The organism is Parabacteroides sp. PFB2-10 (assembly GCF_029893085.1).
GTDB lineage: Bacteria > Bacteroidota > Bacteroidia > Bacteroidales > Tannerellaceae > QVMG01.
This window is the reverse complement of record NZ_JARXWI010000010.1, coordinates 1-57,671: the sequence shown is the minus strand read 5'-3', so window position 1 is coordinate 57,671 and position 57,671 is coordinate 1. Positions and strand designations below refer to the sequence as shown.

Annotated in this window: 31 protein-coding genes and 1 pseudogene (1 of these 32 running past the window's edge); 6 read left to right on the top strand and 26 right to left on the bottom strand. The window is 47.0% G+C overall.

Annotation, left to right across the window (positions count from 1 at the left end; genetic code table 11):
* Positions 1 to 172: the start of an amidophosphoribosyltransferase gene (locus M2137_RS10480; protein ID WP_280766388.1), read on the bottom strand. It extends 1,232 nt beyond the left edge of the window; 172 of the gene's 1,404 nt are visible here — the first part of the coding sequence; its start codon is at positions 170 to 172; the stop codon falls past the left edge of the window.
* Between the two features lie 354 nt (positions 173 to 526).
* On the opposite strand from M2137_RS10480, the gene M2137_RS10475 reads away from it, so the two are divergent.
* Positions 527 to 2,884 (top strand): glycoside hydrolase family 2 TIM barrel-domain containing protein, encoded by a 2,358-nt coding sequence (locus tag M2137_RS10475; RefSeq protein ID WP_280766387.1) that lies wholly within the window; start codon positions 527 to 529, stop codon positions 2,882 to 2,884.
* Positions 2,885 to 2,969: 85 nt separating this feature from the next.
* On the opposite strand, the gene M2137_RS10470 is transcribed toward M2137_RS10475, so the two are convergent.
* From M2137_RS10470 to M2137_RS10425, 10 genes are all read right to left on the bottom strand, one after another.
* On the bottom strand, positions 2,970 to 5,078 hold the full coding sequence (locus M2137_RS10470) for a hypothetical protein (protein WP_280766386.1): 2,109 nt from the start codon (positions 5,076 to 5,078) through the stop codon (positions 2,970 to 2,972).
* Positions 5,079 to 5,125: 47 nt separating this feature from the next.
* Positions 5,126 to 6,508, bottom strand: coding sequence for a putative oxidoreductase C-terminal domain-containing protein (locus M2137_RS10465; protein WP_280766385.1), 1,383 nt, complete (start codon positions 6,506 to 6,508; stop codon positions 5,126 to 5,128).
* Between the two features lie 27 nt (positions 6,509 to 6,535).
* The gene (locus tag M2137_RS10460; protein ID WP_280766384.1) at positions 6,536 to 7,840 is read right to left on the bottom strand and encodes a PmoA family protein; all 1,305 of its coding nucleotides are present in this window, start codon (positions 7,838 to 7,840) and stop codon (positions 6,536 to 6,538) included.
* A 17-nt stretch (positions 7,841 to 7,857) separates the two neighbouring features.
* Positions 7,858 to 9,249, bottom strand: a complete 1,392-nt coding sequence (locus M2137_RS10455) for a Gfo/Idh/MocA family oxidoreductase (protein ID WP_280766383.1) — start codon at positions 9,247 to 9,249, stop codon at positions 7,858 to 7,860.
* A 335-nt stretch (positions 9,250 to 9,584) separates the two neighbouring features.
* Positions 9,585 to 12,575 (bottom strand): sialate O-acetylesterase, encoded by a 2,991-nt coding sequence (locus M2137_RS10450; protein ID WP_280766382.1) that lies wholly within the window; start codon positions 12,573 to 12,575, stop codon positions 9,585 to 9,587.
* Between the two features lie 146 nt (positions 12,576 to 12,721).
* Positions 12,722 to 14,275, bottom strand: coding sequence for a glycoside hydrolase 43 family protein (locus tag M2137_RS10445; protein ID WP_280766381.1), 1,554 nt, complete (start codon positions 14,273 to 14,275; stop codon positions 12,722 to 12,724).
* Between the two features lie 284 nt (positions 14,276 to 14,559).
* Positions 14,560 to 15,276 (bottom strand): DUF1080 domain-containing protein, encoded by a 717-nt coding sequence (locus M2137_RS10440; protein WP_280766380.1) that lies wholly within the window; start codon positions 15,274 to 15,276, stop codon positions 14,560 to 14,562.
* A 12-nt stretch (positions 15,277 to 15,288) separates the two neighbouring features.
* Complete coding sequence (locus tag M2137_RS10435; protein ID WP_280766379.1) at positions 15,289 to 17,364, bottom strand: RagB/SusD family nutrient uptake outer membrane protein; 2,076 nt, start codon at positions 17,362 to 17,364, stop codon at positions 15,289 to 15,291.
* Positions 17,365 to 17,385: 21 nt separating this feature from the next.
* Complete coding sequence (locus M2137_RS10430) at positions 17,386 to 20,574, bottom strand: TonB-dependent receptor (protein WP_280766378.1); 3,189 nt, start codon at positions 20,572 to 20,574, stop codon at positions 17,386 to 17,388.
* A gap of 140 nt (positions 20,575 to 20,714) precedes the next feature.
* Positions 20,715 to 23,699 (bottom strand): glycosyl hydrolase 115 family protein, encoded by a 2,985-nt coding sequence (locus M2137_RS10425; protein WP_280766377.1) that lies wholly within the window; start codon positions 23,697 to 23,699, stop codon positions 20,715 to 20,717.
* Between the two features lie 599 nt (positions 23,700 to 24,298).
* Between M2137_RS10425 and M2137_RS10420 the strand changes: the two genes are divergently transcribed.
* On the top strand, positions 24,299 to 28,282 hold the full coding sequence (locus M2137_RS10420; RefSeq protein WP_280766376.1) for a two-component regulator propeller domain-containing protein: 3,984 nt from the start codon (positions 24,299 to 24,301) through the stop codon (positions 28,280 to 28,282).
* A 57-nt stretch (positions 28,283 to 28,339) separates the two neighbouring features.
* Here M2137_RS10420 and M2137_RS10415 read toward each other — a convergent pair whose 3' ends face one another.
* The 15 genes and pseudogenes from M2137_RS10415 to M2137_RS10350 all read right to left on the bottom strand — a co-directional run bounded on the left by M2137_RS10415 (position 28,340) and on the right by M2137_RS10350 (position 53,194).
* On the bottom strand, positions 28,340 to 30,982 hold the full coding sequence (locus tag M2137_RS10415) for a glycoside hydrolase family 3 C-terminal domain-containing protein (RefSeq protein ID WP_280766375.1): 2,643 nt from the start codon (positions 30,980 to 30,982) through the stop codon (positions 28,340 to 28,342).
* 56 nt (positions 30,983 to 31,038) lie between these two features.
* On the bottom strand, positions 31,039 to 33,465 hold the full coding sequence (locus tag M2137_RS10410; protein WP_280766374.1) for a glycoside hydrolase family 95 protein: 2,427 nt from the start codon (positions 33,463 to 33,465) through the stop codon (positions 31,039 to 31,041).
* Between the two features lie 297 nt (positions 33,466 to 33,762).
* Complete coding sequence (locus tag M2137_RS10405; protein WP_280766373.1) at positions 33,763 to 35,103, bottom strand: family 43 glycosylhydrolase; 1,341 nt, start codon at positions 35,101 to 35,103, stop codon at positions 33,763 to 33,765.
* A gap of 18 nt (positions 35,104 to 35,121) precedes the next feature.
* On the bottom strand, positions 35,122 to 37,131 hold the full coding sequence (locus M2137_RS14820; RefSeq protein ID WP_348538034.1) for an alpha-glucuronidase: 2,010 nt from the start codon (positions 37,129 to 37,131) through the stop codon (positions 35,122 to 35,124).
* A 204-nt stretch (positions 37,132 to 37,335) separates the two neighbouring features.
* Positions 37,336 to 38,121 (bottom strand): annotated as a pseudogene (locus M2137_RS14815) (glycosyl hydrolase family 8); the annotation flags it as partial.
* A 332-nt stretch (positions 38,122 to 38,453) separates the two neighbouring features.
* Positions 38,454 to 39,422 (bottom strand): glycoside hydrolase family 43 protein, encoded by a 969-nt coding sequence (locus tag M2137_RS10395; RefSeq protein ID WP_280766371.1) that lies wholly within the window; start codon positions 39,420 to 39,422, stop codon positions 38,454 to 38,456.
* A gap of 146 nt (positions 39,423 to 39,568) precedes the next feature.
* Positions 39,569 to 40,648 (bottom strand): endo-1,4-beta-xylanase, encoded by a 1,080-nt coding sequence (locus tag M2137_RS10390; protein WP_280766405.1) that lies wholly within the window; start codon positions 40,646 to 40,648, stop codon positions 39,569 to 39,571.
* A gap of 61 nt (positions 40,649 to 40,709) precedes the next feature.
* Positions 40,710 to 42,188: an MFS transporter gene (locus M2137_RS10385; RefSeq protein ID WP_280766370.1), complete on the bottom strand. Its 1,479-nt coding sequence runs from the start codon at positions 42,186 to 42,188 to the stop codon at positions 40,710 to 40,712.
* A 31-nt stretch (positions 42,189 to 42,219) separates the two neighbouring features.
* A complete protein-coding gene (locus tag M2137_RS10380) occupies positions 42,220 to 44,718 on the bottom strand; it encodes a glycosyl hydrolase 115 family protein (RefSeq protein WP_280766369.1) in 2,499 nt (832 codons plus the stop codon).
* Between the two features lie 21 nt (positions 44,719 to 44,739).
* On the bottom strand, positions 44,740 to 46,431 hold the full coding sequence (locus M2137_RS10375; RefSeq protein WP_280766368.1) for a glycoside hydrolase family 43 protein: 1,692 nt from the start codon (positions 46,429 to 46,431) through the stop codon (positions 44,740 to 44,742).
* Between the two features lie 628 nt (positions 46,432 to 47,059).
* Entirely contained in the window at positions 47,060 to 49,042 is a 1,983-nt protein-coding gene (locus M2137_RS10370) for an NAD(P)(+) transhydrogenase (Re/Si-specific) subunit beta (RefSeq protein WP_280766404.1), read from the bottom strand.
* Positions 49,042 to 49,353, bottom strand: a complete 312-nt coding sequence (locus M2137_RS10365) for an NAD(P) transhydrogenase subunit alpha (RefSeq protein WP_280766367.1) — start codon at positions 49,351 to 49,353, stop codon at positions 49,042 to 49,044. Before M2137_RS10365 ends, M2137_RS10370 begins: the two co-directional genes overlap by 1 nt.
* Positions 49,354 to 49,357: 4 nt before the next feature.
* On the bottom strand, positions 49,358 to 50,518 hold the full coding sequence (locus M2137_RS10360; RefSeq protein ID WP_280766366.1) for an NAD(P) transhydrogenase subunit alpha: 1,161 nt from the start codon (positions 50,516 to 50,518) through the stop codon (positions 49,358 to 49,360).
* 137 nt (positions 50,519 to 50,655) lie between these two features.
* Entirely contained in the window at positions 50,656 to 51,402 is a 747-nt protein-coding gene (gpmA, locus tag M2137_RS10355) for a 2,3-diphosphoglycerate-dependent phosphoglycerate mutase (RefSeq protein ID WP_280766365.1), read from the bottom strand.
* 430 nt (positions 51,403 to 51,832) lie between these two features.
* Entirely contained in the window at positions 51,833 to 53,194 is a 1,362-nt protein-coding gene (locus M2137_RS10350) for a TrpB-like pyridoxal phosphate-dependent enzyme (protein ID WP_280766364.1), read from the bottom strand.
* Between the two features lie 149 nt (positions 53,195 to 53,343).
* Between M2137_RS10350 and M2137_RS10345 the strand changes: the two genes are divergently transcribed.
* From M2137_RS10345 to gltA, 4 genes are all read left to right on the top strand, one after another.
* Positions 53,344 to 54,567, top strand: coding sequence for a hypothetical protein (locus tag M2137_RS10345; protein WP_280766363.1), 1,224 nt, complete (start codon positions 53,344 to 53,346; stop codon positions 54,565 to 54,567).
* Positions 54,568 to 54,643: 76 nt separating this feature from the next.
* Positions 54,644 to 55,027, top strand: coding sequence for a co-chaperone GroES family protein (locus tag M2137_RS10340; RefSeq protein WP_280766362.1), 384 nt, complete (start codon positions 54,644 to 54,646; stop codon positions 55,025 to 55,027).
* Positions 55,028 to 55,120: 93 nt separating this feature from the next.
* Positions 55,121 to 55,921: a sulfide/dihydroorotate dehydrogenase-like FAD/NAD-binding protein gene (locus M2137_RS10335; RefSeq protein WP_280766361.1), complete on the top strand. Its 801-nt coding sequence runs from the start codon at positions 55,121 to 55,123 to the stop codon at positions 55,919 to 55,921.
* A 116-nt stretch (positions 55,922 to 56,037) separates the two neighbouring features.
* Positions 56,038 to 57,501 (top strand): NADPH-dependent glutamate synthase, encoded by a 1,464-nt coding sequence (gene gltA, locus M2137_RS10330; protein WP_280766360.1) that lies wholly within the window; start codon positions 56,038 to 56,040, stop codon positions 57,499 to 57,501.
* Positions 57,502 to 57,671: the final 170 nt, after the last annotated feature.

The window sequence follows — 57,671 nt, the reverse complement described above, 5'->3', positions numbered from 1 at the left end:
AACGGGTACGGAAATAGGAATTTTCCAGATTATGGATTGAACGTCTGAAGATGCCTTCATGAAGCGTTGCCATCCCCCCTCGCCGGGTACCTAAATGTGAGTTGTAATCTGTGCCATAGAAGAGATCGGTAGCACAAGCCGATTTTGATATAGTTCCAAAAAAACCACCCATTGTGTCTTTGTTGTTAAGCTATTATTATTCCGGACACAAAGGTAAGAGTTTATTTTCAGATACGAGGAGTCTTTCGATAGATTACGCGCGGAGATATTCCATTCATTTCAAAAACAGCTCAGCTATACGGAGAATTCTATCGTCGATGGGCATCGACAGTACTGTCGAAGCGCATGGACAGTTCTGTCGATGGGCATGGACAGTACTGTCGATGCCCATCGACGATAGAAAACTCCCCGAATTGTTACATATTCATCCATTTACAAAACAGAACTTTCAGGCAGGTTTGAAACAAATTTCTATATTTGCCTTAATTTATGTATTAAAATCACTACAGAAAAAATCAATTGACACATGAAGAGACAGAGCTTATTAATCTTGACCATGCTACTATACGTAGTATGCGGTTTTGCACAAAAGAACATCCGTACGAAAGAAAATTTTGACTTCGACTGGAAATTTATTCTGAACGAAGACAACCCGAAATATGCCGAACCTCAATGTGCCGATGCTAACTGGCAAAATGTGCAACTTCCGCATGACTGGAGCATTGAACTGAATTTCGAACAGTCGGTCGGTGGCTCTGCGGCTTTTCTTCCGGGAGGGATTGGTTGGTATCGCAAAACGTTTCAGGTGCCCAATGCGCAGAAAGGGGAAAATATATCCATTCTGTTCGACGGGATTTTCCATCAAAGCGATGTCTACATCAACGGACACCACCTGGGACATCGTCCTTACGGGTTTTGCAGCATAGAATACGACCTGACTCCCTATCTGAAATTCAACGAGGAGAATGTCATTGCCGTACGCGTCGACAGAACCGGTGGCAGTGCCCGTTGGTATGCCGGTTCGGGCATCTATCGCCACGCCTGGCTTCAGATGGTCAGCCCTGTACATATTCCCACCTACGGCACCTACGTAACCACTCCGACGGTCGAACCCAGCCAGGCAGAGGTCAAGGTGGTGACTACGGTAAATAACAATAGCCAGCGGGAGGAGACCATCACCGTGTCGCAACGCATCCTCAACGCCGCCGGCAAAGAGATGGCCAAGAGCAACCGCGAAAAGGCAACGCTCAACGCCCAGGCGTCGGTCGACGTCGAACAGTCATTTTCGATAACAAATCCCCAGTTGTGGTCGGTCGATGAGCCGGTAATGTACACCATGGAAACCACTGTGCGCGCAGGCAATAAAGTGGTGGATGTCTACACCACGCCATTTGGTATCCGCACCATCCGATTCGATAAGGAGAAAGGATTCTTCCTCAACGACAAACACATGAAATTGAAAGGATTGTGTCTGCATCAGGATGCCGGAAGCATGGGAGCCGCCGTGCCCGACCGTGCCGACGAACGCCGTTTGGAGATATTGAAGGAGTATGGCTGTAATGCTATTCGTACGGCACACAACCAGTTTACACCTGAGTTTCTCGATATGTGCGACCGGATGGGATTTGTCGTGATTGCCGAAGCTTTCGACAAGTGGAAATCGGGCTATTACGAAAAGTTTTTCGATGCGTGGTGGGAACGTGACCTGGAGAATATGCTGCTTCGCGACCGCAACCATCCCTCGATTATCCTTTGGAGCATCGGCAACGAGGTGCAGGAGGCCTGGGATGAAGACCAGACGGATGCTGTTGCCCGTGCGAAGATGTTACAAGATTTTGTACACCGGATGGAACCGACACGCCCCGTCACCATGGCGGCGCAAAACAACCACCGCGTGGAAATCGCCGGCGTGACCGACGTGATAGGCTACAACTACCTCGAAGCACGCATGGTGAGCGAGAAGCAGAAATATCCCGAACGGATCGTCCTGGTGTCGGAAGAGCTCCCCTATTTCAGCGGGGAAGAGGGCAATATCCGCAGCTATACGCCGATCAATCCTTGGAATACGGTGGCAGCACACGACTTTATCGCCGGAGGATTCATCTGGTCGGGAGTCGATTATCTCGGTGAAGCGAGCTGGCCGAGCAAAGGATGGCCCAACGGGTTGTTCGATATCTGTATGAACGAAAAACCACGCGCCGCCTACCACCGTGCCATGTGGAACGAGACCCCGCTGGTGAGTATCGCGGTAGTCGACGCCTCCCTCGACATCGACCATGGGCGCGACCTTTGGCAATGGCCTAAGATGGCGTCGCATTGGAACTTCCCCAACAGCTATATCGGACAGATGATGGAGGTGCGCACCATCACCAATTGCGAACGGGTGGAAATGTTCTACAACGACCGGTCAATGGGCGTATTGAAAACAGCCGACTTCACCAATAATACGATCGTATGGCATCTGCCCTACCAACCCGGCAAGCTCGAGGCGAAAGGATTCAACGGCAACCAGGAGGTGGCTACCTATACGCTTGTTACCACCAAAGGAACCCATAAAGCCGTATTGACCCCCGACGTCACCACGATCAAAGCCGACGGGCAAGACCTGTCGCATATCATGATCCACCTGGAGGATGAAAACGGAAACTTAGTACAAACCGACAACCGCAAACTGACTGTAACGGTCGAAGGTGAAGGCCGCTTCCGGGCACTCGACAGTGGCGAACTGCGTCGCGAAGGCAAATTTGGCGGCAACACACGGAATACCTATTTCGGCAAAGCCCTTGTCGTAGTGCAATCGACCCGCAAACCGGGAAGAATCAAGGTAAACGTAGCAGTGGAAGGAATCGCAACTCCCTATACAGTAGAGATAGAAAGCAAGTGAGGTGTTCGCCTCTTTGAAATAGAAAACCCCGGGAATCCAAGAGATTCCCGGGGTTTTTATGGTTTTATACGGTTGCGTTTACTGTTTATTCGGCAACAAGCGTAACGCGGTATGTTTTCAGTACACCGTTGTAATTGTATTGCACAACAGCCGTTCCGAAAGGGGTATCAGCCTGGGTCACTACCACCTTAACCGACGGATCGCTCGCAGTTGCAGTCACCATCGTACGTCTTCTGGGTGAAGGAGCACCGGTAGTTGCCGGCACTTTATAGAACGCTTCATACAGATCGTAACCTGTAATACCGTTTACATTGGTTGAACGTACCGGCGTATTAGGCAATTCTATTTCTTGTCCGTTAACTGAAATGCTTACCGTAGGAGGAACAGGACGAACGATTGGCTTCGAATCCGAGCTGAATCCAAGACCCATCAGGTCGAAAAGTTCGTTAGAACTACCACCTTCAGCCACCAAGAAAATAGCATGCTTGCCATCCAATTTATCCACAAAATTGGCCACATCAATCGTGAATTGGGTTGGCTCTTGTGCAGCATTGGCAGGAACTACTATCTCACCTATCTTTTTGCCTTTCCAAGGTGCGTTTTTCCAAGGACCATCCAACCAAACGTTTATTTTGAAAGTCTCGTTTGTTTTCGGCGTAAGGAAAAGGTTGAACGCGGTATTATTACCCGGTTTGGTTCCTTCAAAAGGTTTCAATCCCTTCTGGGCTTTGTCTAATCCACCGAAACCGAAGTATTTATACCCGATGATATGTCCGTTCTTTACATTCGCAATAGGCATATGGTTGTCCCATATATCCCATGAATCTTGCTGAATACCTATATCCGACAGGTAGCAAGCGTATCCGGCAGAGTAATATTGATAAGGATCCAATCCGTAGAGATGGAAACCTTCCGAGGTTACTTCGGCTCCGGTATATTCGTTGCCTTTCTTGTCTTTCGCTGTCCATTTGTTGTCTTTCGCATACGGATCGTAAGCACGGATCGTCACCTTACCACCTTCAGCCACCGGTTTCTCATCCCAATCGATGATGACGGGTGCTACCATGGGCTGACGGGCATTACCGAATCCTCTCGGCGGACGGTGATAGAAGGCATACCATTGGTCGTTAATCAACTCGATACTACCATGTGTGTTATGACCGGGACCTGTGGTCACCAACGAAGAACCATCTTGATTCACCACCGGTGCGCGGGAATCAACCAATACGCCACCACTTTTCCAGGGACCCAGCGGGGTATCGCCATAAGCATAACGCAAGGCAGAGTTGGTGCTGCTCAAGCCATAATCAGGCCCTGAGTAACCGCTGTAAATCGTTACATATTTGTTTCCAACCTTACGGATAGAAGAGGCTTCGAAGAAGTTGAAACGTCCAAGATCTTCTCCCGGATAGATATGCGGATAGGTCGTTCCTTCCGGATCACGAAGTACACCGTAACGGGTACTGGAAGGCATGAAATAAGGAACAATCTGGGTGCCGGGACGTACGGAATACATCGTATTCTGATCCAATTGAGCTGCCAGCGAACGTTGGAATCCCCAGAAACCATACGCTCTGAATCCAATATTATAATCGGGATCGTTCGGATCGGTTACATACTCAATGTAGATCGAGGGGTCGAATCCCAGAATACTTCCTTCAACCACGCCCGATCCGTCTTCTGTCATATTGATCGGTGTGAAAGGACCATCCGGGCGACTACCTTTCGCCACCATCGGTTCACGTCCTCGTCCCCGGCTATGCGGATAGAGATAATATTCTTTTGTACCGTCTTTACGTCTTACTTCAACCAGGTCGGGAGCATACATCACATCCCATTGTCCTTCTATCGGGTAGGTAAAGATAGGCCCTTCGTCGCGCCAACTCGACAAATCCTCTACGGGTGCCGACCAAGCACGAATATCCGGACCACAATAACTTCCGAAACGCACATCGTGCGATCCGATAATATAGGCGCGGTATTTGCCTGGATTGTCAGGATCTTCAAAAACACGTGGTTCTCCATCCGGCACGTGCTCCCACAACGGCAGATAGGGGTTCCCCGCTCCGTGGTGCACAAATTTATTACTCTTCGGCAGGTTGCCTTGTCCTTTCGATTCTGCTATGGAAAACAGAAACAATGCGGCAAACAATAGCATCATTTGCCCCTTTTTACACACAAAATTAATATTCATAATGGTTTTACTATAAATAAATTAATATCGACGCCTAAATTACTAATCTATTTTGATTTGGCAATGCGTAAAGCCTCGGTTGTTACATAATATTTGGCAATCATATTGGGTACTTCCCAATCCGGTAGCTTCCCATCTATCAGATAGTGCAGATAGCGCTCGGTTACCTCGCCGAAATGGGCTTCATGCCCGACGGAGTAAGATTCCGGGATATTCACCTTCCATCCGCCGGCTACTTCTTCCACGGAAATACCGGGATAGGTGGGTAACAGGCTGTTGATCACCTTGTCCAGGTCGGTTTTCAGATTATTGTTAGTATCATTTGCCGCTTCCACATAGAGCGTAGGTTTATAGTCCTGCTCTGCTCCCTGGCGGATAACCAGGTTGGCTTTCGTGCCGCGCATAATAGAGAAATGGGTATCTCCGATGCCGGGAGGCGCCTCGAAGTTCCAGATCACAGAGATCTTGGCATACAAGCCTTTCAGTTTGTAGAGGATATCGCCATTGGAGTAGACATGCAATACGCCGTCTTTCACATCTTTCTGCAAATAATCGGGGTAGGAATCCATCTGTGTCACCTGCTTAAACTGCGCCGGATCGACCGTCGTAGCCCAACGGTTCGCGTCAAATATCTCCACATCTTTCGTATAGTCGATGATCTCTTCCGGGAAACAGCCCCATTGGATGAGGTCAACTAAGTGGGTGGTCACATCCACAATGCCGTCGCCCTCCTGCTCTACATCGAAGAACCAGGCCGGACGAAGCAGATGCGCTCCGGATACGAGCTTCGAGAAATGGTGTACACTCTCTTTCACGACTGCCGGACTCTCCGGAGTTCCCGGCACAAACTCCCCGAACAGGCCGGGAATATGCGCCAATTCACGCTGCAATATGGAGGTGATCTCATAACGCTCCGTCATGATATCATAGAGCAACAGGCCGTTTTTCTCCGCCGTTTCGAAGCAGGATTTCAGCAATTGGAAGTTTTCCGGATTGATAGCCATCGGTTTATCAGCCAATACATGAATGCCATTGTCCAGCGCAGTCTTAATATATTCGGTCTTTTTCCGGTTATTTCCGGCTACGACCATCACATTTCCCTTTTTCTCCGCAATCATCCGTTGCAGATAGTTATCGCCTGTATAGACAATCTCGTTCCAGGAGGTCGGCTCATCCGCACGGGTATTGTATCCCTTGATCTTCTCCAGGTGTTGAACCACCTCGTCGCCCTCAGGCGCATACACATAGACATCTTTGTTTACCTGCGGATAGGATGTCTTCTGAACCAGGGCGGCATGGAAATGACCGGGAGCCAGGGTAAGGAGTTTCACCTCACCCGGAGCCCCGGTAAATGCGCCTGATTCCTCTTTTTTCTGGTTACATGACATCATAAGTGCCATGGTCATTAGAAACATCAGCGTCTTCTTCATTTATCTCTTTTTTCGTATGGATCCTGTTTATTTGATTGTAACCTTCACCGGCTTAGCAAAATCCTGCCAGATGGCTTCGGCTTTTTCCGGTGTGATGCTGCCGTCGAACATAAACATCCGGTAGCGCAACCGGTAGCTCTCGCCTGCCTTCAGTTCCCAATCGACATTCTTGGTCGGAGCAAAGTTAATGAACGCATCCCCGCGTCCGCCATTAGCATTCTGATCCCATATGCGCAACGGCTCAGGGAAGTTCTGGTTCTCCGGATAGCCCATAAAGAGAATGCCCGAAGGGCCTTTGGGACTCATGCCGGTGACATAGATCCAGCGGGCATTTGTGCCGTCGATCTCCGGGCGGCTTTTGCCTTCGGAGGTCATCATCACCACGTTCTCGTTGGTCCAGTCGGCCGTAGCGCGCCAGCCAAAACCGGCATAACGGTAGGCTTTCAATAACACCGGCAGCTCAGTGGCCGGAATCAGATCGGACACAAAATCCCAGAGATAACCCGGCTGTCCTGTGTTCCACACGCGCATATCGATGAATTCATCCATGATATTGATCCTCTTTTTAGGGGTGATCTTCACGATCGACTCGATCGTATTGATCACCTGTTCCTTCTGTGGCTGGAAGATCAGATGCTGATGTCCTACGACGATATCGGCAAACAGGTCGCCGGTGCGGGTGGTATACAGCGAATCAAAAAGAACAGTTCCTTTTTTGTCGCCGATATTCCATAAATCATAGATCGCCCCGTCGTACTCTACCATGGTCCACGGATTCCAAATCCCGTAATGGTGCATATGGTCTGCCGCGTTGATATTCGTTAATACGTTACCCGCCGGCGACCAGGCCGGATGGATATAACCGTTGCGGCTGAAGACCGGATCGGCTCCGTGGGGCAATCGCGCCATCGCCACATTGTATTGCAACACCTTCTGCCCGTTCTGGGTCAGGATAAGGTTGCGCATGCGGTCACGCGTGATATTCATCACCGGATCCTTTTCGGCTTGTGCATTCTGCGTTTCAATGATGTATTCGCGGGTATCGTTTGCCGCCAGGGCACCGTCGATACGCCAATAAAGCGTCGTGCCGTCTATATCGCATTGCTCCAACTGGCTCAGGCAAACCGATTTGTCGGCCGCATTTATGACAACGATCTCTTTGCCTTCCGGCACCTCATACCCCGATAGATCCAGCGATGCAATGGTGTTGTTGCGTTCAACACCTGCGGCATCTACCGTTACCCGCATCCTTTTCAATGGCTTGGCCCAGCTGCTTGGCATAAACAGGCCCAAACTTAGGGCAATCAATAATACTCTTGTTATATATTTCATTTTGTCAACCTTCTAAATTAAATTTGATACGGAGCACGTTGCGGGCGGGAGATCATCGCGTTGGCTTCATCATCGTTGAGGAAGCATTCGTTGCGCGGATCCCAATAGAGTTTACGTTTCAGGTGCATGGCTATCTGCTGCAACAGACAAGCCGAGCAGGAGCGGTGTGCCACCTCGGCCGGAGCGATGGTCGGTTTGCGCGTACGCATGCAATCGATCCAGTTGCGTGTGTGGTTTTCCGATTCATACAGATGCACATCGTCGTCGGTCAGTTCGCGCAAGATCTTCGGATCGGAAGCGCTTAACGGCCCTCTCTCCTGACCGCCTGAATCCACTTTGATCGGATCGCTGTCGGTCACTCTTTCGCCACCGCGGGAGGTGAATATCCAACCCTCTTCTCCAATAAACAAAATGCCGTTCGGTTTGGTCGGACCCTCTTCCATGCCTTTCACCACCACGCCATTGGCATAGAGCATCTGCGACTGATACGGCCCGTGTACATTCCAAAGCCCCGATCCTTCGGCCGGGAATACCGTACTCGCTTCGATCTCTATCGGACCGGAATATTCCATATCCATCGCCCAATGGGCAATATCAAAGTGGTGCGATCCCCATCCGGTGATCATGCCGGCACCGAACTGTTCGCAACGAAGCCATCCCGGACGCGAGAATACCGGTTTGCCATTGACGGCCTGCGGATGCACACGGTCGATTGTATAAGGCACATAGGGAGTAGATCCCAGCCAGGCATCGTAATTGAAATAATCAGGGATAGGCATCGGTGTCGGATCGCCACCCGGCGGATCGCCCGGCAAGCGCACCTCGACGGTTTTCAGTTTCCCGATCCGTCCGCTACGCACCAGTTCACAGGCGCGGCGGAAGTGGCGGTTGGAGCGCTGCTGACTGCCGATCTGGAAGATCCGTCCGGTGGCGTTCATCGCGTTACTCATCTGGCGTCCTTCCCATATCGTGAGCGAAGCGGGTTTTTCCAGATACATATCCTTCCCGGCGTACGCTGCATCGATAGCCAGGCGGGCATGCTGGTGGTCGGGCGTGGCAATCAATACCCCGTCGATCTCTTTGTCTAAGAGAAGTTCCTGATAATCTTCAAACATTTTCACACCCTTATGCGGGGTCTGCAAGAATCGTTCGGTGGTCGTTTCCGTAAACTCTTTGGCATCTGCCATACGGATCCTGTCCAGGTCGCAAACAGCCGTGATACGCACATCAGCCATCCGTATAACCCCCGTCATATCACCACGTCCCTGACGACCGACACCGATCACGCCGATATTGATGCGATTGGAAGGCGCATTGGGACCGAAGACCGACGCTTTCACAATCGTGGGAGCCGTAAACGCCCCTGCGGTCAATAAAATACTTCGTTTTAAGAATTCTCGCTTGTTCATGATATTTTTATTTAAAAACACAAATCACTAGTATTGACAAATATAACCATTCCAACCTGTTTGTCGCCAAAGAATAACTATTATCTATTTACTACCATGGCGTGCAAAAGGGCTATGTTGTTAATTTACGGATTAAAAAATGTTAAAACTCCCCATTTCCGTCAATGACCCCAACTTACGATTTGAAATTTTCGCAGGACTTTGCGCGCAAAAAAGCGGGACTTTGGAGACAAACTCCCGGGAGAAACACTTTTTAACGTATGGAATTGTAAGCAAAACGGGCGTTTTGCTTACAATCCATATTTTAACATTTTGGGATTTTGTGTGGTGCGAAATTACTCCTCCACAGGAATAAACTTAACCACATTGACGGAATGCGCCGGGAATGCCACTCTAAATGCTCCGGAAACCGTTCCTATTTCTAACGTTTGGGGGGTAATCGGCTCATCATAATTAAAATTCTCCACATGAGGAGCATTACTATAATAATTTTGATCACCCTGATTCTTAACCGATGTATCGGTTGAGGTGAGATATTCCATTGTTACCCGATACATTCTACTCTCATCTCCATTCACATGAATCATGGTTTCTTTCGTTGCATTCTCCGAATTCACCACTTTCACATAAAGGATTCCCGTGTTTGTGTCAATAGTCGACGATGTATAGACTGAATTGTCTTCTGTGTCACCTTTATAAAAAGGAGAGATTTCAAATGCTCTATTTCCCACATTATTGGCAAACAAGGACATATAGTAGTAATTGGTGGTACGCCAAAGACCTCGATTATCAAACCAGATGAGATTTGAGTTCCATTTGTTGAAGCCTTTCTTACAGAAAAGAGGGGCGTATGCCGCCATCACAACCATATCTGAGTTACGTTCTAATCCGGTAAAAAATGCCGCCTCGGCCAACGTTGACACATAGGCATTATTTGTTCCATTATTGGCGAACTCGCCCACAAATACACGTGTTGGGTTTTTCCGGTCATAGGTTTTATTTTGGTCTCCACGCACCTGGTCAGCATCATAGCGATGCGTATTGTTGTAAAACCATTCATCCCTCGAATAATAATGTTCGTCAACAATACTTTCCGGATATTTCTCATCAATAATAGCATAATTGGTATTGAATTCTTTACCGGAATGGCGGGCGCCGGAAGTTGTTATAACGTTTATCTCCGGATATTTTTCTTTTACGGCTTTATAGATTATATCAAATCGTTCCCAAAACGCTTCACCACTGTTTTCGTTGCCTATGGCAAGATATTCCAGATTAAATGGCGCAGGATGCCCTTGAGCTACACGCACTGCTCCCCATTTGGTAGTAGCATCTCCGTTACAAAATTCAATCAAATCCAGTGCATCTTGTACATAAATCGCATGAAACCGTTGGCGATCTTCTGCTGTATTGAGCGGGGCAACGTATGAGTGACCTGCGAATTGGCATGTAACCCCGTTGTTTAGTACCGGGAGCGGTTTGGCACCAAGCTCCTCAGCCATCAGGAAATATTCATAGAAACCGATGTGTTGGGATGTCCATGTACCCCAATGATTCCTAAATCCAATCCTTTCTTCTATCGGGCCTATGGAATTTTTCCAGAAAACCTGCCCCCAGTAGTTTGGTCCTTCCGAAGCACAACCACCAGGGAAACGCATAAATGTTGGCTTTAGCCCTTCCAAGGCTTCCAATAAGTCTTTTCGCAAATGTCCGGCATCACCATTATGCCATAATTCGGAGGCCTCCGGAACAAGAGTAACAAAATCAAGATAGAACGTTCCGGCTTTCTTAGCCATAATGACTAAGCGACAGTCTTCGCTTCGTTCAGCGGTCAGGGTGCCGATAAATTGTTCCCACTCATTTGTTAACCCTTTGAAAGATAAAATGTTTGAATTGCGTTGTCCGTCAGCATTTTCAAGATATACCTGGATCGTGCCTCTATATTTTTTACCTTGTAAATAGAGCCCCAAATCATACTTCATGCCTGCTACTATCGGCAAAGAGGGAGTTTGTGTGTTTACTGAATAATAATGTCCTTCTTTTTCTGGTCCATAAGGGGTAACTCCATATCCATTGGCTGCCAAGCCAAACCCATCACCCGGTTTCTTAATATCAAACCGGATGCAGTATTGTTTGTATTTCAATTCATCATCGTATGAATCGCTTTCATCAAAATCATAGTATTTGGTATGGGAAACCAAGGGCTTATCATCAACAGGCACAGCTGTACCTTTCGATCCATTTTTTTCTATAACTGTCCATCCGAAAATGTCCGACGGAGATACAGAAAATTCTTTCTGTGGAGCACCGGGAACGTTGTACATTTGGAACGAATTATTCTGAATCAACTGCGCACATATGCCACCATCATTTGCCTGATTGATATCTTCATAAAAGATACAATTCAGCGTGGGGCTAATGTGTATGCCCAATTTATTCACATTTAATTCAACATGATAGGGTGTAATAACAGGCATATTCTGGCATTCCAACATTTGAATAGCATATCGTTTGCCAAGTTCACGGAATCCTTCAAGATTGAAATGGAAAGGATCATTAACGCCTTTACATCCTTTGGAAGAAATAATATAAGCATTTGGAAGAACCTCAGGCAGATGAACCAGGATATTCGTATTGAAACCTGCACAGGCACCGCCCTCTTCTGCGCTTTTAAGTTCGCCAGCCAACGTATAAAATTCAGCAGGATTGAGATGTAAATCTTCTACCAGATTATCATGAATCTTCTTGACTTTATGACACCATTCGGGATCAGTGGAATTTGATTCGCCCTGATGAATGAGAAGTCCTTTGATTACTCCTTCTTTTTGGGCTATTTTTGCCATATCTACCAAGCGTTGATAGGGATTTCCATCGTATTGTTTACAGATATTCTGCATCCATGTTTCGGCACTATCCAAATAATCCTTATAGGTGTCTTTCCCCCAAAGTTCTATTTTTGCTCCGGCAACAGATACATTAATTACTCCAACCCGGTATTCTTCCGGAAGATTGGCAACCATAGTCCGGCCAAAGAAATCGACCGGTCCCATCCTGTTTTCGCCTCGGTTGAGTGGCGGATTGGCGGCATACCAATTGCCCTTTGTACGTTGCAACTGAGGCATATCAACAGCGGAAAGCATTTGAAATCTTGGATCAACAGGCGCACTGTCTTGCTCTTCCGGCCGGGCACCTGCTTCCATATTAGATTGCCCTATACAGAGATAAATAAAGAAATTAGGGTCTGGTTTCTGCTCTTGCCCAAATGTATTTATTACGATAGAAAATAACAGAATGGGTATGAGGAAATAGATCAGTTTTCTCATCATTTTTATATTTAAAACTTATGGAGGGAAACGAATTATAGGGTAACTAATAAGCAAAAATCTGTAAGGACTTATATATGAATAACCCCGGGTTGACATCCGGGGCTATTTACATATAAATCCTTGCGGAGTATGGCTAAGTAGTTACATTACAAGATCTTCTTATAATGGAAGAAGTCGATATCAACATAGCCGCCGGGCGATTTCGTAGCGTAATTAAAGATGCCAAAGCGGTTACCCATAAAATGCTTTAAGTTGAAGACCATCTTGAATTCTGTTCCCAATTTAGTCCAATCTTTATTGTTCAGGCTATAATAGAAATTAGCCTTATCCGCTCCTTTATTGAAATCGCAATCCAGGCGGAGATAAACAACATCCTTAAGCAGTTCGACTCTTTCTTTCTCGGTATTACGGTCGGTCATGACAAGGTATTTTTTCCCGCCTTCCATGTTGACCGATATAATACCCGGATCTGCACAGTAGGCACTCAATCCGGCGACATCCCCGTCTTTCATTTTCGATACATCCATCGACACGATGCCTTGGCATGCCGGTCCTTCGGTGCGTTGCGACAACATATTGCGTGCTTCGAAAATGGTTTCTACTACCTTACCGGTCTTCAGACGCATATATCCTTTGCGTTCGGTCAACGACCATAATGAGTTGTCAGGGTTATGGTTCCACTGCCAGTTGAGCGCCAGTTTGCTGGATTTGAACTCATCGCTGATCACCAGCGGCGTTTCCGGTTGTCCCAAGACAGGACGTTTCATCTCTAACGGCACTTTTCCTTCGGCATCACCCAAAATCGGCCAGCCATCTTCCCAACGGCAAGGCATCAACACCGGCACACGCCCTACAGCTCCTCTATCCTGAAACAGGAATCCGTACCAGTCGCCCGCTTCGGTATCAACAATACAGCCTTGTGCTACACCGGCACCTTTACGGTCCATATCGTTGGAAAGGATCACCTTATGTTCATAAGGTCCTTCAATCTTGTCGGAGCGGAAAGCGAGCTGCGTACGAATGCCACCTCCCGGCCACCAAATCAGGAACATATAGTATTTGCCGTTATATTTGCAGAGGTGTGTTCCTTCTAAGAGTCCTTTGAGGTTACGTTCGTTTCCATTGATCACTTCCACGTTGATTCCATCCTCTTTCACACCCGATAAATCGCTTTTCAATTCGCGCATGCGGATACTTCCATTTCCTCCGGCGATATAGACCTTGCCATCGTCGTCGAATAATAGAGAGGTATCGTGGAATCGTTGGTTGAGATCCATCACTTTCTCCCATTTTCCGGCTGGGTCGACAGCGCTATAGATATAGGTTTTCTGCGGACGGTTGGTCGCAAAGAAGATATAAAATTTCCCGTTATGGTGACGGATCGCAGAAGCCCATTGTCCTTGTCCATATACATTGCCTCCTTCCAGGTCGTATGCCGGGCTGTCTTTGATTTCAGGCACCACATAGCTGATGATCTCCCAATTGACCAAGTCTTTGGATTTCATGATTGGCACGCCGGGCATCAGGTGCATGGTCGTGCTGACCATATAGAAATCACTTCCTACCCGTATAACATCCATATCAGGCGCATCGGAGAAAATTACAGGATTCGTAAATGTGTCTTTTACCAAAGCTTGTTTTCCTTTACATCCGCCCATAATGAGCAGAACCAAAAGTAATAGTGTGCAACTCTTTTTCATTTCATTTATTCTTTTTTAAATTATACAACATATCTCATGTTAACCTATGATTGTCATCTCTCATATTCCTTTCGTCACAAAGATATCTTTCTTTCAATATCCACCACATATCATTTGCTACAAAAGTCTTTCCGTATGTTACATTTGGCAGGGAGAATAACAAAAAAAACCAAGAAATTCAACTGCAAGAGTAGGAACTTACGCCTTTCTCTTGACAGTTGAATCTTGAAATAGAATGGATCACTAAACAATCTTCCTGGGATTTTTATCTTCGGCTTTGTCTGTTACAGACGCCTCAACTTAATATTCCTAAAAGATACTTCATCCTGATGATCCTGAAGCAAAATGTGCCCTTTTCCTACAGTTCCAAATACAGGAGACGCAGCCTTAAATTTACTTCCTTCAACAGCTTTGACATAGGTTTTACTTTTGAGGTCGTAGCCAAGCACCTTTTTCCCATTCAGGTAATGGGAAACCTTGGAGCCTTTCACCACAATGCGCCCCTGGTTCCATTCTCCCGTTGGCTTCAGGTTCTTTTTACCCGCCGGTATCACATCATAGAGAGAAGCTGTTTTACGGTTTCCGTTAACACCTGCTTTTGCATCCGGATGAAACTCGTCATCCAGCACCTGATACTCATTCCCTAACCAACCGCCCTTCTCATACATTGTGAAAAGATATTTCACTCCGCTGTTGGCAGCTTTTGTCAGTTTGAATTCAAAATATAGATCAAAATTGGAATAGGTCTCCTGCGTGATGATGTCTCCTCCTCTTTGAGGTTTTCCTTTGTTCACAGTCAGGACTCCCTCTTCCACGGTCCAGCCTTTTTCCGGAGGGGTCGATTTCCCGACCGATTGCCATCCTTCCAGGTTCTTACCGTTGAATAGTAAGATCCACCCTTGTTTCTGCTCCTTTTCACTTAGCCTGTTTAGAGCTGTTTGTGCATGTCCTTGGGTGAGGCAAAAGAGCAAACAGGTAATCCATAAAACAGATGATTTCATATTTCCAACAGATTAGTAACCATAATTTTGTGGATTGGGATCGGCTGGATCCAGTCTGTCGATATGCTTCTGCGGGATCGGTCGAAAACGATGGAAGGGCTTGATATTAGGCTCTGCGTAATAGTTACGCTCTTTCACCATCTTGACAAAGAAGTCGGCACCATTACGCACCAAATTTTCAAAGCGGTGTAATTCCCCTTCTGTTTCTCTTCCGCTCTCATCGGCGAAGAATACCAATCGTTGCTGGTCGTTCATGGCTGAGATAAAAGCGCCGTTTACCTTCATATCCTCCACGGTTGATTTGGTGAAGTCGGCGGGGTTACCACCATCGAACAGATAGAAATGGGTGTATTTTTCTTCTCCCTCTTTCCAGGCGGCCCGTTCACGAATGATATTCAACGCTGCAGCCGATCCATCATAGTCACCCTTCATTGCCAACGCTTCGGCCAATAGGATATAGGTTTCTCCCAGACGGTAACAGAAATAATCTCTGAAGCCTGCCTGGTAGTCGGCTGATCCCCGACGGCTATCTAAGTATTTAATCAGCGTGGGGAAGGTATTGGTGATGCCATCCCGGTTGCCCCGATTCCCTAAGTTGGTGCGGGTAATCGATGGCATCGGGATATACCAGAAGGGAGACATAGCACGTGAGAGAGCCAGTTTTTCCGACGTGGTACCGTTTGTGAAGCGCTTGTCTATGTTCTCCACAGAGAAGACAACAGCCGTATCTCCTTTCTCATAACGCTGTGTCCCTTCCTCTTTACCGATGTTAGCCGGGTTGAAGCTGCCGGCAGCGTTTTCGAAAGAAATCCAGGTGGTATTAGGTACCTGATTGGCATAATAGACCCATACGTGGGATTTGTACAGACGTGAGTCGATGAGTTTACCGGCTTTTCCTTCTGCATAGTATTGCGGGCCATACAGACCATCCTCAGCATACAGATAGGGAGTAGGCGAGGTTCTTCTCCAGGGACGCCCTGTAATCAGGTTTCTGCCGATCCCCATACTGGTACCCAGCGAAACATTCTCAGTTCCTTTACCGTTGACCGTGACCATCGGCATACCCTCTACCTGGGATGTAAACATCATATGCAGCCAGTTACCTCCGCTGTTGGTAGCCGATGGCGCCTGGTTGTTATAGAAATGATCTGTAGAGAATTGGATGCTGAAGAGCACTTCCGGTCCGGCATAATCACCAGGAGTTGGACCTCCTGTTTTGGGATCGAAGCGCCAAAGGTCAGCAAAGTTCTCGGCAAGCGCATGGTTGCTGCCGCTACCTGCTCCTGTTCCGAAATTACAAACGGCACTGGCATACTGGATTGCTTTGTCCAAGTCGCCATCCGAGCCACCGCGATCTTCATTCATATTGCTGTCGGACTGACTGGATACATACTTAAATCCGCAATAACGGAACAGATGTGCTTTTGTCAGGAGATGTCCGGCTGCTCCTTTACTGGCGCGGCCATAGTCATTTGTTACATTTCCGTTGGCATCGGCCCAAGGAAGCAGTTCCCACGCTTTTGTGGCGTCACTGACGATCTGATCCCATATATCCTTTTGGGGAGCGCGGGCAAAGTCGAACTTCGGCTCATCCACCGGTTCTAATATGAGCGGACAAGAGCCATAATGAACAGCCAGTACATAATAGTAGTAAGCGCGTAAGAACAATAATTCTCCTTCACGTATGTTTTTGAGCGATTCTGCCATGGTGTTGTTGGCATAAAGGTATTTCAACCCGAGATTGGCTCGGGCGACCCCATTATAACAATCGGTCCAAAAAGAGGAGAATGTTTCGTTGGAAGGATTCATGGCCGATGTGTAGAGGCCAAAGTCCGTTGATCCATCTCCGCCGATCGTATACAGGTCAGTTCCGATCTCCTGGAAAGCAATACCTGAAGGGGTATTGGATGTGGAGAACATACCGCGTCCGTTCTGGTAACAAGCGACAACTAATGTTTCCAACCCCTCAGTCGTTTCATAATAGGTATAGTCTGTATTGTATCCTTTTTCATCCAGAAAATCGGAACAAGAACCCATGAAAAGCGCTATAATGCCGGTGAAGGCGATATGTTTGATATGATTTTTCATATTCTTCCGTTTTTTATACTGTTAAAATGTTAAATTTAATCCGAGCATGTAGTTCTTTGTCGTCGTCGGATCTCCATAAGCATTGTGCTTGTTGGCATAGTTACGGGTTGCTTTTACCGAACCCTCCGGGTCGTTGTTAGGATAGTTGGTTAGCGTAAAGGGATTTTGTAACTGCACATAAAAGCGGGCTCTCGATATGCCTAAAAAGTTGTTTACACTTTCCGGAAGCGTATATCCGAAGGTGATGTCAGAGATCCGTACAAAGTTTCCGCTGTTATACCAATAGGCTTCCCGGTGGGGCTGATCGGCATCTCCTTTCGTCGGTTTGCGAATATTTGTCTGGGTATTTTTAGGTGTCCAGTAGCTGCCATAGCGGGTATTCATACGTCCATCATGTCCATATCCCGGATCACTGTAAACCGTATGCCCAAACATGCCATACATAAAGATATACAGATCAAAATCTTTATAGTTAAGCGTATTACCCATCCCGGCTGTCCATTTAGGCATCTTTTGTCCTCTGATCTGACGGTCCTTATCATCTATCTTATAGTCGTCATTCAGATCGACAAAACGCAGGTCGCCCGGTTTGTAACTCAGTCCGTTTTTATTAAACTCACTCATCTCATCCATGTCCTCCTTGGAATAACCCCAAACAGATTCGGTGTTGACATAATCGTAGTAGGTGTCTACCGGATAGCCGACAAACCACATATTGGCCACATCTTCTTCCAGACCGGAAGCCAGCTTGACGATTTTCTCTTTGTTGGTAGCAAACTGCAGGTTCGTTGTCCATTTAAAATCTTTGGTATGGAAGTTTACTGTTTCAAGACTTACTTCCAAGCCTCTGTTTTGTGTCTCTCCTACGTTCTGTACAATACTGCTGAAACCGGATGCTTCCGGAAGAACACGAGGCATCAACAGGTCATAGGTATTCTGCTGATAGACATCGATAGTTCCCGACAGACGTCCTTTGAACAGACCAAAATCGATCCCGAGATTGTATTGTCCGGTGGTTTCCCAGGTCAGGGTGTTATTGGAAAGTGAATTGGGTGCATAACCTACGACACCTTGTTCTCCCCAGGTATAACGGCTGCTGACGATTTTCCCGATCGTCTGATAAGGGCTTACGGCGGAGTTCCCTGTTTTCCCGTAACCGGCACGCAATTTCAGGTTATTGATGAATTGTATGCTCTCCTTAAAGAATGGTTCGTCGGAAACACGCCATGCCAAGGATGCGGAGGGGAATGCAACCCATTTATGACCTTCTGCCAGGCGGGAAGAACCGTCGTAACGCAGAGAGGCTGTAAGCATATAGCGGTTATCTTTGAATCCATAGATAGCACGTCCCATCCAAGACATCATGGTCCATTGCGTATACCCGCTGCTTACCGACTGCTCGGTAGCTGTTCCCATGCTGTAATACAACTGTGATTCGATGGGCAAACCCAGCGCTTCGCCGGAGAAAGGTTCTTGTATAAACCGTTGACTCGACTGTACAGCGGTGAGATTCAGATCATGCTCGCCCCATTTCTTGGAGTAACTTAAGATGTTTTCAAATGTCCAACCCCTTTCAAAGGCAAGACTCTGACTGGCCAATGCATCCCCATGTTTCTGTTGGGTAGATTCGGAAGCATTGAATGATTGCGCCTGTCCACTATAGTAGTTGGTACCGAAGTTGGCACGGTAAGAAAGTCCGTTGTTCAATTTTATCTGCGCATACAACGTCGCGTCAATCTGGTTTCTCTTCGTCTTACCCTTATTCCCTGTGAAATCATAAAAAGGATTCCACAACATACCCTCACCGGTTGGATGAACCACTAAACCTAAGGCAGGATCACCTACTTGCGTCACGTCGCCGCCAACGCCATACTCACCACTTCCGCCGGGTGAATAATACGGAGTCCCTAACGGATTCCAGTTTCCACCGACACCTGTTCCATTGTAAAACTCCCAGTAAGCGAAATTACTGGTGGCCCCCACGGTGATGTATTTTCCGACCTGCTGATCTAAATTCATACGTAGGGTATATCTTGTCCGGAAAGAACGGGGTGTTAAACCCTCATTGTCCATGAATGACCCGGAAATGAAAAGTTTAGTAGTCTTTGTTCCGGAACGCACACTGATGCTATGATTTTGAGAGATAGACTGATCACGAAAGCCCGCTCCCTGCCAGTCGAATCCGCGCAGATTGGCCGGATTGTAGCTACCGCCCTCCCATGCCTGACGCACTGATTCCAATACATAACCGGAGAGGTCACGCGAAGCGATATATTCCAATTGCTGATCATACTCCCAACTAGGTGACTCGGAAGGATAAACGGCAGTCGGGTCAATGCTGTATCCACCTACTCCGTCATAGATATATTTGCGGTCAGCTTCCCGCAGGTATTCCAGATATTCCTCCGGATTGCGTACCCTCCGGTAGTTATCTCTTTTTCCTATAGACAGATAACCGCTGTATTCCACACTTACCTTGCCCTCTTCTCCCTTTTTGGTCGTCACTAAGATAACACCGTTTGCCCCACGCGAACCATAGATGGCGGTAGCAGAGGCATCTTTCAAGACCTCCATGGAGGCTACGTCGGCGGGGTTTATTGTGCTGACCCCACTGGAAGATGGTATTCCGTCGATTACAAAGAGCGGGTCATTCGATGCACTAATAGAACGATTCCCACGAATACGAATCATCGGGTCACTATTCAGCCCGGCTCCTGCTACCATCACGCCTGCCGCTTTACCGCGCAAAGCCTCTTGTATGGTGGTAGGTGCTGTCGCCATCAGTTTTTCAGAACTTACCTGCGTGATAGCACCGGTCAGGTCGCGCTTCTTTTGAACACCATACCCAATGACAACCACCTCTTCCAACGTTTCGCTATCTTCCAGAAGCGTAATGTTATAGTTGTTCTGTCCTAACGGTAACCCCTGTGTCTTATAACCAATATAGGATATGACTAAGGTACCGCTTTGCGGCGCTTCAAAAGAGAATTCACCGTTTACATCAGTAATGCTGCCAATAGCTAATCCTTTTACCTGAACATTCGCTCCGATGACTGGTTCACCCGCTACGTCTATTATCGTACCGCGAATCGTTCTGTTTTGTGCAAAGGCTTGTATGCTGAGAAGGCAAAAAAGTAAAAGCAATAATCCGGGGAACAGAGATTTCCGATTGTATCGAAAGAAACCTCCTTGTATATTTCTTTTGTTCATTATTAGATAATTAATTCATTATTAATATTAATACTCTCCATGTAATTTTTAAATTTTTGATGGTGTTTTCATAATTGTTCTTTAAGATTTCTCATAGGCAATTTCTTTAATGTTAGACTTTTTGTTTTCAGATACATTCCTTATTTGCTCTCCGATGTGTTGTGCAGAAGCGGTGGAATGCCAAAATAACTGGGGTATTTGTTATCCGGATTTACTATAATATTCTCCAGCACTATTTCCGGATCAACCATATATACTTTTAACGTATGTATGCCTGGGGTTTTCACTTCCACTTCCACATCTAACCAGCGCAGATTGTCGAACACTTCGTTCCGGCGATGCTGGCCTGTGCCGATAAAGGCAATCTCTTTATTCGGTTTAGGGAGTGGTTGCAATACGTTTGACATGGACAGATTTTGAGGTGTGTACTCTCCAAAAGTGTCTATCAATCCCTTGCGGGCGTCTATCGTTTGAGGTGCTTCCTTGTCTAAAGCGACAGCTATTCTTAATCCCCGTTCGGGGTAAACATCCTGCGTCGGAAGTATACCAAGGCAAACAATCGATTTTCCTGCTTCAGGAAAGAAAACAGTATATTCCAATGCTGGTGCATCCTCTATGGTCGCACTTGAAGCCGTCACCGGAGAAATACCCATACATGCTTCGCTCCGCCCTAAGTCGGGCAATTCGATCCATTGGGCATTCTTCCCGGCAATGTTGGCATTATATTTATTTGCCGGAATAGAAAACTCGCCTGTCAGGCTGCCGAAATAATGTCCGGATATACGGGGAAGTGGTTGCTTGACCGCCTGAACCTTAACAGATGTTTTGTTTTTCCCCTGTTTGATCTCAACAAACCCTTCGGATGTTCCATCAGGGAGTAAATCCCAATCCACCCAAACTTGCAGGCGTTCTTCCTTTTCGACATGCCCCTTTTGTTTATTTAATTTGATCCAAGGTTGTTTTGTTTTCGCACTGAATTCAAACGAACCGGTTCCACGATTAAAAATATCGATATAATATCGTTGGTTTTTCAATACATCAAACAGAGGTAACTCCGCCTGCTCGGTTGCGCCAGGCCACGCCAAGGCAGAGCCTTCTACGGCTATCCCCATATTGGGTCGGTCTAATGGAGCTACCTCGATCAGTTCCGGTAACACATTCTTTTCAGGCATAAACCAATTGACGTAGCCGATATGGATATCCGACATCATGTTTTTCCATTTCCCTCCCGACAACTGATCGTTATAATAGGTGCTCAACTGATTATCGACTTCAAAAAGAGCCCGGGCGCGCGCCGCGTAATCATTCGCGCTTATGCGTCCTTGTGTCGCATACAGATTGTTTTTTGCGGCAGCCAAATACATTTCTCCCACACCGGCGGATGCTTTTGCCGGATAAAGTACCAACTGATAATAAGCGTCTTGCATTTCAGGGGCTATTTTAGGAGCAAGCGCTTCCGCCCGGCTTGCTACATCACGCCAGAGCTCTATCACCCGGTCTGCTTCCAGATGATTCACCACACTGAAAATACTCGTGGCTTGTGCCTCTGGCTTTCGCCAAAGATTATACTTGCTATATTTTGAGACGATATCTGCTATTTCTTCCGCATAGGTTTCACCAAACAGCCTGGTTGCCCAGTCTACGGTATAAGCCCATGTTCTGTCGGCCGGTATGGCATCCGGGTTCCAGGCATAACGCATAATGAAATCGATCGGCAGCTCTTTCGGTTTCAGGTCACCTACATTTATCACCCACAATTTGTCAATCCCTGTTTGATAAGCCAGGTGAAACTGTTCCCGCAACTTGGGAATGGTCGTCGTATTTATCCAGCGATCATTCCACGGCCCGCCATTCATATCAATATGATAATACAGCCCCAACCCTCCTTTTCTTTCCCTCTCTTTCGGGGGAGCTATGCGGCGTATATAACCCCAGTTATTATCACACAAAAGCAGCATCACATCATCGGGCACGGTAAATCCGGCGTCGTAATAGCGCTGTACCTCGGTGAAAATAGCCCAAAGCTGAGGAACTTCTTCCGGATCTTTTTCATATACCTTCTGTATGATCTGGCGCTGTCCCTCTACTACTTTTTGCAATGTCTTCATGTTTTCTTCATCGCTGCCATCGCCCATCGCCACGTCACCATCTCCCCGCATCCCAATAGTTATCAGGTTATCATAGTTTTTGTTTCTTTCCAGCCCTTCAAAGAAAAACTGATCCAGCTTTTCTTTGTTGACAGAATAATCCCAAGGACCCACCTCTTTGCGGCGTTTGGTATATTCTTGATGGGCACGCATCATCGGCTCATGATGGGAAGTACCCATGACAATGCCATATTCGTCGGCCAAAACAGGATTCATCGGATCATCCTCATTAAATGCTTTTCCCCACATGGCAGGCCAGAGGTAGTTAGCTTTAAGACGCAATAACAACTCGAAAATATGCACGTACATTTTAGAATTAACACCTCCGAATTGTGCCTTTGACCATCCGCCAAACGAAGGTTCTTCATCATTGATAAAGAGGCCTCTGTACTTCACCTTGGGTGACTCCTGCAAGTACCGGCCGGCTCGTACATACAATGTATTGCTCTTTTTGGGCGGAACATCTGCCCAAAAATACCAGGGAGAAACACCGATTTTTTCAGAGATGTCGTAAATACCATAAATAGTGCCTCGCTTATCACTTCCGGCAACAACTAAATGATCCCCGACAGTCTGTATCAGAAACGATTCCCATTGTCCCTCGATTTCGCTGACGTCAATTTTTCCCTCTTCAATCAAACGGTCGATGATCCGGCTCTTCCCAATCGTCCCTACTAAGACTGATCTTCTTATTACTTCTGTGCTTTCAATCACTTCACCCACTTTCCCGGAGACCTTTCGGATGTCATCTCCCAAGTCTTTGGCGGCTCGGATCACCCCTTTCCATTCTTGCGGATCCACATAGATCGAAGCTACGTGTCCCTCAGCAACGAGCGGAAAAGCATTTTCAGAAAAACTATTTATTATGTACGGAAACGGTGTTTGAAACTCTATTTTATCCGTTTGGGAAAAGAGCGGCAGAAAAGCCATTACTCCCAATAAAGAGAGTATAAATCTTTTTTTTGCAGGTGTTTTCATTACTATAACAGTATTACTTTTATTTTAGTGGTATCTGTGTGTTCGAACACAAAGATAGAGTATCGGATAGTCAAAAGTGGTTTTGTTTATTTCTCATCCGTTTGCAAAGGTTGTATCCGCTTTTGATTCTGTTGCATTTGCATTTGTTTTTGTCGCATCGTCCTTTCCAGGATCATTGAAGCCCAGTATATGGCTATTTAGGAACAATACAATGATACTTTCTTTGACTACTGCATAAGGCGTAAAACGCCGAATCGAAGTGTAAGCTAAAAGGGGTAGTTTTTAGTTAAAATAGGGGTGAGATGCTTACACTTCAATTGTTAACAAATACTAACTCCCGGGAGTTTGTTTGCAAAGTCCTGCCTTTTTGAAAAAAAACTCCCGCCGAAATATCATTTTGCTATTTTGAGTATCTCATAGCTTTGAAGAGATCGAAGTCAAAAAAAATCTGTATCTTTGTAAATATCAAGCGCATTGTAGGTATGCAAAAACCACGGTCTTATCTTCGAGAAAAACAGACCATTCATATTATGTAATTCACTTATAAATAGAATATTGCCATCCAATTTTGTCCGTTACCTAACATATACGATCGCTTTATGAGATATTTATACACGTTTCTTTTTCTATTCGTTTGTTCGGTTTCTCTGTATGCGCAGACTGTAACCCCTTTTCGTGTGCGGGAATTTGAAACAGAAAAATTAACCTCCCATTTGATCAATAAGATCATACAAGACCGGTATGGTTTTATCTGGATTGCCACTGACTATGGATTAAATAAGTTTGATGGCATACATTTTACCCCCTATTTACATAACGATAAAGAGGAGTATTCGCTGTTATCAGATAATGTCCGCAGTTTGTTGATCGACAACAAAGGGAGATTACTGGTGGGCAGCAGTCAAGGATTGCAATATTATGATCCTGATGAAGACGCTTTCAAAACCATACCTTTCCCCGGAGACAAATCCTTGCACATCTCTCGAATGATAGAACTCCACACCGGCGAAATATGGGTGACAACTTCCGGAGGAGGCATATTCTCCATTGATCCGGATACGTATGCCGTTCAATATCAGGATCAGACAACAGAAGTAACCGGCCTGTATCCGGGGTATATCTATGAAGATCGCCGCCACTTTCTATGGATTGAAACAGAATTGGGCGATTTAGTTCGTATCGACCCCGTAACTCATCATTCTTTAAAGTTGGCTCATGCTGACATATCGAAGAAAAATATCACAGGCATGGTAGAAGACCAAGACGGGGTTTTCTATCTCAGCACATCTGCTTCAGTATATGTTTTCGATCGGGAAAAACAAGATTTCACCTCTTTAAAAATTCATAGCGAGGATGAAATCGTTATTAATAATCTCTTTCTAAGTAGCCAGGGGACTATTTATGTTACAACAGACGGACAGGGGCTTATGTACATAGACGCTCAATCAGGCAGCGTATTACCAATTATCGACAACAGATATAAATCATTTATTTATACCACTGCCAGAATACCCGCTATTGCTGAAGACAGGGATCAAAATATATGGTTAGGATGTTTTCAGGAAGGGATATTCATGTTGCATAATTCTCCTACAGGATTTGAGTTTTGGGAAGTACCTAACAAAGAAGATCTGCGGGGGAAAAAAATCACTGTCGTCTCAGCAGACCATGAAGGAAATATCTGGTATGCGATTAACCGGGAAGGATTGTTTAAATTAAATGACAGAGGGGAAGTCGTAGCTGCTTATAGGGATTACCCGAATATAATGGCCATCTATACAGATTCGCAAAACAGCCTATGGGTAAGTTCTTATACGGAAGGATTGGGGAAATTCAATACACATACAGGGAAAATAGACTTCCTGAATATACCTTTTGACGGGTATTATATGAAAACAATGGCAGAAGGGGTTGATCAGCAGTTATATATCTCTTCTTTTGGACAAGGGTTTATTCGTTATGATATGCAGACCCATCAATGGGAAAAGTATGATATGAGACAGTCAGATACAGGACGCGGCAGATTAACCAACAATTGGATAAACTGCATATTGTCGGATTCCGACAATCTCATCTGGCTGGGACATTACAAAGGCCTTTCTTGTTTTGATCCGCAGCATAATCGTTTTATAGATTTCAAACATAAAGATAGCTTATCGGAGCAAGTCTGCCTGTCGCTCATTGAGGATGAACAGGGATGGATATGGATCGGAACGTATAACGGGGTGTTTTGCTTCAATAAACAAACAGGAGAATTTGCGCAATATACAACTGAAAACGGGCTCTCGAGTAATGTGATTTGTGGGTTGGCTCATGATGAGGAGGGCAATATATGGTGCAGCACGTTTAATGGCATTAATCAGTTGCAACGAAAAGATAATCAGATCATAAATTACTATACCGGAAACGGTCTGATGGATAAAAGATACACCCGGGGGGTTTACTATCAGGGCAACAATAGAATTTATTTCGGAGGAGATAACGGCATTACCTCTTTCGCTCCGGAGGATATAGAAAGTCCTCGTTATCATAATAATATACTGACAACCAACGTGTATATTCATAACAAACCGATTAACCGTAAAACAGTATCCGGGAAGAAGCCTGTTGTCTCTACAAGGGTATTAGAAGCGGAAGAGTTTAGATTTTCCTATGAGGATAATACATTCGTTTTTGCGTTTTCAACGATGGATTTTTTAGACTCTGAAAATATTTATTACTTATATCGCTTGAAAGAGCTGAGTAATGAATGGATATCCACCCTACCCGGAGTAGGACAGATTGCCTACAATCACTTGAATCCCGGGAAATACACCTTAGAAATTAAAGCATCGAAATACGGCGTTCATTCTCCTGTTAAGCAGGTTTTTATTACCATTTCTCCCCCTTGGTACAGGAGCCCGTTAGCCTGGTTTATTTACATAGCCTTTTTTATCAGCCTGTCATTGTTAGTGGCTAATCTGATCCGCAAAAAAAGAAAAGAGCAAATCAATGAATCGAAACTTCAGTTCTTTATAAATATTTCTCATGAAATCAGGTCGCCGTTGACATTGATCATAAGCCCTATGGAAAAGCTCCTGAAAGAGGATATGGACCCTGCCACACAAAAAATCCTTCAGGGGATGTATCGAAATGCCAACCGTATATTGGATTTGGTCAATCAACTGTTGGATATCCGGAAGATTGATAAGGGACAAATGAAACTCCAATATACTAAAACCGATATGGTGAGATTCATCGATGAGATATATAAGGTGTTTGAGTACCAGGCGAATAAAAGAGGTATTCGTTTTGTTTTCGAATATCAAACAAATGATTTGACTGCCTGGATTGACCGTAGCAACTTCGATAAGGTGTTGATTAATCTACTATCGAATGCTTTCAAATATACACTCGACGGAGGCGAGATTATCATCACCCTGGATACGGGTTTTGACAAAACAGTCCGGGGAGCCCTGCATCATTATATGGAAATTAAAATAACGGATTCCGGTATTGGTTTGGAAAAAGAGAAGATCGATAAACTATTCGACAGATTTTATCAGGGGGAAAACCAGAAGGTATATATGAACCTTGGCTCCGGGATCGGTTTGAACCTTACGAAAAACCTGGTAAACCTGCATCATGGAACGATCACTGCTTATAATAGGGAAGATACATCCGGAAGCTGTTTTGTCGTCCGTATTCCTTTAGGAAAAAAACATATAAAGAAAGACGATCTGGCAGAAGATCTTAATCATGCATACTTCACCAAACAAACCCTACCTATCCACGAGGAAAAAGAGAGAGAGAAGCTACCCAAGCGGAAAACGAATTATAAAGTATTGATCGTAGATGATGAAGAAGAAATCAGGGAATATCTCGTGCAAGAATTAAGAGATTTTTATCACACCCTGACGGCAGTCGACGGACAAGAAGGGCTGCAAATAGCCTTATTGCAACAACCCGATCTCATTATTTCAGATGTTATGATGCCGAATTTGGATGGCATCAATTTGGTAAAAAAACTCAAGAGCAATAGTAATACAAGTCATATTCCCGTATTGCTGTTAACCTCCAAAACCGAATTTAAAGATCGTTTGGATGGATTAAAAAAAGGAGCGGATGCTTATTTAACAAAACCGTTCCTGATAGAAGAATTGCTCACGACGATCACCAATCTGCTTAAGAACAGACAACTGTTGAAAGGGAAATTCTTAGAAATGCAAAACCAGAAAGACAAAATAAAACCTCCTGCATTAAAATCAAATGATGAAAAGCTGATGGAACGGATTATTCACGTAATCAATGACGAATTGGGCAATCCTGATTTAAATGTAGAGTTGTTGGCATCAAGGGTCGGCCTTAGCCGCTCCCAATTACATCGCCGGATGAAAGAATTGACAGGCATATCGACCATTGATTTCATTCGCAACATTCGTTTAAAACAGGCCGCGATATTACTTAAGGAAAAGAGAATAGACGTTTCACAGGTGGCATATGCTGTCGGCATTTCTAATCAGGCTTATTTTTCAACCATGTTTAAAAGGTTTTATGGTGTTTCGCCTACAGAATATAGTTCACAAGAGGTGGAAGATATATAGGAATGAAAGAGGGTGTGTCAAAAGCTGACACACCCTCTTTCAGTAAGAATTTTTCGCTTATAACTCAACCGTTACATCTACCTTTTTCAGGCCTGAATCGGCAGAGGTGCCGCCATAGAGGATGGTGTAGCTGCCGCCCTTGGCTGCCAGACCGTTGGCTGCTTCGTCGTAGAATTCGAAGGCGTCGGGACGGATGGTCAATTCCAGGGTTTTAGTCTGGCCGGCATCGATGTAGACGCGTTCGAAGGCACGCAAGGACTTCACCGGAGCTGCCGGATCGTTGTTGCGCTTCACATATACCTGCACCACTTCGTCACCCCCTTTATTTGATGCATTGGTGACGGGAATAGTGATGGTCGCGCCTTTCGTTGCTTTGATCTTGTTGGCGATCTTTGCCTGTCCGTAATCGAATTGGGCATAACTCAATCCGTGTCCGAAAGGATAAAGCGGCGCTTCGGTCATGTAGCGGTAGGTGCGTCCGGTCATATGGTAGTTTTCAAATCCCTGACGAGCCGGGTCGTCGGTCTTTTCCAGGGCGTTATCGAGCTGTTCGAGCGTTTTGTAGAAGGTCACCGGTAGGCGTCCTGCCGGGTTATAATCGCCAAACAACACATCGGCTACGGCTGTTCCGGCTGCTTGTCCGCCATACCAGGCACACAACAAGGCGTCGTAGTTATCCTCATCCTGCTCCAAAGCCAGCGAGCTACCGGTACACAATACGAAAACCACCGGTTTGCCTGTCTTCTTCAGATCGGCCAAAATGCGGCGTTGCACACCGGGAAGATCGATCGATACCTTATCACCACCTTTGAAACCTTCCGCGCTTACCGGCATTTCTTCGCCTTCCAAACGGGGAGAGAGTCCTCCGGCGTAGATAATAGCATCCACATCTTTGATGCGGTTGGTCAGCTCGGTAAACTCAGCCCGTTCCTTGCGGTAGACAGAGAAGTCGATGCTTACGCGACGACCGGTCTGGGCATGTTCCAGTTTCACTTTATATGACTTCCCTTTTTCCACATTCAACGGATATTCGGAAGGCACACTGGCTTCGCGTCCCGATTGCGTCATCACCTCTTTGTCATTGATAAAGAGAGTGTACTTATCGGAAGTACGGGCAGAAAACATTACTTGTCCGGTATAAGGAGCCGTAAACACACCGGTGATCCGGGTGGAGGTGTTATCCATATTGACGCCTTGTGCCAATGCGGTACCGCCTGAGTTGTTGTAATTGATGCCTTCGGCATTGATCACAGTGGCTACCGGTTTACCGTCAAAGGTATTGTTGTTAAAGAAATCAACTTTCAAACCTTTATTACCATTCGCTTCGCTTGTGAAGCCTTCATAAAGAGAGGTTCTTACCCACGGGTCTACCAGGTCGCATCCTTTATCGTAGATGATCTCTGCGTTCGGCAGTTTAGCTTTGATACCGTCCAGGATAGTTACCGTAGAAGAGGGGAATCCGTTGTAGTTACCCCACAACATCACGCTGTCGGCGGCATTCGGACCGATCACGGCAATGCGTTTGATATCTTTCTTTAAAGGCAATACGTTGTTATTGTTCTTCAACAATGTCATCGATTCACGGGCTACCTTAAGCGCTTGTGCGCGATGCTTTTCAGAGTCTACGATAGAATAAGGCAGATTGCTCCAGGGCACTAATTCCACCGGATCCAGCATACCCAGTTCGAACCAGCCGCGCAATACGCGACGAAGCGATTCGTCTACCTGCGCTTCGGTAATCAAACCTCTTTCCATAGAGAGAACCAGATTTTCATACACGCTACCACATTCCAGGTCGGTAGTATGGATCACTGCGTCGGCTGCCGCTGCTGCCGCATCCTCATGGGTTGCATGGTTGTTCGGAAGGAAGAAGTCGTTGATCGCCCAACAATCGGACACGACCATACCGTCGAACTTCCATTGGTTGCGCAGGATATCGTTCAACAACACATCGCTACCGCAACAGGGTTGTCCCTCATAGGCATTATAGGCACACATCACCTCACGCACATTTCCTTCCTGCACCAAAGCCTGGAAGGCAGGCAGGTAGGTTTCCCACAGGTCGCGTCCCGTGGCAATGGCATCATAGGAGTGACGGTTCCATTCCGGTCCGCTATGCACGGCATAATGCTTCGCGCAGGCATGCGATTTGAAATACTTACGATCGTTTCCCTGCAAGCCCTGCACAGCCGCTACGCCCAAACGTGCCGTCAGGTAAGGGTCTTCCCCGTAGGTTTCCTGGCCGCGACCCCAGCGCGGATCACGGAAGATGTTGATATTAGGTGTCCAGAAGGTCAGTCCGTAATAGCGTCCATGGTTATCATTCCGCATGGCTTCGTTGTATTTAGCACGCGCTTCGTCGGAGATAATATCGAAGGTTTCCTGATGACCCGCTTCGTTCCAGGCCGCCGCCATACCTATAGCTTGTGGGAATACGGTGGCACGTCCGGCACGGGCTACGCCATGCAATGCTTCGTTCCACCAGTCGTAAGCGGGGATACCCAGACGTTCGACCGGTTTAGAAGAGTTGATCATCAAGCCGGCCTTCTCCTCCGGCGTAAGCAAACTAAGCAGGTTCTCTACCCGTTTGTCGATCGGCAGCTTCGGGTTTTGAAACGGATACTCATATTTTTGCGCGCAACTGGGCAAAAACAGGATGGCAATAAATGCCAGCATAGGAATAAACAGACGCTTTTTCATATATCTATCTTTTTAAGTAATAATTCATTCTCAATATAGATGCCGGATGGATGCTCTCAAAGTCTGGAGACCTTATAGCTCTTTCCTGCTTCCGTTTGTATATCGTATTCGTATATACGATTCAATACAGGGTATTGCGGAGTATCTATTTCTTTGGTAACCAACGGATCACTAATAGATGGACGCATATAGAACGGATTCGGGTTTTCGCCTTTCGCCTCCTTCAGCCCCTCTCCTTTCAAAGGAACGTAGGAGCGGAGACGCAGGTTTCCGCCCAGCGCTGAGGTGATCGTTGCTTTTTCCAACTGAATACCATCCCATGTGATATCTACCTCAAATCCGCCGCGTGCCTTCAAGCCACTAATGCTTCCCGTGCGCCATTCGTCGGGTATGGCAGGCAATAGATGAACCGCTCCGTCATGGCTTTGCATCAACATCTCGGCAATTCCCGCCGTGTATCCGAAGTTACCATCGATCTGGAAGGGCGGATGGGCATCAAACAGGTTGACATAAGTTCGTCCGTTTCTATTTCCGGGTTCCACCAACACCAGCATATTTTTGATGATTTTATAGGCATGATTCCCATCGAGCAGGCGTGCCCACAGGTTTATTTTCCAGCCGATAGACCAACCGGTAGCCATATCTCCGCGGTAAACAAGTGAGTTCTTCGCTGCCTGGAACAGGGTCGGATGGGTATAAGGTGATATCTGATTGGATGGATAGAGACCATACAAATGAGACACATGACGGTGATCGTTTTTCGGATTGTCGGCATCTTCCAACCATTCCTGCAACTGATTGTAGCGTCCTATCTGCATCGGAGCGAGGCGACGGATCATCTTATCCAATTTATCAGCATAGTCCGTCTCTTTACCCAGGATCAGGCAAGCCTGGCGGGTTCTGGTAAGAATGTCGAACGCGATCTGATTGTCCATCGTACATCCGGCGACAATCGTCGAAGGACCCGGTCCGTGTTCAGGTGAAGTAGACGGGGAGGTGACCATCCATTTGTAAACAGGATGTTCCACTAAAAAGTCTAAGAAAAAGTCAGCCGAGCCTTTCAACACCGGATAAACCTCTTCCAAAAATGCTTTGTCACCGGTATAGAGATAATGCTCCCAGAGATGTTGTGCCAGCCAGGCACCTCCGTTGGGCCACATGCCCCAGGCAGCCGCATCGACCACCCCGCAGCTACGCCATATATCGGTATTATGATGAGCCACCCATCCGTTGCAATCATACATATCACGGGCTGTCTTAGCACCCGTTACCGACATGTCTTTCAACATTTGGAATAGTGGCTGATGCGTTTCGCTCAGGTTGGTCACCTCTGCCGGCCAGTAGTTCATCTCGGCATTGATGTTTATCGTGTATTTTCCATCCCAGGGCGCCAACAGGTTGTTGTTCCAAATACCCTGCAGGTTGGCTGCCTGGCCACCCGGTTGCGAGGAGCAGATCAATAGATAGCGTCCGTATTGAAACATCAATGCGGCTAAGGATATATCTTCGCCTTTATTGAAATTCTTCACCCGGATATGGGTTTCTGCTTCAGCAGCCGGCGATGTGCCGAGATCCAGCTTCACACGGTCGAATTGTTTCCGATAATAATCGATATGATCGGCTTTAGCTTTGTCATAAGGGTTCTTCTGTGCCTCTTTCATATAGGCCGTAGCTTTTTTCGTCGGGTTTCCGCTAACGTCTTTATAGTTAACGAAATTGGTAGCAGCTGAGATATAGATTGTTGCCACTGTCGCGTTAGCGACTGTTATTTTATCAGCCTCAACGGTTACTTTCCCGCCTTCGGTTTTGATGGAAGTTTGCGTTTCCAGGCGGATAGCACCGGGTATCTCTTCATGTTCCTGTCCATGGCCTGTAAGGATTAGTTTTCCGTCTTTCTTGGTAACGGCATGCTCTTTCAAGGGTGTCTTATAGCCTGCGGAGAAGGAGAGCGCCCCCTCTTTGTCGGCTGTCAGGCGAACCAGGATCACCTGGTCGGTGAATGAGGTGAAAATTTCGCGGGTATAGGTCACTTCACCCACCTTATAGCGAACGGTTGCCACCGCGTTTTGCAGATCCAGGTCACGGTAATAATCAGTATATCCGTCGTGCCCGTCGAACGAGAGCATAAGGCTGCCGATCGTTTGGTAAGGCATGCCGTTTTGCGGTGTCTTGAATTCTTTGTTTATCATCTTTTCTGCCTCTACATTCTTCCCGGCGAATATGAGTTCGCGAACCTTTGCCAGTGCATGTACGGCATTGGGTTGATTGTTGTTGTGAGGCCCGCCGCCCCAAACCGTCTCTTCGTTGAGTTGCAGTTCTTCATTGACCGGATTACCATACACCATCACGCCCAGGCGCGAGTTTCCCAGAGGCAATGCTTCCACCCATTCCTTGGCAGGGGAAGAATACCATAACTTCAGATTCTCCGCCATACTGAAAGCAGAGATAATCAGTAAACTAAATAATAAACAAAGTCTTTTCATGATTTCTTATATTTCTCTATTTTTTCTTATCTGCCAAAATTATCAAAATGATAGCAAAATCGCCTTTTTACTTTACAATATGATACGTTAAAAAATGTTTCTCCCGGGAGTTTGTGAAAAAAGTCCTTGCATTTCGAAAAAAAAGTCCCGCGATTTTGACAAAATGATATTTGGCTAAGGCCGATCTTCGATTCGCTTAGCGAGCGAAGCGCAAAGCAAATTCTAAATTGGATAATCGTAATAATTGTAGAGAGACGTTGCATACAACGCCTCTCTACTTTATCAGATAAACTAATCTTATTCGAAACTCATCCAGTCGATCTCGATTTTACCATTTCCTTTGAGCCCAACCCATAGGTTCTGCACATCTTTGGGTTTGCCGGTTACCGGCGCATCGAGTACGATCCAGTCGAAATGGGCGGGCACATTCACTTCGGAGATCAATGCTCCGTTGGCGCCTCCCGTCCGAACTTCGAGCGTAACTGCCCGTTCGGCAAACACGCGGAATTTCACCTTACCGGGTGTTTGTTGTCCGAAATCGACACTGTTGTATTGTACCCAAGCTCCTTCTCCGGTCAGGATTGTCTTCCAGCCTTTGAATTTATCGAAGCGGTTCAGGTATTTTATCTCTGCTCCCTTTTCACTCAGGTGGCTGTAGCGATCCAGTTGAATTTCCTTTTTCGCACAGGTCACTCCTATACCACGCAGGGTAGGTTTCACCTGTTGGATAGTTCCGTCGGCATTGAAATTGAGCGAGTCGGCACGCATCGAACGGTTCTTGTCGAACTCGGGTGAAAAGTCGTTGTGGTGATAGAACAGATACCACTGGTCTTTGTATTCAACAATTGAATGATGATTGGTCCAGCATCCGTCAGCCCATTCTTCCATAATGATTCCTTTGTATTCAAAAGGTCCCATCGGAGAGTCGCCGATGCAATACACCAAAGCCTCTGTCTTTTCGATCACCCAGGGGAAGGTGTAATAGTATTTGCCGTTGCGTTCAAACAGGAAAGGACCTTCTTTCAATCCTCCGCCTGCCGGCAGTCCTTCGATACGCTTCGGTTCGGAATCCAGCTCGATCATATTATCTTTCAGCTTGGCAACAAACATACCTCCGCCGCACCAATAGATATAAGCCTGTCCGTCTTTGTCGATAAAGGTACAGGGGTCGATTCCACGTGCCCCTTTGATTGGCTCGGCCTGCGGAATGAAAGGTCCATAGGGCTTATCGGCAATAGCGACTCCGATCATCGAGCCTCTCCCAATGGCCGGGTCACCGGCAGCTGCCGGAAAATAGAAATAATATTTGCCATCTTTATAGATACAGTCGGGTGCCCACATGGTATATGAGCTTGCATCGACCCAAGGCACCTTAGCCTGGTCTACAATCACGCCGTGGTCAGTCCAGTCGGTTAGGTTCTCGGAAGAGAACACATGATAGTCGGGCATACAGAACCATTCCGACAGCTTTTCGATCGGACTGGGGATGTCATGCGAGGGATATACATAGATTTTCCCTTCAAAGACTCTTGCCGTTGGGTCGGCTGTAAACTGACCAGTCACAAGAGGATTCTGAGCGTGTAAAGAGCCGGCAATCCACAACAGGGATAACAACAGCAGTAGTGATTTCTTTCTCATGGTGATTTTTTTTGTTTATTAGTTGGTATGTCTCATATTTAATCTGATCTTTTTCAAATCATTCAATTCATGAACCGGTCTCTCGATATCGTAAGGGATCGGTTTGTTAGAGAATGTCTGGAAGTAAAGCAGGCAGGCATCTTTCCACCACACGGCATCGCTCGCCTGTATCTTTAGGCGCGATTGCACATGCTGGAAGCGATGTTCATCGATCAGGCTGCCGGCTTTATCCCATATTTTCTGGAATTCGCGCGCTTGCTGCACACCTTTGTCGTATTTGTAGCAAAGGGCATCCCAAAGAGTTTTGCCATCTTTCATCTTGAAATCCCAGGGCAGATGGTGGAACCACAACAGATACTCATCCGGACAGGTAGCCGGGTTGTTGAACTGCTCGCGTAATGGAGAGAAGTATTGGGCTACGGCGTTGCTGCCTTTCGTCGTACGGTCGAAACCGATAGCTTCTTTAGAGGCTTTATGGTAATAGACGCACGTCCAGTCTTCGCGTGCAGCTTGGCTGTACCAAGGCTGCGGGCCGTAGTGGTGTCCTTCGGCGAATATATGGTGAAGACCTAACGGCATCATGTAGTTGACCACCGCTTCGCGCGAATCCAGCATCATCTTCTTGACGGGAACAAGGAATTCCGGATCGGAGCTGAATGTCATGCGGATCCATTCATCGGCAATCGCTTCCGATGTCAATTCATGGTTCCAGGCCAGGCGCCCGAAAGCATACCAGTTGGCTTGCGCGAAATGATGTCCGCACCAGTTGTCGTCGACGCCGATATTGGCTACGCCCGATATGGCTGACAGCGAATGGTTGAAAAGGCTTCCGTCGGTTGCTTTCGCAACGGTCGAGCCTTCTCCCTTGCTGTATGTATCGCTTTTCAGGAACTCTTCCCACATGGTAGAAAGATAAGCCAGGTGGTTAGAGAAGCCTAAGTATTCCTGGGTGATCTGTAATTCGGCCATAACCGGTGTTTTCTGCATCGCGCCAAACAGCGGGCTGAAAGGCTCACGCGGTTGGAAATCGACCGGGCCATTCTTTACCTGTATGATCACATTGTCGCGAAACTCACCATCGAACGGCATAAACTCAGCGTATGCCTGCTTAGCCCGGTCGGGTTCATCGGGTGCATACACGAAGGCACGCCACATTACGATCCCTTTGTAGGGTTTCAATGCATCGGCCAGCATATTGGCACCATCGACATGGGTGCGGCCGTAGTCCTGCGGACCGGGCTGCCCTTCCGAATTGGCTTTCACTAAGAAGCCGCCGAAGTCGGGAATCAATTTATAGATCTCTTTCACCTTCTCCTTCCACCAGAGGGGAACAGCCGGGTTCAACGGGTCGGAATCTTCCAATCCACCGAGGATCTTGGGCGAAGAAAAGTTGATAGAGAGATATACTTTGATGCCATAAGGGCGGAATATATCGGCCAATACCTTCACCTTTTGCAAGTATTCTGCTTTCAGAATGTCGGGCGAAGCATTTACATTGTTGAGCACCGTCGCGTTGATACCGATCGACGCATTGGCGCGTGCATAGGCTTCATAGCGCGGAGAAACCACCTCGGGCAACTGGTCCCAGCGCCAAAGTGAGTAACCCGCGTAGCCACGTTCGACCGTCCGGTTCAGATTATCCCAATGGTTGAGGATACGGATATCGAACGCGGGTTTTTCTTCTACTTGTATGTTTTCGGTTATTTTACCCGTTTCCTGCATACGCAACAGATGGTAAGCGCCATAGAGTAGTCCCTGTTCGGCTGATGCCATGATGTCGACCTGCTGGCTGTTGCCTGCGATACGGAAACCATCTCTTCCCAAAGCACGCAATTCTTTGGAGTTTTGCAGGCGCAGTCTTACCTCGCCACCTTTCCATCCGTTTTCCAATTCTTCTTTGGCAATGTTGATGGTCGGGCTTTTCTTGTTGGCAGTTACCTTGGCTCCTGCCGCTGTTTCGCCACGCAACCAGAGCTGATGTCCGTCCTCTACCGGGTGAATAATTCGGTAATTTCCGCTCATCAGCATAAAGGAGAAAAGTTGCAAAAGGCCATCGTAGTAGGCGTCGAAATAGCCATCTTCATACGGTACATGGCGTGAATTCCAGAAATGATCGATAAACTCTTTGCTTTTATCGTGGGAACAGACCAATGAAACAGCAGCCGAAGTAGCCACCAATCCCAAGGAATGACGCAAGGCCTTGTAACCTCCGGCTCCCAGAATTTGCTCTACCTGTGTGCCGTCGATATTGTATTGATCCACAAAAGTCTCTACGCCCTGGCTATACAGGAAATTCTGGATACGCTCACCATAGCCCTGCTGCCACTCTTTATCGGCACAAGCCCAGGCATAATCGATCGCTATATTCATCGGCACACGCCAGGAATCGAAACGAAAAGCTTCGCCAATAAGGCGTCCCCGTCCATAGGGAGTTCCGTCGTAGTTAGAATAGTCGGGGTTCAATCCGGTAACAGGGTGAGTGGCTTTATGCAGATATTTCCGGCTTTCAGCGGCACATTCGCGCCAGAAATCAGCACGTCCGTCATAGGCCCAGCGTGCCCATATCTCATAGAATACCGGCAGGTGGTAAGAGGGATCCGTAAACTGGTTGCCCCCTCTGTCGGGCACAAAGGTAATCAGCTTATGCTCCGGGTGGATGAGGTTGGTCACCCGACTCTGCTGGCTCTTATTCGTCGCAATGTTCAAGATGTGTTGTGCCTCAGCCAGGTAGTTGATATCGCCTTGGTTGCCCCAGAGATTGGAGGCAAAGATCAAAGCTGTCACATAATACAATTCGCCGTCGGAGGCAGGCCCTTGTGCATTACGTGTGCCGTCGGTCTTACAGCTCCAGGCGAAATAGCCTTCGTAAGGTCCTTCCTGCTGTTGCATATATTTCACAGCCCAACGCCAGAGACGATCGAAAATATCCTGGCGATCGAACTGAACGGCGATCATCATCCCGTACGACATCCCTTCTGTGCGCACATCTTTGTTCTTGATATCAGAGATATAGGCCATCTCGTCGCCTACTTCAAAATAGACTTTGTCAGGCCCTTCGAATACCCCGTGGAAAATCTCTTTCAGGCGGGCATCGACTGCTTCCGGTGCATAACCGGCTTCAACGAAAATATTCCGGTACTGACGGGTTTCCATTCCTCCGGTTTCCCATGGCTTTAATCCCCACGCTGCGTCCGGGAGCAAAAGAAAAAATCCAAACACAAGAGCCATATATAGCCGTATTTTCTGGTATTTCATGATCGTTGACTTGATGGTTTTTACTGGTAATTGAAGATTCATTAAGTGGCTTTTACTCATATATGTTTTTTATATTTTGCCAAAGGGTTTATACATCAAATGCCCTGGCCGTCTAATGTTATTATCTTTCCGTCCGCGTCATACTCCAGTTCAACCACCTTCAGGCTTCTAAGCCAGGTGCGTCCGCCGGAAGGAACACTATCGTGATGGAACAGATACCATTTCCCTTTGTACTCCACAATCGCATGATGTGTTGTCCAGCCAACCACCGGGGTCAGGATCACACCCTGATAGGTGAAAGGTCCATACGGATTATCGCCTATGGCATAACACAACAGGTGCGTATCGCCGGTAGAATAAGAGAAGTAATATTTTCCATTATACTTATGGATCCATGATGCTTCAAAGAAACGGCGTTCGGTATCACCACCTGTCAACGGTTTGCCTGCCTCGTCCAGGATCACTACGTCGCGTGGTTCTTCGGCAAATTCGAGCATATCACTACTCAATCGGGCGATTTTTGCACACAGAGCGGGCTCGTCGCCTTCGGGCAAAGCGGCACATTCCAATGCTTTGTTGTTGCGGTAGCGTTGCAATTGCCCGCCCCATAGACCACCGAAATACATATAATATTCACCATTCTCCTCCAGAATCGCAGGGTCCATGCTATAACTACCCTTGATCGGATTGGGTTGTGGGATGAACGGTCCTTCAGGTTTGTCGCTGATGGCCACGCCAATGCGGAAAATATCGGTTTTGTCTTTCAGTGGGAAATACATATAATATTTTCCATCTTTATGGGCTACATCGCAATCCCACAGCTGGCGTCCCGCCCAGGGAATATCTTTCGTGTCGAGTACTACACCGTGATCGGTCACTTCGCCATCAACCTCGTCCATAGAAAACACATGGTAATCCTTCATATTGAAATGATCACCGTTATCGTTTTCCTCAATACCACTTTCCCAGTCGTGAGAGGGATAAATATATAATTTACCGTTGAATACATGTACAGCCGGATCGGCCATATAATCTCCTGGAACTAAATACCTTGCTTTTTTCATCTTCGTTTGTCTTATATACGTAAATCTACCTTGTTCTTGTAAGTTGCTGTAATGGGGAAAGCCCAAAAGGGCTTTCATATGATAACCCCGGGTTGACACCCGGGGTTATCCATATTTTATCCCTGACGGGATAATTAATTACAATCTCATTTTACTGCTTCATCAATGATTCTCTGAACAGCACCTTTCGGTTGGTGTGAACGGTCGAACAATAACGGATAGTCGGTACGTCCGCGAACCGGGAAATTATTCTTCCAAGAGTCGCCATCGGCAATACCCCACATAGTTACGCGTGAAACCGTATCAGAATGTTTGAGGAACAAGCGGAAGAAATCCATCATACGGTTATTCCAAGCTTCCATAGCTTCAGCAGGAACGCCTTCAGTATACGGATTCAATGATTTCTGGTAGTCAAAGTTAGATCCCAGGTCAGCCCCTACGTCGCGACGAGGTGAAGGCAGGATAGAAATATCAAATTCGGTTACCATCACTTTAACTCCTTCTTTAGCATAACCTACGATCGTAGCTTCATAATCTTCCATAGACGGGCTGTCCATAGCCACATGTCCTTGCATTCCGATACCATCGATACGGATACCTCTTTCTTTCAGCGTACGGATCAGGCGAATAACTGTTTCGCGTTTGCCTGGATACCATTCGTTATAATCATTATAATAAAGTTCAGCATCCGGGTCAGCTTCCTGTGCATATTGGAATGCCAACGGAATGAACTCTTCACCTAAAATTTCATAGAACTTGCTCTTGCGATAAGAACCGTCTTCCAAAATAGCTTCATTCACCACGTCCCAACCCTTAACGCGTCCTTTGTAACGGCCTACTACGGTTGAGATATGATCCTTCATATGTGCCTTTAATACTTCAGGAGAAACATTTTCTCCGTTTTCATCTACACAGAACCAACGAGGCAGCTGGCTGTGCCAGATCAACGTATGACCGATAATAAACATATCGTTTTGCTCGCCCAGTTCCACAAATTTGTCGGATAAGGCAAAGTCATACATGTTTTCTGACGGATGAAGCTCCTGGCTTTTCATACAGTTTTCCGCAACAATAGAGCTGAAGTGTTCTTTCAGAACCCGGAGACCTTCGGTGTCTTTTCCGGTGATCTGGTTTGCATTTAACGCAGCACCCAGGTAAAATTTACCATCTAATGCTTCTCTCAAAGTGTTTACTTCTTTCTTTTGCGAAGTACAGGCAGTCGACATTAAGATGAATGCTGCCAACAGAATGTTAATTACTCGTTTCATGGTTGTCTTTTTTTTATAGTTATTGATTAATACGACGTTCAGCAAGTTCTGCCTGAATATGTTCATTCTTTTTCTTGGTGATCGGATAGAACATCAAGGCAATAACCCCCACCATAAAGGTGATGGCGGGAATGATCCCGGAGGTTAGTTTAATCCCGTGGATAGCCTCGGGTGATTGAATCGTGTTAGCCACAAATCCGAAAGAGTCGATAATGCCTCCGCAAATGGCTCCACCCAGACCTAATCCGGTTTTCAGAGCAAATACGATACCGGCAAACACAAATCCGGTCGCACGGCGATGATTTACCCATTCGGAATGGTCGGCTACGTCACCCATCATGGCCCACAACAGAGGCACGGTCGGCGCGTATGCCAAGCTCTTGAGGATATTGAGCGTGAATATGGCCTGGATATTATCTGCAGGCACCACATAGAACAGTCCGGTAAACAGAGCGGTCAGAGCCAGGCAAATAATAAACACGTTGCGTTTGCCAAAGATACCCGACAAGAATCCCGACAATAGGATCACACCCAGAAGTTGAATAACAGATCCGATCATATTGAAGAGACTGAAACCAACAGCAAATACATTCTCCGGATCATAAACGATCAGGCCAAAGGCATCCAAAATGCTTCCCCAGAAGCCCAGGGCGCCTACGTCGCCTGTCAAGCCGATATTGCCGAGGAAGGCAAACAAAGCGTCCTTATCGACCACGTAATTGAAGTAGTACGACATACTACTTCCCCACATCGCCAACGTAGTAAAGAGGAACAGGGTGAGGATGAACATCGCCAGCCAGGGACGACTGGAAAGGATATCCTTAAAGTCCTGCTTGATGGATGTTTTCTGGTTGGGTGGAGGCGTGATACGCTCCTTGGTGGTGAAGAAGGTAATAACCATTAAGACCACTCCGACAACAGCAAACAGCGTGATAGTCCACAACCATCCGCTCTGTGAGGTGGTGCTTCCGCCAAACTTCGTTACCAGCGGCAAGGTCATACCCTGCACGACAAAGGTAGCGATGGTTGCCGTTACGAAACGAACGGTAGAGATACTGGTTCGTTCTTTGATGTCGCTGGTCATCACACCGCCTAACGAAGAGTAAGGCGTGTTGTTGAATGAATAGATCGACATCAACAATGTGTAGGTAATCCCCGCATAGATAATTTTACCGCGTTCGGTCAAGTCGGGCGTCGTAAAGGCCAGAATGAAAAATACGGCAAACGGGATAGCCGTCCAGATCAGCCAAGGACGATATTTACCCCAACGCGTGTTGGTACGGTCGGAAAGGATTCCCACCACCGGATCGACAAAGGCGTCGAAAAAACGGGCAAACAAAAGAATCATCCCAGCCGCTGATGCTTTTATGCCGAACACATCGGTATAAAAGAACAGTTGGAACATCATCATCATCTGAAAAATCAGATTCGCAGAACCGTCACCAAGACTGTATCCTACTTTTTCGCCAAAAGAGACTTTTTGTGAAGTTGTCTTCATATTTTTATCATTTAGTTCAGTAATATCTGTTTTATTTTGTTTCACTTTGAGGAGGTCCCAGGTAAGAGGGCTTGACACCTCCCAAGTCGACCACGATCTTCTGCAGGACAATGCCCGGATCCAACGCCCGGAAGCGCAGGGTATATACACCCGCCCCTGGTACCTGAAGCGTCGTAGCTGTTTTTACAATACTCTCTGCCTGCCAGCGACCTAATTCTCCTTTGTAATGGCCATTGAAATTGACGATCTGCTCTTCGCCACCACCGATGGAAAGGGCATATTTCAATCCCCGGTTTCCATTAAAGTTCAATGTCGGTGCTACGTAAACCGTCACCTTGGCCTCCCCGCTCGAGGCAAATTCGATATCGTATTCCAGGTAGGTCTCCGCATCCGGGAAGGCTGTTACCGGTGTAGTCGTTACCGCCGAAACAGTTTTCCCCAGGTCGGGAATAGTGATCCAGGAAACATCGCCGGGTTGCATCGCCCGTGAATAGTTCGCAGCTTCGATCGATACATACTTGTCTTTTTCAATAAATACCGGAACCGACAGGATCTTTTTTTCAGGCACATATTGCACCTTCGGCATGACCTGGAACGGCGGTTGCTGCCAATAGGTATATCCGATATGTGTCTGCGACATCATGTGGTTCCATTTCCCGTCGGCAATCACCGTATGGTAATGGATCGTCAGAAGGGAATCGCGTTCGTAACAGGCTTTTACCTTGTCCGCCCAGCTGTTGGCTTCCACATCGTTCTTGGCAGCCAGATCCTGGTTTTTAGCAACGGCATAATACATTTCATACAGGTTTGCACAAGCGTGTATCGGGAAAAGCACCAACTGATCGAAAGCGTCGCGTGCCTCTTCGGGCAATAGGTAGTTCAATTTCATGGCATCGAGCAACAATTCTTTGTACTCCTGGGTTACCCTTTCGAATTCATTGTAATTATGCAGGTTGTATGTACGCGCATTCAATAATTCCGGTGTAACGCGACGGTTGTATTTGGTATATAGATTGATCAGCCGCGCCGCCTCTTCGGCATATTCCTCTCCAAACTGACGGGCACAGAAATCGACCGTGTGCTGGAACAGGTTGTTTTCATTGAAGCGGTCGGGATCCCACGCCATATCTAAGAAGAACTGTATCGGGTATTCCATCGGTTTCAGGTCGCCCACATTGACCACCCACAACTCCTTCACACCGTAGCGATAGGCCAGATTCATCTGTTCCCAGATACGGGGAACCTGCGATACGTTCAGCCACTTATAGTTACGCGGACCACCCACGTAGTCGAAATGGTAATACATACCATATCCGCCTTTGCGAGGTTTCGCAGTCAGTTCAGGGAGCTTGCGCACATTCCCCCAGTTGTCGTCGCAAAGCAATAGGGTCACATCATCAGGCACACGCATTCCTTCGTCATAATAATCCTGCACCTCTTTGTATAAAGCCCATACCTGGGGAGTTTCCGAGGCTTTCTTGCCGGTTACCTTGGCGATAATCTTGCGTTGATCTTTTACTATTTTCTCCAACAGAGCCACATTGGTATCTTTGCTCATGGCTTCGTCGCCATCGCCGCGCATCGCTATGGTAACCACTGTCTCATAGTCTTTCATCCGCTCCATGCCTTCGGTCCAGAATTGCGTCAGCTCTTTCGGGTTTTTACTGTAGTCCCAGGCTCCCTTTCCATAGCGTTGCCACTCCACATGGGCGCGACCCAGCGGTTCGTGATGAGAGGTGCCGAGCACGATACCCATCTCGTCGGCCAACGCCCCACTCAGGGGATCGTCGTCATACAAGGCACTGCCCCACATAGCCGGCCACAGGAAATTTCCTTTCAGACGAAGAATCAGTTCGAATACTTTTTCATAGAATTGGCTGTTGAATCCGCCAAACGTTTCAGCCGACCAGCCGCTAAGGGCAGGCGCTTCGTCGTTCAAGAAAATCCCACGAAAACGAACAGCCGGTTCACCATCCGTATAGGTTCCTTTTTTTACATAGAGATCGGTCTGCTTTTTCACGGGAACATCGGCCCAATAGTACCAGGGCGATACACCAATTTGGGCGGATAGTTCATAAATACCATAGATAGTTCCCCGTTTGTCGCTGCCGGCAATAACCAATGCCTCCTTTACGCCCGGCAGGGGGTTGGCAACGGTCTGGATCAAAAATTTCTCTCTTTTTCCTTTTAGCTGTTGCTCATCGATCTTTCCCTCTTTGACTAACTGATCGATCAGTTCACTTTTTCCTATTGTTCCTATTAATACGTTTCTTTCACCCGAAGGTGTTGTGTTTTTGTTTAAAGAAGGTGCCTGACCTGTTACGGCGTTGATATCCATTTTCAGATTATCGGCCGCGCGAAGTATGCCCGGGTCTTCTGCCGGGTCGATATATATAGGAATTGTTACAGATGATCTGGTCAATGGAAAACAATCTCCCTTATCTTCAGGGAAAACAAAGGAACTGACTTGCGCCATCAAACTGATGGGTAAGAGGCATAAGGCTACTAAAATCAATTTTATTTTTTTCATGGATAGCATTGTTATTGCATTTTATTCACTTGTAGCATACATTCCAATGAGCGACCCGGTGAATCCGCCGGCAGTTGCTGTCGAGAGGTAGCTGGCATCTACCTGATCGGTCAACAGTTCCCATTTGCCCTCTTGGGTAGCATAATAGAAGGCATATTGAAGACCTGTCGATACAACCTTCATATCAAGGAATTTTCCCTTCTTAACCGGTGTTTCCGCCAGTGTTTTTTCACCCGAATCGCTTGTCTGTATCAGAGAAACCGAATAGCCGCCGGCTGTTTTTTGCAAAGCAAAGAAATAATGGTGTGCCTCATCCTTGAATAATAACATACCTGCTTTCTGCTTTTCATTCTCCGGATGAAACTGCATACGGGTTTCACAGGTGAATTGATGATGTTGCATCCGGCGACCAATATAAGCAGGTGTTTTCATCTCTGCCGCCTTGACCGGTGAGCACTCCAACGCCAGTTGTCCGGGACGTTTCTCAAACGAATACAGATCGGTTGCCGGTGTTCGCAGAGTTAGCCATTCCATACCTAATTGATTGGTATCGAACTCATCTTTCCAGGTGAAATTACCAAAAGTAACCTCTTCTCCCCTTTCAACCCCTTTTCGTTGTGAGATCATAGGGATCAGTTCTTCGTCGCGTGTCATATAAGGAAATCCGTCGTCGCTCCAGCGCACAGGCATCAGGAAGGTTTCGCGTCCCAGGTTTTCAAACTGATTGTTGATCGGACGGCATGCCAGAAACACGGCCCACCAGTCGCCCTCTTTGGTTTGTATCAGGTCGGCATGACCCGCACAGGTGATTGGGTTCGGACGATCGCCCGGCAGATGTCTTTGGGTAAGAATCGGATTCTTATTCCAGGGTTTGAATTCGCCCATCGGGCTATCACCCATGAAAATAACTTCCGAATGTTGTTCGCTTGTGCCCCCTTCGGCAGCCATCAGGTAGTATTTGCCGTTTATTTTATATAAATGTGGCCCTTCGATCCATATTGGTTTTTCTGCCAAATTTACACCTCCGTTTACAAGCATTTTCCAGGGACCAATGGTTTTGTCGTTCACTACGTCGAACTCGCGTACCCGGATCGAACGATGTCCTTCATACAATTCTTTCCCATCCATCCCGTCGTTGTTGACGATATACGCACGGCCGTCGTCGTCGAAGAAAAAGGAGGGATCAATCCCCCCTACCTCAGGCAGAGGGATTGGATCCGACCAAGAGCCGAAAGGATCCTTTGTCTTCACAAAGAAATTTCCGGCAGAAACATTAGTGGTTATCATGTAATACGTTTGGTTGTGCGGATTATATTCGATGGCAGGTGCAAAGATACCTCTGCTGATACCTCGTCCTTCCATTCTTGTCAGCTGGGACGGTCTGTCTAATACATGGCCGATCTGCTTCCAGTTCACCAGGTCTTTGCTGTGAAAAATGGGTACACCCGGAAAATAGGCGAAAGAGGAGGTCACTAAGAAGTAATCCTCTCCATTCGTGCATATGCTTGGGTCGGAATACCAACCGGGAAGTATCGGATTATAGAACTGATCTTTTCCGGTCAACGGATTCTTTTCATAAAAATCGTCATGACCCGTATAGGTAAAGTAATCGTAATAAGCGACAGGCTCTTCTTTTATGGCCGGCTCGCAAGAGACAATGAAGAACACTGACAAAAATATAAGGCACAAAGATATTTGTGTGGCACTTTTCATGGTAATCACATTTTTATACATTCATTAGTATTCAGCAAAGGTAAAAACAAGAAAAGAAAGAGTATTCATTATTAGATACGCATCTTTTTGCGTATGTTACATTTTTGCAAAATGTGTTACATAAACCATGACGTATGTTACATGCACGATCTACGACGCCCTGTTGGAACAGCCGGCACAAAACATAATACCAAGCCTAATCACCTGTCTTTCTTTCTCTTTTCTATTGGCATCCCGCAGCTTGTATCCCATGCGCAAATTTTTGTAACATACAATCACTTCAATGCATTCCTGCATGAATAGTTACAGAGCGATCCGTGATTGTTAATTTATGTTTACATCCCTACTTGTTCAGAAACCCCTAATTTACGATTTGTAATTTCCGCGGGACTTTGCGCGCAAAAAAGCGGGAGTATTTTTGCAAACTCCCGGGAGAAACACTTTTTAACGTATAAATTTGTAAGCAAAACGGCATTTTTGCTTACAATCGATATTTTAACATTTGGGAATTTTGGCGTGCAGAAAAAGCACGGTAGATTGACTTCTTTTGCAGGGGCTCAGCCCTCAAAACAAAAAAGAGGCTGCCTGATACATTTCAGACAGCCTCTTTCTTTATATTAAACGTATGTTAGGCGTTTTGTAATATGTTTAATAACTCGGATAATGACTCTTTGGCATCACCCAGCATCATGGTTACTTTATCCTCCATATCATACAGCGGATTCGGCACGCCGGCATAACCCGGTTTGCGGTCGAAGTTACAGATGATGATATGTTTCGCCTGCTCTACATTCAATACGGGCATCCCATAAATAGGGGTGTCTTTCGCATCATGAGCAGCCGGGTTCAATACATCGTTGGCTCCGATCACCACGACCAGATCCGTATCTTTGAAGTCATCGTTGATATTATCCATCTCATACAACTGGTCGTAGGCCACATCGGCTTCTGCCAGCAATACATTCATATGTCCCGGCATACGTCCGGCCACCGGATGAATGGCGTATCTAACCTCCGTGCCCTGTGATTCGAGTGCGTTGGCGAGCTGGCGAACCTGGTGTTGCGCCTGTGCCAAGGCCATGCCGTAGCCCGGAACAATAATCGCCCGTTTGGCCGATTTCAGTACCTCTCCGGTATTAATGCCTGTCGTCTGTTGTGGCTCGGCAGCGGGGGCATCGCTCTTCTGCGTGTTCATCTCGCGCATCACCTGTGTTAATGATTCTTTGGCATCACCAAGTATCAACGCTACCTTCTCTTTCATATCATACAACGGATTGGGAACGCCTGCGTAGCCCGGTTTCCGGTCGAAGTTGCAGATGATGATGTATTTGGCCTCGTCTACATTCAATACCGGCATGCCATAGATCGGAGTTCCTTCCGCGTCGCGAGCCGCCGGGTTCAGTACATCATTGGCTCCGATCACCACCACCACATCTGTATCTTTGAAGTCATCATTGATATTGTCCATTTCATACAGTTGGTCGTAGGCCACATCGGCTTCCGCCAGCAATACATTCATATGCCCCGGCATACGTCCGGCCACCGGATGAATGGCGTATCTAACCTCTGTGCCCCGTGCTTCCAACGCGTCGGCCAGCTGGCGAACCTGGTGTTGCGCCTGTGCCAAGGCCATACCATAACCGGGAACAATGATCACCCTTTCGGCCGATCTCAGCCGCTCGCCGGGCGAGGTCTCTTGAGGTTGTGGTTCCGGTGTGGCGCTTTCCGTTGCTGTTTCAATAGGCTTCTCATTGTTTCCAGGCGCAGGATCTACCGATGTTTTCCCCATCAGGATAACCGCCAGGCTCCGGTTCATAGCCCGGCACATGATCTGTGTCAGAAGCAGTCCCGATGAACCGACGATACCTCCGATGGAAACTACCAACAGGTCGCCGATCGCCATACCGGCAATCGCGGCCGCTATCCCGGCAAGGGAGGTCAACAGGGAGATGGTGATCGGCATATCAGCGCCGCCTACCCGGATGGCAAATGCCAAGCCGAAAAACGAACCGAACACCACGGCTGCCGCCATGATGAAATAGATATTCGACAGGATGCCCATATCTTGGCCGATGAAGAAGGCAAAAACAACCGAAGCGATGGAGCCAATCATCAATAGAATGGTGATCAACTGATGGTTTTTCCAGATAATAGGCTTCTGGGAAAGTAACCGGTGCAGTTTACCTGCCGCCACCATACTACCGACAAAGGTAACCATACCAACCACAATAGCCAATGTGGCTGTTACGTTGACAAACAGCGGGTAGTCGGAAGGTTTTACGCCAATGTTGATAAGCGTCAAAGCGCCCACCACAGCACCGGCCAGTCCGCCCAGTCCGTTCAGCATGGCCACGGTCTGTGGCATCTGTATCATCTGCACCTTATAGGCCAGGACAGCCCCGATAAGGCTACCGATCAGTATAAACGCGTAGATTGTCCCGACTTCGAAAATTTGGTAATACCACAGGGTCACCACCGTTCCCGCCAACAGACAGAACGATAATAACAGGTTGCCACGAACCGAAGAGGAGACTTTGCTCATCATGGATATCCCCAATAGAGAGAGGAGCGAAAGAACTACACAAACAATATAATAGAATGTTTCCGTCATCATTTGTCAGTCGTTTTTTTCTTGGGATTAAACATCTTGAGCATACGGTGGGTCACACCAAAGCCGGCCACCACATTCACGGTTGCCAGAACGACCGCTATTCCACCGAATATCTGCCCGATTACGAGCCCTGTTCCTCCCGCCTGATACGAATATCCGACAGTGATCACCGCGCCCAACAGGCAGACGCCGGCCAGCGCATTCATCCCTGTCATCAGGGGCGTATGCAATAGGCTCGGCACATTCTTGATAATGAAATAACCAACGATGGAGGATACGATAAATATCAGTACCAGAAATATCGGATTCATTGTCTTACTGTTTATTCATGGCTTCCAAAGCCCCTGTATGTACTACTTTACCGTCGATAGTCACTAAGATAGAGTCTACGATTTCGTCTGATCTGTCTAATTCGATCTTTCCGTCTTTTACCAGGTATTTCACCAGATTGTACACATTGTTAGAGAACATCCAGGTCGAGCTGGTCGGCAGCATACCCGGAATATTCTTAATACCTATCAATGTAACACCATGTTTTACTTCTGTTTTCCCTGCAGGCGTGATGTCGCAGTTACCGCCCTGGTCGATCGAGATATCGACAATCACCGAGCCGTTTGGCATCTCTTTGACCATCTCCTCCGTAATCAATACAGGAGCAATCTTGCCCGGAACCAACGCACTTAAGAACACCACATCCATATCTTTCAATACTTCACGCAGCTTCGCGCGTTCTTTGATCAGCCATTCTTCGGGCAGATCCTTGGCATAACCCCCTTCGGCTATCGCCATCTCGGCAGGTATTCCCATGTCAACCACCTTAGCGCCCAGGCTCTGTGCCTGTTCGATGGCTGCCGGACGAATATCTGTCGCGTAAGTAACGGCGCCCAGTCGTTTGGCCGTAGCCAAAGCCTGCAAACCGCCTACACCCACACCAATCACCAATACCTTGGCGGGTTGAATAGAACCTACCGCTGTGAACATAGGAGGCATAAACTTCGACATGGCGTTGGCAGCCAGAAGCATACCTTTGTATCCGGCACAGGTGCTCATCGATGTCAGCGCATCCATATTCTGAGCGCGTGAAATACGTGGAATACCGTCTAAGGTCATGCTGATCACGCCCCTGTCGGCTAATTGGCGCACCATCTCATGGTTGACGGGCGAGGCCGGGTGTATAAATGTAATCAGATACTGTCCCGGATGCATCAGATCCACTTCGTGTTTGTTGAACTCGTTGTTGAAGAGCGGTTCTTTTACTTTCAGGATCAGGTCTGCTTTGTTGAAAATCTCTTCGGCAGAAACAATGATCTCTGCACCGGCCGCTTTATAGGCTTCATCGAAATAGAAGGAACCTTCTCCGGCTTTGTGTTCAACCAGAACTGTTGCGCCATCGGCGATAAACTTCTTTACTGTCTCCGGGCTGGCGGCTATACGGGCTTCACCAGGCATAATCTCTTTTGGAATGCCAATAATCATAATGATAGTGTTTTTGAATGATTTATATATGATTTAAGTCTTTTTTGCGCCAAAAATGTGTACTCCTACATCATATTGGTTACAAAATGCTCCAAATGTAGTAATAAATACAAATATCTTTTCCTGTTTACCTATTTTTATTTCTTCTTCCCCTGGTTGGCTACGGCGTCCATCAGTTTTTTGATCTCTTCGGGATCGCCTAAGAAATAATCTTTCACCGGATTCAGCTGATCGTCGAATTCGAACACATAAGGCACGGCTGTCGGCAGGTTCAGGTTGATAATATCCTGATCAGATATGTTTTTCAGGTACTTGATAATACCGCGCAAGCTGTTTCCATGTGCTACGACCAATAATTGGTCTGCCGTTTTTAGATTCGGGAAGATCACCTCTTTCCAGTAGGGGAGGATGCGGTTGATTGTATCTTTCAACGATTCCGTACGTGGCAATTCGTTATCGGGTATTTCCGCGTAACGCGCCTCGAACCGCGGATTGCGCGGATCATCTTCAGCTATCGGATGAGGAGCTACATCGAAGCTACGGCGCCAAATCAACACCTGCTCATCGCCATATCTTTCGGCTGTTTCGCTTTTGTTCAATCCCTGTAGGTCGCCGTAATGCTTTTCATTCAGACGCCAGTTCTTTTCTACCGGTATCCAGTCCTGATCCAGTTTATCGAGCACTACATTCAATGTCTTAACCGCCCGTTTCAGGTAGGAGGTATAGGCTTTTTCGAAGGCAAAACCCTCCCCTTTCAAATATTCACCCGCCTTACCGGCCTCTTCGATCCCTTTGGGGGTTAAATCTACATCTGTCCATCCGGTAAACCGGTTCTCTTTGTTCCAGGTGCTTTCGCCATGACGCAACAAAACAATCTTTTTCATCTGTTTTCCTTTTTAGTTATACCTATTTATATAACAAGCAAGGTGAGGCAATGGTTAAATCTTGTTTTTCAAAAGCATTTGTAACTTTTTGCTTATAAAATGTAATAATAACACTTAAAAATAGAACAAAAGTATAGCGAATAAATGTTAAAACATAGGGTAAAAGTAGCATTTTGTCATTCCATTTTTTGCGTGCTAAAAAAAAGATGACGTAATTTGCATCATCAAAAAACACAAAAACTCAATTATACGTATCACACGTAACCAAGCAATTCGAAAAGAACCTTAACTCAAACGCTGAAACTATGGTCAAATTACCCCTACTATTTGTACCATAATTCAAAAAAAGAATCCCTGCTGCTTGTGCAACGGGGATTCTACTTTATAAAGTTGTTTGTGGAATGTTCTTTCTCTATTCCGGAAAATCAAACTAAATGATCGGTTCTAACACGGAGAGGCTCTTGTTTAACTCTTCGTCGGTCAGGTTGTAATTGGTCAGGTCGCCGGAGATATACTGGTCGTAAGCCGCCATATCGATCAAGCCATGGCCGGAAAGATTGAAAAGAATCGTGCGTTGTTTACCCTCTTCTTTGGCCTGTTGCGCCTCTTTGATAGCGGCGGCGATGGCATGCGAAGACTCGGGTGCTGGAATAATGCCTTCGGTGGCAGCAAACAGACTGGCCGCTTCGAATGTGTCGAGCTGTTTGATATCAACTGCTTCCATCAGTCCGTCTTTCATGATCTGGCTCACAATCGATCCGGCACCGTGATAGCGCAGTCCGCCGGCATGGATATGCGCAGGCGAGAAGTTATGACCCAATGTAAACATTGGCAACAGGGGCGTGTAGCCTGCCTCATCGCCAAAGTCATATTGGAATACGCCGCGTGTCAGCTTCGGGCAGGAAGCCGGTTCGGCCGCCACGATACGGATATCTTTTCCTTCGGTCAATTTATGGCGCAGGAACGGGAAGGCGATACCGGAGAAGTTGGAACCTCCACCAAAGCAGCCGATCACCACGTCGGGGTATTCCCCGGCCATCTCCATTTGCTTTTCAGCTTCCAGCCCAATAACTGTCTGATGCAACATCACATGGTTCAATACGCTACCCAAGGTATATTTACAATTCGGGGTTTGCATCGCCAATTCAACCGCTTCTGAGATGGCAGTCCCCAGGCTGCCCTGGTAATTAGGGTTGTCGGTCAGTATTCTACGTCCCGCTTTGGTACTCATACTGGGTGAGGCAATCACCTGCGCACCGAAGGTCTGCATAATGGAACGACGATAGGGCTTTTGGTGATAACTGATCTTCACCATATATACCGCCAGTTCCAACCCAAAGGCTTTGGCGGCATACGAAAGCGCTGCACCCCATTGGCCGGCGCCTGTTTCTGTTGTGATATTGGTGACTCCCTGCTTCTTGCAGAAATAGGCCTGCGCAATAGCGGAGTTCAGTTTATGGGATCCGATCGGGCTTACGCTTTCATTCTTAAAATAGATATGCGCGGGCGTATCGAGCGCTTTCTCCAATCCGTACGCACGTACCAGCGGAGTCGGACGGTAGTTTTTATATAGGTCGCGTACCTCTTCAGGTATTTCAATCCAACGATCGGTATAGTTCAGTTCCTGCTGTGCCAATTCTTCGGCAAAGATAGGATACAGGTCTTCCGGTTTAAGAGGTTGTTTGGTCTGAGGATTCAATGGAGGCAGAGGTTTGTTCTCCATATCTGTGATAATATTATACCAGGCGGTTGGTATATCTTTCTCCTCCAATAAAAACTTTTTTCTATTCATAATGCGTAATATCTGATTATTTTATCGAATTTAGGCCAATTGCCTTACAAATTGCCAGCAAAGGAACAAATAATATTTCATACTGCCATACAGTGATTAAAAATATATACCTTTGCGCTCTGATCCATAAACCAATAAATGACTCTGTTATGAAACGCTTTTTCTTCTTTCTCTTATGCCTGTCGATCATGGCTCCTGCGTGGGCGCAAAAAGAAGGTTTCTCCTATAAGTTTTACGGTTTTGTACGCGGCGATATCTTCTATAATAGCCGGGCGAATGTAGCTCCTGTGGATGGAAACTTCTATATGTATCCGCTCGATATACAGAAAGATGCCAATGGAGAAGATCTGAACGCCACACCCAATGGCAGCTTCTATACCTTCACCACCCGCCTGGGTATCGACCTGACGGGTCCCCGTTTAGGCAAAGCCCTCACCTCTGCCAAGATAGAAACCGACTTCGGAGGATTCTCTCCCAGCACGACCATGCTACGCATCCGCCAGGCCTATGTTGCCCTGGATTGGGAGAAGAGTCAGTTATTGATCGGGCAAACCTGGCATCCGCTCTCCGGCGCTGTCATGCCCGATGTGTTGAATCTCTCCTCCGGCGCGCCGTTCAATCCGTTCAACCGCAGCCCGATGTTGCGCCTGCAGCATAAGGTAAACAGTGTGAAACTCACGGCTGCTACCATCTGGCAACTACAATACCTCTCAGCCGGCCCGGCAGGCGCCAGTGAAGATTATATCAAAAACAGTTGTATTCCGGAGGTGTATGTCGGTGCCGACCACACTTCACAACACTGGCTGGTGGGTGTAGGTGCGCATCTGATCTCGCTGAAGCCACGCACCGCCTCCACCAAAGAAGGACATATATATAAGGTAGACGAACGGGTGACAGGCGTAACCGCCGAGGCGCATCTGAAATATAGTAAAGACCTCTTTACGTTTGCAGCCAAATCACTCTTGGGTTCAATGACCGACCACTCGGCCATGCTGGGAGGCTACGGTGTGCATGCCAGCGATTCAAGAACTGGTGAGCAGACATACACCCCTTTCCGCCGTTCCACCTCCTGGGTGAACTTCACCTATGGCGCGAAGTGGAAGGCAGGTCTCTTTGTCGGATACTCCAAGAACTTGGGCACCACCAAGTCTCTGATCGCGTCCTCTCCGCTCTATGGAAAAGGGCTGGATATCGATCAGTTGTTTATGATCAACCCCAGCATCTCCTACAATTTGGGTTATTGGAAATTGGGGATTGAATATTGCCTGTCGACAGCCTACTATGGCAGTGTGGAAGCCAAAACCGGGAAGGTACTCGATACTCATTCGGTCAGCAACCACCGTGCATTAGGGCTTTTGGTTTATACCTTCTGAAAACAAACTCTTCAAAAGAATGTCCTGTTCAGCCGATTTTCCATAAATTTGCTGGCGAACCATAATATCCAATAAGATGCAATTATCGATCGACCAGAAAGACATTGAGAAGTTCCTTATGATTGGAGATAAGGTACTGATTAAACCCAAAAATCCACAAACACACACCAAGTCGGGACTCTACCTGCCACCCTCGGTGCAGGAGGGCGAACGCATTCAGGCTGGCTATATCATCAAAGCAGGCCCAGGCTATCCCCTACCCTCGCAAGTAGAAGAACATGAAGTCTGGAAAAAGAAAGAAGAGGAGGTACATTACCTGCCGCTGCAGGCGCATGAAGGCGACCTGGCTGTTTATCTGCAGAATGCTGCGTATGAAATTATCTTCAATGATGAGAAATATCTGATCGTTCCGCACTCCGCCATCCTGATGCTTATCCGGGATGATGAATTGTTCAAATAAACGTCCTTTAAACGTCAAAACATTTCGAAATCAAGTTTTTTAATATATTTTTGCAACCGCAAAGCAAAACAAACTATCAATCAGTATATTTTAATGAACAAAGTCGTAAGTAAAGAGCAATTCTCTGCTAACGTAGTCAAACTCGAAGTAGAAGCGCCAATGATTGCCCGCTCTCGCAAAGCCGGCCATTTTGTAATCGTAAAAGTAGGAGAAAAAGGCGAACGTATCCCGTTGACCATTGCAGGTGCCGACAAAGAAAAGGGAACGATCACCCTGGTAATCCAACAGGTAGGCAAATCGTCCCAAAAGATTTGTGCATTGAATGTGGGCGATGAAATAACAGACCTGGTCGGTCCGCTCGGACAGGCCACACATGTTGAAAAGGTAGGAACGGTGGTATGTGCCGGTGGTGGTGTCGGTGTAGCGCCATTATTGCCCATCGTAGAGGCCTTCCACCAAGCCGGCAACCGGGTAATTGTTGTACTGGCTGCCCGCACCAAAGACTTGATCATCCTGGAAGAACAGATGAAAGCCAATTCGGACGAAGTGATTATCATGACCGACGACGGCTCGTATGGCACGAAGGGACTGGTGACCGACGGCGTAGAAAGCGTGATCAAACGCGAGCAGGTCGACCTTTGCGTAACGATCGGCCCGGCCATTATGATGAAGTTTGTTGCTGCACTCACCAAGAGATATGAAATCCCCACCGTCTCTTCCCTGAACACCATCATGGTAGACGGAACCGGTATGTGCGGCGCCTGCCGCGTAACCGTTGGGGGCAAAACGAAATTCGTTTGCGTGGACGGCCCTGAGTTCGACGCACATCAGGTAGACTTTGACGAGATGATTATGCGCCTGGGCGCATATAGAGAGCAGGAGAAAAATGGATAATTGATAATTGTCAATTGATATTTCCCTCCTAAACAACCGATTATACTAACAAGATATTGATGTTGGCATCTCATTATCCATTATCAATTATCAATTATCAATTATCAATTCTATTTATGGACAATTTAATTACAGCTCGCCGCAACGAACCCTGGAGAGAAGAACTGCGTAAGAGCAAGAAAAATAAAGAACGTGCGGATATTCCCCGCGTACACATGAACGAACTCGATCCGGTATACCGTAGCCGGGTGCGTAACGAAGAGGTAAACCTGGGGCTTACCGCGGAACAGGCCATGCAAGAGGCCGGACGTTGCCTCGACTGTGCCAACCCGACCTGTATGCAGGGTTGCCCCGTCAACATCAATATCCCTACCTTTATTAAATACATGGAGAAAGGGGATTTCCTGTCGGCTGCCAAAACACTGAAAGAAACCAGTGCGCTTCCGGCTGTCTGTGGCCGTGTGTGTCCGCAGGAAAAACAATGCGAGGCACAATGCATCCACCTGAAAATGAACAAAGAGGCGGTAGCCATCGGTTACCTGGAGCGCTTTGCGGCTGATTATGAACGCGAAAGCGGACAGATATCCGTTCCGGAAATTGCTCCGGCTAACGGAATCAAAATCGCCGTTGTCGGCTCAGGCCCTGCCGGGCTGTCGTTTGCCGGTGATATGGTGAAATTGGGATACGACGTGACGGTGTTCGAAGCCTTGCACGAGATTGGTGGCGTATTGAAATATGGTATTCCCGAGTTTCGTCTGCCCAACAGCATTGTCGATGTGGAGATCAACGGACTGCGCCAGATGGGAGTGAAATTTATTAATAACTGCATTGTAGGCAAGACAATCAGCTACGAAGATCTGCACGAAGAGGGATTCAAAGGAATCTTCGTGGCCAGCGGAGCGGGTTTACCTAACTTTATGAATATTCCGGGTGAAAACCTGGTAGGCGTGATGTCTTCGAACGAATACCTCACCCGCGTGAACCTGATGGATGCCGCCAACCCGGAAAGCGATACCCCGGTATTGATGGGCAAACATGTGGCGGTGATCGGTGGTGGCAACACCGCTATGGACTCGGTACGCACCGCCCGCCGTTTGGGAGCCGAGCGCTCGATGATCATCTATCGCCGCAGCGAAGAAGAGATGCCCGCGCGTCTGGAAGAGGTGAAACATGCGAAGGAAGAGGGAATCGAATTCATGACCTTGCATAACCCGATCGAGTATATCGGAAATGAATCAGGACGGGTCACACAAATGCGTCTGCAAAAGATGGAACTGGGCGAACCGGATGCCTCCGGACGCCGTCGACCCGTGCCTATCGAAGGAGCGATCGAGACCATCGAGGTGGATGAGGTGATCGTCAGCGTAGGCGTATCTCCCAACCCGCTTATCCCAAGCGCATTCAGCGGACTGGAGGTTAGTAAGTGGGGCACGATCATCGTCGATCAGGAAACCATGCAATCGGCTCTGCCCGATGTGTATGCCGGAGGGGATATCGTACGCGGAGGAGCCACCGTTATCCTGGCCATGGGCGACGGGCGCAAAGCGGCAGCTGCCATGCATGCCCGGTTACAGCAATAAAAAACAATCTAACATACCATAAATGAAGCGCATCGGCAGTTTTGTCGATGCGCTTTTGTTTTATATATCAACCATACGGAGAATTCTATCGTCGATGCGCCTCGACAGTACTGTCCATGCCCTTCGACAGTTCTGTCCATGCGCTTCGACAGTACTGTCGAGGCGCATCG

Bases quoted from the DNA above. Each gene is read 5' to 3' on its own strand.
- M2137_RS10475 (WP_280766387.1), top strand. From the start codon at position 527: ATGAAGAGACAGAGCTTATTAATCTTGACCATGCTACTATACGTAGTA.
- M2137_RS10470 (WP_280766386.1), bottom strand. From the start codon at position 5,078: ATGAATATTAATTTTGTGTGTAAAAAGGGGCAAATGATGCTATTGTTT.
- M2137_RS10465 (WP_280766385.1), bottom strand. From the start codon at position 6,508: ATGAAGAAGACGCTGATGTTTCTAATGACCATGGCACTTATGATGTCA.
- M2137_RS10460 (WP_280766384.1), bottom strand. From the start codon at position 7,840: ATGAAATATATAACAAGAGTATTATTGATTGCCCTAAGTTTGGGCCTG.
- M2137_RS10455 (WP_280766383.1), bottom strand. From the start codon at position 9,249: ATGAACAAGCGAGAATTCTTAAAACGAAGTATTTTATTGACCGCAGGG.
- M2137_RS10450 (WP_280766382.1), bottom strand. From the start codon at position 12,575: ATGATGAGAAAACTGATCTATTTCCTCATACCCATTCTGTTATTTTCT.
- M2137_RS10445 (WP_280766381.1), bottom strand. From the start codon at position 14,275: ATGAAAAAGAGTTGCACACTATTACTTTTGGTTCTGCTCATTATGGGC.
- M2137_RS10440 (WP_280766380.1), bottom strand. From the start codon at position 15,276: ATGAAATCATCTGTTTTATGGATTACCTGTTTGCTCTTTTGCCTCACC.
- M2137_RS10435 (WP_280766379.1), bottom strand. From the start codon at position 17,364: ATGAAAAATCATATCAAACATATCGCCTTCACCGGCATTATAGCGCTT.
- M2137_RS10430 (WP_280766378.1), bottom strand. From the start codon at position 20,574: ATGAACAAAAGAAATATACAAGGAGGTTTCTTTCGATACAATCGGAAA.
- M2137_RS10425 (WP_280766377.1), bottom strand. From the start codon at position 23,699: ATGAAAACACCTGCAAAAAAAAGATTTATACTCTCTTTATTGGGAGTA.
- M2137_RS10420 (WP_280766376.1), top strand. From the start codon at position 24,299: ATGAGATATTTATACACGTTTCTTTTTCTATTCGTTTGTTCGGTTTCT.
- M2137_RS10415 (WP_280766375.1), bottom strand. From the start codon at position 30,982: ATGAAAAAGCGTCTGTTTATTCCTATGCTGGCATTTATTGCCATCCTG.
- M2137_RS10410 (WP_280766374.1), bottom strand. From the start codon at position 33,465: ATGAAAAGACTTTGTTTATTATTTAGTTTACTGATTATCTCTGCTTTC.
- M2137_RS10405 (WP_280766373.1), bottom strand. From the start codon at position 35,103: ATGAGAAAGAAATCACTACTGCTGTTGTTATCCCTGTTGTGGATTGCC.
- M2137_RS14820 (WP_348538034.1), bottom strand. From the start codon at position 37,131: ATGCTGATGAGCGGAAATTACCGAATTATTCACCCGGTAGAGGACGGA.
- M2137_RS10395 (WP_280766371.1), bottom strand. From the start codon at position 39,422: ATGAAAAAAGCAAGGTATTTAGTTCCAGGAGATTATATGGCCGATCCG.
- M2137_RS10390 (WP_280766405.1), bottom strand. From the start codon at position 40,648: ATGTCGACTGCCTGTACTTCGCAAAAGAAAGAAGTAAACACTTTGAGA.
- M2137_RS10385 (WP_280766370.1), bottom strand. From the start codon at position 42,188: ATGAAGACAACTTCACAAAAAGTCTCTTTTGGCGAAAAAGTAGGATAC.
- M2137_RS10380 (WP_280766369.1), bottom strand. From the start codon at position 44,718: ATGAAAAAAATAAAATTGATTTTAGTAGCCTTATGCCTCTTACCCATC.
- M2137_RS10375 (WP_280766368.1), bottom strand. From the start codon at position 46,431: ATGAAAAGTGCCACACAAATATCTTTGTGCCTTATATTTTTGTCAGTG.
- M2137_RS10370 (WP_280766404.1), bottom strand. From the start codon at position 49,042: ATGACGGAAACATTCTATTATATTGTTTGTGTAGTTCTTTCGCTCCTC.
- M2137_RS10365 (WP_280766367.1), bottom strand. From the start codon at position 49,353: ATGAATCCGATATTTCTGGTACTGATATTTATCGTATCCTCCATCGTT.
- M2137_RS10360 (WP_280766366.1), bottom strand. From the start codon at position 50,518: ATGATTATTGGCATTCCAAAAGAGATTATGCCTGGTGAAGCCCGTATA.
- gpmA (WP_280766365.1), bottom strand. From the start codon at position 51,402: ATGAAAAAGATTGTTTTGTTGCGTCATGGCGAAAGCACCTGGAACAAA.
- M2137_RS10350 (WP_280766364.1), bottom strand. From the start codon at position 53,194: ATGAATAGAAAAAAGTTTTTATTGGAGGAGAAAGATATACCAACCGCC.
- M2137_RS10345 (WP_280766363.1), top strand. From the start codon at position 53,344: ATGAAACGCTTTTTCTTCTTTCTCTTATGCCTGTCGATCATGGCTCCT.
- M2137_RS10340 (WP_280766362.1), top strand. From the start codon at position 54,644: ATGCAATTATCGATCGACCAGAAAGACATTGAGAAGTTCCTTATGATT.
- M2137_RS10335 (WP_280766361.1), top strand. From the start codon at position 55,121: ATGAACAAAGTCGTAAGTAAAGAGCAATTCTCTGCTAACGTAGTCAAA.
- gltA (WP_280766360.1), top strand. From the start codon at position 56,038: ATGGACAATTTAATTACAGCTCGCCGCAACGAACCCTGGAGAGAAGAA.